The sequence below is a fragment of the Litoreibacter janthinus genome (genome assembly GCF_900111945.1).
Classification (GTDB): Bacteria; Pseudomonadota; Alphaproteobacteria; order Rhodobacterales; family Rhodobacteraceae; genus Litoreibacter; species Litoreibacter janthinus.
The window spans coordinates 1-57671 of sequence record NZ_FOYO01000003.1 but is presented as its reverse complement, the minus strand read 5'-3'; the positions used below and the strand labels follow the sequence as shown (position 1 = coordinate 57671).

At 59.5% G+C, this 57671-nt stretch carries 51 protein-coding genes (1 of these 51 running past the window's edge); 20 read left to right on the top strand and 31 right to left on the bottom strand.

Annotated elements, in window-relative coordinates:
* The 11 genes from BM352_RS18600 to choX all read right to left on the bottom strand — a co-directional run.
* A protein-coding gene (locus tag BM352_RS18600; protein ID WP_090220713.1) for a hypothetical protein crosses the window boundary here: on the bottom strand, positions 1–1635 show its 5' portion. It extends 219 nt beyond the left edge of the window; only the first 1635 of its 1854 coding nucleotides appear in the window; the start codon lies at positions 1633–1635; the stop codon falls past the left edge of the window.
* Complete coding sequence (locus tag BM352_RS18595) at positions 1632–2579, bottom strand: DUF4123 domain-containing protein (protein ID WP_090220711.1); 948 nt, start codon at positions 2577–2579, stop codon at positions 1632–1634. The genes BM352_RS18600 and BM352_RS18595 overlap by 4 nt, the downstream gene beginning before the upstream one ends.
* Before the next feature lie 144 nt (positions 2580–2723).
* On the bottom strand, positions 2724–3440 hold the full coding sequence (locus tag BM352_RS18590; protein ID WP_090220708.1) for a hypothetical protein: 717 nt from the start codon (positions 3438–3440) through the stop codon (positions 2724–2726).
* Positions 3441–3444: 4 nt separating this feature from the next.
* On the bottom strand, positions 3445–4689 hold the full coding sequence (locus BM352_RS18585; protein ID WP_175500742.1) for a zinc-dependent metalloprotease family protein: 1245 nt from the start codon (positions 4687–4689) through the stop codon (positions 3445–3447).
* Positions 4690–4746: 57 nt separating this feature from the next.
* A complete protein-coding gene (locus tag BM352_RS18575) occupies positions 4747–6351 on the bottom strand; it encodes a DUF4123 domain-containing protein (RefSeq protein WP_090220700.1) in 1605 nt (534 codons plus the stop codon).
* Between the two features lie 2 nt (positions 6352–6353).
* On the bottom strand, positions 6354–7376 hold the full coding sequence (choV, locus tag BM352_RS18570) for a choline ABC transporter ATP-binding protein (protein ID WP_090220697.1): 1023 nt from the start codon (positions 7374–7376) through the stop codon (positions 6354–6356).
* On the bottom strand, positions 7373–7798 hold the full coding sequence (locus tag BM352_RS18565; protein WP_090220694.1) for a GFA family protein: 426 nt from the start codon (positions 7796–7798) through the stop codon (positions 7373–7375). The genes choV and BM352_RS18565 overlap by 4 nt, the downstream gene beginning before the upstream one ends.
* A complete protein-coding gene (choW, locus tag BM352_RS18560) occupies positions 7795–8628 on the bottom strand; it encodes a choline ABC transporter permease subunit (RefSeq protein WP_090220733.1) in 834 nt (277 codons plus the stop codon). The genes BM352_RS18565 and choW overlap by 4 nt, the downstream gene beginning before the upstream one ends.
* A 60-nt stretch (positions 8629–8688) precedes the next feature.
* Positions 8689–9879 (bottom strand): MFS transporter, encoded by a 1191-nt coding sequence (locus BM352_RS18555; protein WP_090220692.1) that lies wholly within the window; start codon positions 9877–9879, stop codon positions 8689–8691.
* 43 nt (positions 9880–9922) lie between these two features.
* Positions 9923–10555, bottom strand: a complete 633-nt coding sequence (gene tmpT, locus BM352_RS18550; protein WP_090220690.1) for a thiopurine S-methyltransferase — start codon at positions 10553–10555, stop codon at positions 9923–9925.
* Between the two features lie 73 nt (positions 10556–10628).
* A complete protein-coding gene (gene choX / locus BM352_RS18545) occupies positions 10629–11555 on the bottom strand; it encodes a choline ABC transporter substrate-binding protein (RefSeq protein WP_090220688.1) in 927 nt (308 codons plus the stop codon).
* Positions 11556–11642: 87 nt separating this feature from the next.
* Between choX and BM352_RS18540 the strand changes: the two genes are divergently transcribed.
* Positions 11643–12545 (top strand): ribokinase, encoded by a 903-nt coding sequence (locus BM352_RS18540; protein WP_090220686.1) that lies wholly within the window; start codon positions 11643–11645, stop codon positions 12543–12545.
* Here BM352_RS18540 and BM352_RS18535 read toward each other — a convergent pair.
* The 6 genes from BM352_RS18535 to BM352_RS18510 all read right to left on the bottom strand — a co-directional run bounded on the left by BM352_RS18535 (position 12542) and on the right by BM352_RS18510 (position 15453).
* The gene (locus BM352_RS18535; protein WP_090220684.1) at positions 12542–12889 is read right to left on the bottom strand and encodes a hypothetical protein; all 348 of its coding nucleotides are present in this window, start codon (positions 12887–12889) and stop codon (positions 12542–12544) included. The genes BM352_RS18540 and BM352_RS18535 overlap by 4 nt on opposite strands.
* On the bottom strand, positions 12886–13284 hold the full coding sequence (locus BM352_RS18530; protein WP_139229877.1) for a hypothetical protein: 399 nt from the start codon (positions 13282–13284) through the stop codon (positions 12886–12888). Before BM352_RS18530 ends, BM352_RS18535 begins: the two co-directional genes overlap by 4 nt.
* A 52-nt stretch (positions 13285–13336) precedes the next feature.
* On the bottom strand, positions 13337–13732 hold the full coding sequence (locus BM352_RS18525; RefSeq protein ID WP_090220680.1) for an acyl-CoA thioesterase: 396 nt from the start codon (positions 13730–13732) through the stop codon (positions 13337–13339).
* A 40-nt stretch (positions 13733–13772) separates the two neighbouring features.
* Complete coding sequence (locus BM352_RS18520; RefSeq protein WP_090220678.1) at positions 13773–13997, bottom strand: hypothetical protein; 225 nt, start codon at positions 13995–13997, stop codon at positions 13773–13775.
* 132 nt (positions 13998–14129) lie between these two features.
* On the bottom strand, positions 14130–14756 hold the full coding sequence (locus tag BM352_RS18515; RefSeq protein WP_090220676.1) for a 3-oxoacid CoA-transferase subunit B: 627 nt from the start codon (positions 14754–14756) through the stop codon (positions 14130–14132).
* Position 14757: 1 nt separating this feature from the next.
* Positions 14758–15453 carry a CoA transferase subunit A gene (locus BM352_RS18510; protein WP_090220674.1) on the bottom strand — a complete coding sequence of 232 codons (696 nt, stop codon included), beginning with the start codon at positions 15451–15453 and terminating at the stop codon, positions 14758–14760.
* Between the two features lie 210 nt (positions 15454–15663).
* Here BM352_RS18510 and BM352_RS18505 point away from each other — a divergent pair, with 210 nt between their 5' ends.
* The gene (locus tag BM352_RS18505) at positions 15664–16824 is read left to right on the top strand and encodes an acetate/propionate family kinase (protein ID WP_090220672.1); all 1161 of its coding nucleotides are present in this window, start codon (positions 15664–15666) and stop codon (positions 16822–16824) included.
* 33 nt (positions 16825–16857) lie between these two features.
* Here the strand turns inward: BM352_RS18505 and BM352_RS18500 are convergent, their stop codons facing one another.
* On the bottom strand, positions 16858–17346 hold the full coding sequence (locus BM352_RS18500; protein ID WP_090220669.1) for a GFA family protein: 489 nt from the start codon (positions 17344–17346) through the stop codon (positions 16858–16860).
* A gap of 232 nt (positions 17347–17578) precedes the next feature.
* On the opposite strand from BM352_RS18500, the gene BM352_RS18495 reads away from it, so the two are divergent.
* The 12 genes from BM352_RS18495 (at position 17579) to tssH (ending at position 31716) form a co-directional block, all read left to right on the top strand.
* Entirely contained in the window at positions 17579–18178 is a 600-nt protein-coding gene (locus BM352_RS18495; RefSeq protein WP_090220666.1) for a DUF6931 family protein, read from the top strand.
* Between the two features lie 90 nt (positions 18179–18268).
* A complete protein-coding gene (gene tagH, locus BM352_RS18490) occupies positions 18269–19594 on the top strand; it encodes a type VI secretion system-associated FHA domain protein TagH (protein ID WP_090220664.1) in 1326 nt (441 codons plus the stop codon).
* Between the two features lie 36 nt (positions 19595–19630).
* Positions 19631–20335, top strand: a complete 705-nt coding sequence (locus BM352_RS18485) for a vWA domain-containing protein (protein WP_245781051.1) — start codon at positions 19631–19633, stop codon at positions 20333–20335.
* A gap of 97 nt (positions 20336–20432) precedes the next feature.
* Complete coding sequence (locus tag BM352_RS18480; RefSeq protein WP_090220662.1) at positions 20433–20954, top strand: OmpA family protein; 522 nt, start codon at positions 20433–20435, stop codon at positions 20952–20954.
* An 87-nt stretch (positions 20955–21041) separates the two neighbouring features.
* Complete coding sequence (locus BM352_RS18475; protein ID WP_175500741.1) at positions 21042–22394, top strand: type VI secretion system protein TssA; 1353 nt, start codon at positions 21042–21044, stop codon at positions 22392–22394.
* A 132-nt stretch (positions 22395–22526) separates the two neighbouring features.
* Entirely contained in the window at positions 22527–23048 is a 522-nt protein-coding gene (tssB, locus tag BM352_RS18470) for a type VI secretion system contractile sheath small subunit (protein WP_090220657.1), read from the top strand.
* Between the two features lie 61 nt (positions 23049–23109).
* Positions 23110–24600, top strand: a complete 1491-nt coding sequence (gene tssC / locus BM352_RS18465) for a type VI secretion system contractile sheath large subunit (RefSeq protein ID WP_090220655.1) — start codon at positions 23110–23112, stop codon at positions 24598–24600.
* 54 nt (positions 24601–24654) lie between these two features.
* Entirely contained in the window at positions 24655–25164 is a 510-nt protein-coding gene (locus tag BM352_RS18460) for an Hcp family type VI secretion system effector (RefSeq protein ID WP_090220652.1), read from the top strand.
* A 163-nt stretch (positions 25165–25327) separates the two neighbouring features.
* Entirely contained in the window at positions 25328–25903 is a 576-nt protein-coding gene (gene tssE / locus BM352_RS18455) for a type VI secretion system baseplate subunit TssE (protein ID WP_090220650.1), read from the top strand.
* A complete protein-coding gene (tssF, locus tag BM352_RS18450; protein ID WP_090220648.1) occupies positions 25900–27834 on the top strand; it encodes a type VI secretion system baseplate subunit TssF in 1935 nt (644 codons plus the stop codon). Before tssE ends, tssF begins: the two co-directional genes overlap by 4 nt.
* Positions 27831–28922 (top strand): type VI secretion system baseplate subunit TssG, encoded by a 1092-nt coding sequence (gene tssG, locus BM352_RS18445; protein WP_090220645.1) that lies wholly within the window; start codon positions 27831–27833, stop codon positions 28920–28922. Before tssF ends, tssG begins: the two co-directional genes overlap by 4 nt.
* 31 nt (positions 28923–28953) lie before the next feature.
* Positions 28954–31716 carry a type VI secretion system ATPase TssH gene (gene tssH / locus BM352_RS18440; RefSeq protein WP_090220642.1) on the top strand — a complete coding sequence of 921 codons (2763 nt, stop codon included), beginning with the start codon at positions 28954–28956 and terminating at the stop codon, positions 31714–31716.
* Between the two features lie 63 nt (positions 31717–31779).
* Here the strand turns inward: tssH and BM352_RS18435 are convergent, their stop codons facing one another.
* From BM352_RS18435 to BM352_RS18425, 3 genes are all read right to left on the bottom strand, one after another.
* The gene (locus tag BM352_RS18435) at positions 31780–34143 is read right to left on the bottom strand and encodes a peptidoglycan DD-metalloendopeptidase family protein (RefSeq protein ID WP_090220639.1); all 2364 of its coding nucleotides are present in this window, start codon (positions 34141–34143) and stop codon (positions 31780–31782) included.
* A 21-nt stretch (positions 34144–34164) separates the two neighbouring features.
* Positions 34165–36162: a caspase family protein gene (locus tag BM352_RS18430; RefSeq protein WP_090220637.1), complete on the bottom strand. Its 1998-nt coding sequence runs from the start codon at positions 36160–36162 to the stop codon at positions 34165–34167.
* Positions 36163–36279: 117 nt separating this feature from the next.
* Complete coding sequence (locus tag BM352_RS18425; RefSeq protein ID WP_175500740.1) at positions 36280–36726, bottom strand: DUF1036 domain-containing protein; 447 nt, start codon at positions 36724–36726, stop codon at positions 36280–36282.
* 140 nt (positions 36727–36866) lie between these two features.
* Here BM352_RS18425 and BM352_RS18420 point away from each other — a divergent pair, with 140 nt between their 5' ends.
* The 6 genes from BM352_RS18420 (at position 36867) to BM352_RS18395 (ending at position 41110) form a co-directional block, all read left to right on the top strand.
* Positions 36867–37541: a hypothetical protein gene (locus BM352_RS18420; RefSeq protein ID WP_090220634.1), complete on the top strand. Its 675-nt coding sequence runs from the start codon at positions 36867–36869 to the stop codon at positions 37539–37541.
* A 142-nt stretch (positions 37542–37683) separates the two neighbouring features.
* Positions 37684–38124, top strand: a complete 441-nt coding sequence (locus tag BM352_RS18415) for a hypothetical protein (RefSeq protein ID WP_245781050.1) — start codon at positions 37684–37686, stop codon at positions 38122–38124.
* Between the two features lie 62 nt (positions 38125–38186).
* Positions 38187–38831, top strand: a complete 645-nt coding sequence (locus BM352_RS18410) for a MotA/TolQ/ExbB proton channel family protein (protein WP_090220632.1) — start codon at positions 38187–38189, stop codon at positions 38829–38831.
* Between the two features lie 10 nt (positions 38832–38841).
* Positions 38842–39288, top strand: a complete 447-nt coding sequence (locus BM352_RS18405; RefSeq protein WP_090220630.1) for an ExbD/TolR family protein — start codon at positions 38842–38844, stop codon at positions 39286–39288.
* A complete protein-coding gene (locus BM352_RS18400) occupies positions 39285–39710 on the top strand; it encodes an ExbD/TolR family protein (RefSeq protein WP_090220627.1) in 426 nt (141 codons plus the stop codon). Before BM352_RS18405 ends, BM352_RS18400 begins: the two co-directional genes overlap by 4 nt.
* The gene (locus tag BM352_RS18395; protein WP_090220624.1) at positions 39707–41110 is read left to right on the top strand and encodes a superantigen-like protein SSL4; all 1404 of its coding nucleotides are present in this window, start codon (positions 39707–39709) and stop codon (positions 41108–41110) included. The genes BM352_RS18400 and BM352_RS18395 overlap by 4 nt, the downstream gene beginning before the upstream one ends.
* Here BM352_RS18395 and BM352_RS18390 read toward each other — a convergent pair.
* The 10 genes from BM352_RS18390 to BM352_RS18345 form a co-directional block, all read right to left on the bottom strand.
* Entirely contained in the window at positions 41107–43503 is a 2397-nt protein-coding gene (locus tag BM352_RS18390; protein WP_090220622.1) for a protein kinase domain-containing protein, read from the bottom strand. The two genes, BM352_RS18395 and BM352_RS18390, sit on opposite strands and share 4 nt — an antisense overlap.
* Positions 43504–43509: 6 nt before the next feature.
* The gene (locus BM352_RS18385) at positions 43510–44292 is read right to left on the bottom strand and encodes a PP2C family protein-serine/threonine phosphatase (protein WP_090220619.1); all 783 of its coding nucleotides are present in this window, start codon (positions 44290–44292) and stop codon (positions 43510–43512) included.
* A gap of 103 nt (positions 44293–44395) precedes the next feature.
* On the bottom strand, positions 44396–45394 hold the full coding sequence (tagF, locus tag BM352_RS18380; RefSeq protein ID WP_090220617.1) for a type VI secretion system-associated protein TagF: 999 nt from the start codon (positions 45392–45394) through the stop codon (positions 44396–44398).
* 8 nt (positions 45395–45402) lie between these two features.
* Positions 45403–49128, bottom strand: coding sequence for a type VI secretion system membrane subunit TssM (gene tssM / locus BM352_RS18375; protein WP_090220611.1), 3726 nt, complete (start codon positions 49126–49128; stop codon positions 45403–45405).
* Positions 49128–50762 carry a type VI secretion system protein TssL, long form gene (gene tssL, locus BM352_RS18370; protein ID WP_090220608.1) on the bottom strand — a complete coding sequence of 545 codons (1635 nt, stop codon included), beginning with the start codon at positions 50760–50762 and terminating at the stop codon, positions 49128–49130. The genes tssM and tssL overlap by 1 nt, the downstream gene beginning before the upstream one ends.
* Complete coding sequence (tssK, locus tag BM352_RS18365; RefSeq protein WP_090220606.1) at positions 50762–52096, bottom strand: type VI secretion system baseplate subunit TssK; 1335 nt, start codon at positions 52094–52096, stop codon at positions 50762–50764. The genes tssL and tssK overlap by 1 nt, the downstream gene beginning before the upstream one ends.
* A 154-nt stretch (positions 52097–52250) precedes the next feature.
* Positions 52251–53648 (bottom strand): T6SS phospholipase effector Tle1-like catalytic domain-containing protein, encoded by a 1398-nt coding sequence (locus BM352_RS18360; protein ID WP_090220604.1) that lies wholly within the window; start codon positions 53646–53648, stop codon positions 52251–52253.
* Positions 53649–54284 carry a hypothetical protein gene (locus BM352_RS18355; protein WP_090220602.1) on the bottom strand — a complete coding sequence of 212 codons (636 nt, stop codon included), beginning with the start codon at positions 54282–54284 and terminating at the stop codon, positions 53649–53651.
* Positions 54281–55378 (bottom strand): DUF4123 domain-containing protein, encoded by a 1098-nt coding sequence (locus BM352_RS18350; protein ID WP_090220599.1) that lies wholly within the window; start codon positions 55376–55378, stop codon positions 54281–54283. Before BM352_RS18350 ends, BM352_RS18355 begins: the two co-directional genes overlap by 4 nt.
* Before the next feature lie 4 nt (positions 55379–55382).
* A partial coding sequence (locus BM352_RS18345) for a beta strand repeat-containing protein (protein ID WP_139229876.1) occupies positions 55383–57671 on the bottom strand: 2289 nt, incomplete at its 5' end.

Below are 57671 nucleotides of genomic sequence, written 5' to 3'. Positions count from 1 at the left end.
GGCCCCTTCCTGATATTCCTCGCGGGAGAAGGTGAAGGTCTCGCCCAAACGATACAGGATCATGCCTTTGGTTTCCGGCGGCGCGAACGTCAACATATCGGGGCGGGCTTGGATACGGCGGGCGAAATCTTCCGCCTCTTGCGCGCCCGTGAACATCCGGCTGACCGAAGTGATTGCGGCCTGAACCAGATCGCCGAGTTCTCCGATCACATATTGCGCGGGTTTGACGATCAGATAGTAGGCCAGCGCCTTGATTGCCTCAAACGCAGAGCGAGAGATGAAGCTGAGCAGCGAGAAGTCATTGGCGACGAGCTGGTGGTAAACATAGACCACGAAGTCGAAGGCGGTGTTCAATCCCACCGCAGCGGTGACCCCGCCTTTGGCCCCGACGCCAATCACCAATTGCGCACCGCAGCGCGCGTAGAGCTTGCCGGTGGAACTGTCTAATTCAATCTTGAAATGCGCTTCGGCCCCGATCCCCGCGTTCGCAGCGATCTGCACTCCGACCTCGAATACGGTGGCCCAGCCGTGTTGCCCGCCATTGCTGGCGCGCTTTTCAGGGTTGTCCCATTCCAATCCGCCTTTGACCTCGGCGCTGGCTTCGGCCCCTGCGAAGGCACCGGCGGCGATCTCGCCCTTGCCACCTGCAGACGAGCCCTTGCCGCTGACTTTGCCATCGGTTTTGGGGACGTATTCCACGCCGACAGTGCCCATGATCGACGCGCCCACCATGGCGTCTACCCCGATCTGGGCGCGGAAACGGAAGTAGCCGAAATCAAGCTGCTGGGCGGAGCCTGCTTGCGACGGGTTGCCTTCCGCCCATTCGATCAGCGCGTGCCAACCGTCACGGTCCGGCAGGTAGCCGGTCAGGTCCGCCTTGGCCTCGGCGAGCACTGCGCGCGCGTTGCCGGAGGCCGACAGACCATAGGTGCCGGTGTTGGGGTTGTATCCGAGAACGACGTCGAAGCCCGCATAGCCGCGGAACACCTGCGCCGCGGCGCTAAGATCGTAATTCGCCCCGGCCTTCGAATAAAGCAGGCTGTCATTGACCGCGTCGACCCAAGAGGTCCAGTTGTTCTTCCACAGATCGGTGATCGAGCCGGAGACGCTGCCCTTCAGTAATTCACCCTTGCCGTCGGGGCCGCGAAAACCCTGTCGCAGATCATCGGTCAGCTTCTGTGACACCTCATCCCAAGCCGAGGCAAGCCGCCCGCGTTCCAGCTGCTTGGGGTCATTGGCAGCCCCAACGGTGCGGGCTTCAAGCAGCGACTTGTCGACATCATAGCTGCGCCAGTGATTGCGCATTTTGTCGGAGCGGATGTAGGTCCATTTCTTGCCGATAATATCGAAGGCTTGCACAAGATGCTGCGACGGACGCGCGTCTGAGGTTTGCGGTATATGCTCCTTCAGCAACGTGGCCAGCGCATCCTGTGCGGCAGCGATACTGTCGGGGTCTTCGGTGCGGCGGGCATCTTCGACCGCCTTGAAGTGGTCGGCGATCAGCGCTTCTTCCGCGTTGATATCGACGGCGTCGGGCCAACCCCAGACCAGAACCTTGCTGTCCCCTACGCCTGAATCGCTGCATGAGCTGACATAGAGGATTTTGGTCGTGCCGCAATCGATACAGATGGTCATGCCGGAATTCCTTCTAGGCCGAAATGCTGCCGCACCTTGTAGAGGATGAAGCCCAACGACAGCTCCCCGCTGGCGATTGTTTTCCAGATCGAGGGGTGGTGCGCGTGGTCGACTTTTTGGAGCACCTTGAAGGCGTCAACGAGGTTGGTGTCGTGGTCAAAGCCATAGGTCTGGAGCCGCACGGCTGTGTCGACAAAGGCCTGATGCTCGGCCTTGGGGATGCTGTGGGCCACGCAGATTTTGCGGGCGTGGCGGTTGTATTCGACCAGTTGCATCGCCCGCCATTTGCGCCGTGTCAGCGTCATCCGGGTGGGGGCCGCGTCAAGCTCGGGGTTGGCGGACATCACGCTGGCGGCCCAAACCTCCGGGCGGGGCTGCTCGATGGCGATGACCGACTTGAGGGGCGCAAAGAAGCCCGCGATCTCACCGGGTGTGGCCTGCCCCAGCAGGGCGGCAAGGAAGTCCGGTTCGAAGAAGCGCAGGAAGAACGTGTCGCCTTCTTCATCAGGCAGCTTGGTGTATTTCCGAAAATGGAGCCGAAGCTCTTCCAGTGGCAAATCGGAGCGCAAGAATATCCCGATCTGGCGCCGCCAGAAATGCCAAGGACCGTCTTCGTCCGCTGTGTCGGCGGCGGTCATCAAATCGCGTAGCATTCGATCATCGGGGCGCAGTTCGATCAGCCAGGGCGACAGATCACCCATATTGGCCATCGCGTCACCGGAGTAGAGGCATGTATGCGGCAGCTCTTGTGTCTCGAACATATCGACAAGGCCGGTCGCCTGCGCCGCATCGAGGATGGCATACAAGCGCGCTTGTCCCGACTCCGCGCCGTAATCGCCTAGCAAAGCCGGCTGCAACTGGGCCGGAACAGTGTCGGTTGGATCCAACTCGGGCGCGAGCGGGGATATATCGACGATTGTGTCAATCAGTAAAGGTCGGGACATGTATGTGTTTCGACAGAACTTCTAATAAATGAATGGCTTAGATGTTGGCGGAAAAAGCGCCTCAAGAAAAGTCAAAATAGTGCCACGCCGCAATTTCCGGGGCAAACCATCCCCGCAATCAGCAATAATGTTGCCGCCTTGGGGCTATTGTTGACCGAACACCTTGAACACAGGGCGCACGAGGTCGCCGACCGCCGGACCGGAGCCCGGACCGTTCACACCCGTTGCGCGGCGATTGTCCTCGCGCAGGGGGGACAGGACCTTCAACAAATCCGTGGCATCACGCCCTTCGCGTTTCAACGTGACGGCGAGGCTGGAGAGGGCCGAGGCAAGGTTCGCAGTGGCCTCCACATCGGGCTGAACCCTTGCGAGGGCAAGGCGGAACCCTTCGGGGCCAAGCGGCTGTTCCATCAAGGTCAGATAGACGTGATAGGAAAAGCCGAGATCGGTGTGATTGGAGAACCCCATGAGCGCGAATTTTTCATGGGCCGAGGCACCAAGCCGGATGCGGTAAAGACCCGCGGTTTTAAAATAGACCCCGTGCTGCGGGGTGAGCTCCTCGATCCGGCTGAAGGCATAGGCGACGGCTTCTTGCAGTTCTGGCCGCTGCTCTGCGGGCACGCCCATTGCTGCCCCCATATAGCTTTGCAGAACTTGTGGGGGTGTGCGGGGGGTCACGGAGTAGGATAGAAACCCGACATAGGCTTCCAGACAGCGCGTGGCGTCGGCGGTGGACAGAGTCTGGTAGATGTTGTGCACCTGCTGACCCGTCTCGAGTTGCGACATGTCGAGCATGCGCATTTCTGCTGCGATATTGGCCGCGCATAGTTGCTCAACCATCTCGATATAGTGCTCTAGCATCGGTTCAGCTCCTGTTACATTTCTTCCACTGGCGATAGCGCAGCGGCTTGCGGTTGGCTCCACGAGATGACACCGGACCTTGATACCCCATCAGGTTCCAATTGTCGTCGGCGAGGATGTTGTTGGCCTGATTTGACGCCTGCCATGGCGGGTACTCATCGCCGTCGAAGTCATGCGCGGGATGCGACAGGTTCAGCAAATGGCCAAACTCGTGAGCCATGGTGTTGTAAGATCCGGGCAGGTCGGAATCGAAGAACGAGAACCCGGGCCCCGAGCTTCCAAGCCCGCCAGACACAACCCCCAATGCGCCGGAATGACCCGCGGTGTTGACGTAGTAGTACAGCCGGTAATTGTTTGTGAGCTTGGCGCTTGCGGCTTGGGCCAGTGTGTCCATTTCGTTGAGGTGGGCAAGGCCCGCAGCGGTTGCGGTATTGAGATAGGTCGTCAAGGTTGGCGCGACAGTCACCGCGCCTGCATCGTTCAACTGGACCGTAATGCAGACCTGTCGATACACCTCGTTGATGTAGGATTGCAGGTCGGCCACGACGTAGCTGGCCGCCGCTGAATGGGGCGTCACGAGGCTGGCGACATCGACGTTGATCGTCGCGGGCTGGATGCACCAGATGTGAAAATAGCCGCGCAATTTGCCGTCACACATGACCTTGAGGCTGCCTTCGCCTGCGGTTTTGCCTTTGATCTTGAACGCCATCCCAGAGGCTGTGATGGCGGGGCTTGTGACGTCGGCAATGCCTGCAGGGGCAAATTCATAGGTGCAATTGAGCAGGCACGCGTTTTGAAACGCGCCATCGAACTTGATCTCGAGCTGGGTTTCTAGGCCGACGCCGACCGATACCCACCGCGCGCCGTCGCGGGTTTCTTTGTCTGACGGCAAGGTTTTGGTCTTGGTCGGAGGTATCCAATATTCGTCCGTCCCCGGAGTGGCCGCGAGGGTGGTTTTGTCGTCATAGGCAAAATAGCTCGTGCGCCCGCCAGAGGACTTTTCGAAGAAGGCCACATCGGGACAACAGGGCACTGTCGCACCCGTGCTGCCGGATGGCGCACCTACGGCCGGCGTGGCAGCAGGCGGGCTGACGGGGGCCAGCTTTTGCGGGGCGACTGGTGTCGCAGGAGCAGGGGCAATCGGTGCGATCGGTTGCGGCGCAACGGGCGTAACAGGTGCCGTGGGTGCCACCGGGGCCAAAGGTTGTGGCGCAACCGGCTTTACAGTCGGGATTGGAGGCTTCGTCATAATCACTCTCTTAAAAACTGCCTAGAGACTGCCCGAATAGGACGCAGTTGAGAAGGCCTATTCGAGAGTGGCCTGCCAAACAGTATCAATCGTTTGCGCTGTAGGCTGCCCCGCCCACCCGCGTAACGGGTCGACGTAGAAGCGGTGGCCATAGATCAAAGTCAGCAACAACAGGCGCCCTTGGGCGGGTAGGGGCAGATCAAGCCCAGCCAGGTCTTGTTTGGTCGCCGCCAACGCCGCGTTGACTGAATTTGCATGGGGTTGCAGGAAGCGGGCGGTGACAGCGCCGAACTCTTGCGGCGTCACCTGAGCCTCGACGGGTAGGGCTGAAAGATGCGCGCGGAGTTCCTGCCATACGGCCATCACAGCGGCTTGCGGGCTTGCCTGCCAAGCAGGCAGGAAGGCACGCGACAGGCGCGAGTGCAGATCCCCCGTCTGGTCATGCAGAATTTCGACAAGGGTCGTGGGGTAGCCCGTGATATGAAACCAGCCGCCCAGTGTGATCATCATGTGGGCGAGATAGGCAAAATCATCTTTGGAGACGCAGCCGACACGCCTGCCTTCGGCCATGATATGGGCGACCGCCCCGTCCATCTGAGCCGCATCAAACGCCGCAAAGCGGTCGGGGTAGCCGGTGCGCAGCCAATCGGCAGTTTCGGCGCGGAACGTGGTGTCGGCGACGCTTTGCATCAACGCATGATCTTGCGCGTCGAACACGATGGGTTTGGCTTCCGCTGCGGGGCCAGTTGGATCGCGTGGAACCAAGCGGAGCGCCTGCGCGCCTTCACCCGTGACCATCTCCAACGGCACATCCGCCGCGACGCGGAAGATGCGATCAACCCGCTCGGGGCGGGAGGCGATGCCCGGGAAATAGACCCGTGCGACGGCCGGATCCCAGAAGCGGAAAACGGTCCAATGCTCTGCGTCGTCGGAGGACCTGATCCGCAGGAAACGGCGCAGATGTTTGTGCAAAGTTTCGAAGTCAGCCTCAGTGCGCAAATACAGGGTTGAGCCGCCGTTCCATTGCGTTGTGAACAGGTCGCGCAACGGGGCGGGAATGCGTGCGTCGGGGGCAGCGAACGGTGTCAGGTCGAGCAGATAGGGCGCGACCTCGCGCAGCTCAAATGCAGCCGCACCACTATAGAGGCAGGCGGTATCGCAGGTCATTTCCAGCGCGTCGATGTCGAAGCCTTTTCGCAGTTCGCCGCGTTTGGCGGCATCGACAATCATGAAAGTGTTGGGTGTTCCCTCGAACAGCAGCTTTGCCAGTTCGGGCGGGCACCAGGGTCTGTCCCAGAAGGGGCGGGTGTCGGCGACCTCCAAAGGCGTGATTGCGTACGTTTCGACCAGCAGCACGGGGTCCGATTTGTGAGCGGCAGCGGCGGTATTGGTCGGGTAGAAGCCCGACACCTGAACAGGTGCCGCGTCGCTGACGGCAGCCAGAAGTGCCGCGACCAGCTCGGTTTCGCCATGGCGACGCAGATGATCTTGGGCGGGGGTTACGTTTTCAAGGGAGACCAGCCTGTGGCCAGTGATGGCGAGCGTTTCGCGGGCACGAGATGTCAAAGCATCGCTATCAATTGCCCTGCCAGCCAGAGTGGCGGCGTGGGGCGCGTCACTGCCAACGGGAAGGACGATGCACTGGGCGATGAAGGTTTCCATCCCTAGCCGCGCGGGTTGACCAGCTTGGCGAGCACCGTGTCACGGGTGACTTGGCCGATCAGCTTCCCATCGCGGGTGACGCCAAGGACGGGCGTGTCGGCCATCTGGTCCATGATTGCGGTCACGTCTGTATCGGCGTCGATGGTGGCCTTCGGGGTGCCTTCGACAGGCTCCACCATGTCGCGGGCGCACAGCACCCCAAGCGGGTTCATATGCGCCACGAACTCCGCCACATAACCGGTTGCGGGGTTGGTGAAGATGTCTTGCGGGGTGCCACATTGCACAATGCGGCCGCCTTCCATAATGGCGATGCGGTTGCCGATTTTGAACGCCTCGTCGAGGTCGTGGGACACGAAGATGATGGTGCGTTTGAGCTTTTGTTGCAGCTCTAGCAGCTCGTCCTGAAGGCGGGTGCGGATGAGCGGGTCGAGGGCGGAGAACGGCTCGTCCATCAGCAGGATCGGGGCGTCGGTGACGAAGGCGCGGGCGAGGCCCACACGCTGCTGCATCCCACCGGACAGGTCACCCACCTTGCGGTCAGCCTGACCGTCGAGGCCGACAAGGGCGAGTTGTTCTTCGACCTTTGCATTGCGTTCTGACAGTGGCATACCGCCAAGCTCCAACCCCAGCCCGACATTCTCGCGCACAGAGCGCCAAGGCAGCAGGCCAAATTGCTGGAACACCATAGCGATAGTGCCCAGCCGCATCCGGCGCAGCGTCTTGGGGTCGGCGTTGGTGATGTCGATCATGCTTCCGTGTTCGTTGACCTCTACATGGCCACGCACCACGGGGTTCAGCCCGTTTACTGCGCGCAACAGGGTCGATTTGCCGGAGCCGGACAGACCCATGAGAACGAGTATTTCGCCCTCTGCCACAGTGAGGGAGCAATCATGCACGCCCAGCACCTGATGGGTCTCCTCCTGCACCTCGGCGCGGCTTTTGCCTTCGTCCATAAGGGGTAGGGCGGTTTGAGGTTTGTCCCCAAAAACGATGGATACGTTCTTGAACTCGACAGCTGCGGTCATGGGGCGTCCTTGGATTTGGTGTAGCGCAAAATTCCGGCGATCCCGTTCGCGTCACCGCCGTCAGACGGGTGCATCTGCCCGTCATTCACGATGACTTCGGCCAGATCGAAGGGGGAATGGCCTTTGAGGCAGGCCAGATTGACACCAAGCTCGTTCGGGTTAGAGCGGCGCTGATGGTGGGTGTAAATGCCACAGGTGGAACAAAACCAGTGTTTGGCCACGCCCGTGTTGAATTGATACAGGGTTAGTTGATCTTCGCCAGAGGCGAATGTGATCCCGTCCAAGGGCGCAGTCACTGCAACCGCCCCGCGCATGGTGCAAAAGGAACAATCGCAGCGACGCGCGGTGGATAACCCGTCGCTGAGCGCCACGCGAAATTGCACCGCACCGCAATGGCAGGCCGCATCATGGCTCTGGCTCATTTGCCGTCCACCCGCAGGATTCGGTCGAGCATGATAGCCACGACAACGATGACAAAACCGGCCTCAAACCCGAGCGCGGGGTTCACCTGGTTGAGCGCGCGCACCACTGGCACGCCAAGGCCGTCTGCCCCCACGAGGGCCGCGATCACGACCATCGACAGCGACAGCATAATGGTCTGGTTCAGGCCCGCCATGATCTGGGGCAGGGCATAGGGCAATTCCACCTTCCACAGGGTCTGGGTTGGGGTTGCGCCGAAGGCTTGAGCGGCTTCCAGCAATGGTTTCGGGGTGGAGGACACACCCAGATGGGTGAGCCGGATGGGGGCGGGGAGGACAAAGATCACCGTGGCGATCAGGCCCGGCACCATGCCTATGCCGAAGAACACGATCGCGGGGATCAGGTAGACGAATGTTGGTAGCGTTTGCATGAGGTCCAACACGGGGCGCATGGCGGCAAACAGGCGCGGCCGATGCGCGGCGGCGATGCCGATGGGGACACCAATGGCCATGCAGACAACGCAGGCCGACAGGACAAGCGTCAGGCTTTCTGTGGTTTCTTCCCAATAGTCCTGATTGAGGATGAACAAGAACCCGAGGGCGACGAAAACACAGGTTTTCCACGACCGTTGCAGCAGCCATGTCAGCAGCACGAAGGCGGCGATGGTGACCAGCGGATGCGGTGTTTGAAGCACCCAGAGGATGGCGTCGATCAGCGTCTCCATGACAACGGATAGACCGTCAAAAAACGGTTCGCCCACGTCTTTCAACCATTCGAAAACGGCTTTGGCGGTTTTGCCGACGGGAATTTTCGTGTCTGTGAGCCAGTCCATAAGGTCTTTCCGGTTTGTTGCGGCGATCATGGCGTCAATTGGCGATAACCGAAAGCCAGTTTATTCCAGTTTTGCGCCTTTGGCGGTCAGAGCAAGGGCAACCACCGCGATGACGCCCGCCAATGCATACCAACCTGCGATAGTGTGGATCTGCCCAAAGGACAAATTGGCGTTGGTGCTGGCAGACCCCGAGGCCAGCAGCAGCGTTGCAGCGAAGACCAACCGCCCGGTCAGGCTTTTCAGAGAAAGATAGGTGGCGCGGGTGCCGTCATCGAGCAAGGGCTGGACGCGCGCCTGGATGAACGGCTGCGACAGCGAATTGGGGACCATGCGAAAGAACAATAGCGCGATCACAAGGGCACTGCCTGATAGCGCCAGCGCGCTGACCAACACGATCTGCATGGAAAATGCCACGAGCAGGATTGCAGCCAGCCCGATGCGTTTGCGGATGCGTAGCGCGATCAGCGAGACCAGAACAGACACCACCATCATCGTGGCCGACACCATGCCAGAGACGAGCGGGGCTTCGGACCGCAAGCCCGAGTTTGACATCGCCTCCGCAATGAAGGGCTGACCAAAGACGAAGGGGATGTGGCTGAACACATACATCAGCAGGCTAAGGGCAAAAATCCAAAGGAGCGTCGGGTGAGTGAAGTTGCCGCGCAGCGCTCGCAAATCGTCAAGCCGGTCGGCGGAGAGGCCTTTGTGTGGCGGTTCTTTCATTTGCAGCGTGACGAAAAGCAGGACCAACGCTGCCAAGGCACCCGCGGCGAAGGGCAGGGCGCCTGAATACAACGCCATCGCGCCGCCTGTGACGGCTGACAAGGCAAGTGCGGTGAAGCCAAACCGCCACGCGCGCAATTCGTGCGTTTCGACCTCATCGGCGCGGCCTTCGGCGCTCAGGCTTTCATAGAGCAAGGAGGTGTCGGTGCCGGAGGCAAATGCGGACGCGGTGCCGAGCAGAATTTGCCCACCCGCGAAGATTGCGAAACTGCTACCCGTGGTTAGCAACAATGCCCCGCCCAGTGATGCGATCGCGGCGCAGATCAGCGTCAGGCGGCGGCCCAAGCGGTCGGACATGTAGCCCGACGGCACCTCCATCACAGTGGTTGCGACGTCGTAGACGACATAGAGCAGGATCGCTTGCGCGGCGGAAAGCTCTTGCTGGAAATAGAGAAACCACGTGGCCTGCCAGAACGCGAGGTTCTGGCACAGCTTCAACCAAGGGTAGAGGGCAAGGTTCTGGATCATCCAACCACCTTAGACGGTTCCATCGCGGCGGGAAGACATTTGCTTAGGCGGTGAGATGCCAGATTGCTTCGGTCGCGGGGTGGCCTTTCATGCCGCCGCTGACCTCGCCCCTCGCGAGGCACTCTAGAGCGAAATGCGCATCATAGAGGCGGCGGAGCTCATCTTCCCAGATCGCGAAAGGCGGGCCGCTAATGAAGGATTGGTCATACTCAAAGGTCACCAGCAACTGCGTCGCGGCGTTTGTGATCGCCGCCAAATGGTTGGCGTATCCGATGCGCATGTCGGCAGGCAGGGCCACGAGGGCGGCGCGATCATAGATGGCATCGACGGGGCCAAGCGTGCTTTGGTCCAGCTCGAATATGTCGCCTACGAAAATATCAATGCTGTCGGCGCTTTGGCGAGTGAGCGGGCCAAGTTTGGTCGTATCAGGAGTCACGCCCAGTGCGTCGAACAACTGGTCAATGGCGATGGCGCTGAGTTCCGCGCCGACGACTTGATAGCCTTCGGCTAGCAGCCACGCGATGTCATGGGTCTTGCCGCATAATGGAAGGAAAATGCGCGCGCCTTTGGGCAGATTCAGGGTCTGGATATGATCCACAAGAAACGCGTTCGGCTTGGATTGGTGGAACCCGATCTGTCCGGACTCCCATCGCTTGTGCCAGAAATCCGGTTCCATTCTTGTGCGCCTGTCTTTGATAAAAAAGGCCCGAACGCCAAGCGCCGGGCCTAAATATGTCGTCTAGCAGGGCTTAGAGACCCAGTGCTGCCTTGGCCGCAGCGGCAGCGTCGCCACCGTCTTTGGTGGTCACGCCGTCGAGCCAGCCCATGACGGTGTCTGGGTTCGCCTTCATCCACGCGGTTGCGGCATCGTCCGGGTCGGTGCCGTCATTCAGGATTGCGCCCATGATTTCGTTTTCCATGGCCAGCGTGAATTTCAGATTGCCGAGCAGAGCGCCGACATTCGGGCATTCTTCGGCCAGACCCTTACGAGTATTCGTGTAGACTGTCGCGCCGCCCAGATCGGGGCCGAAAAAGTCGTCACCACCTGTTAGGTAGCCCATGTCGAAATTGGCGTTCATCGGATGGGGTTCCCAGCCGAGGAAGATCACAGGCTCGCCCTTTTTGGTGGCGCGTTCGACTTGGGCCAGCATGCCTTGTTCGGAGGATTCAACGACCTCGAACTCTTTGAGACCGAATGCATCGGCGTCGATCATCGACTGGATCAGGCGGTTGCCGTCATTGCCGGGCTCGATGCCGTAGATTTTGCCTTCCAGCGCTTCGGCCTTGCCTGCGATGTCTGCGAAACTGGCAATGCCCATTTCCTTTGCGACGGAGTTCACCGCGAGGGTGTACTTTGCGCCTTCGAGGTTTTCGCGCAGGGTCTCAACGGTGCCTGCCTCGCGATAAGGTGCGATGTCGCCTTCCATTGTGGGCATCCAGTTGCCCAAAAACACATCGATGTCGCCTTCTGCCATGGAGGTGTAGGTCACTGGAACGGACAGCAGTTTGATGTCGGTGTCATAGCCAAGCGCGCCCATCAGCACGGTCGTGGCGGCGGTTGTGGCGGTGATGTCGGTCCAGCCTACGTCGGAGAAGACGATCTCGTCACAATTGGCAAAGGCGGGTCCGGCAATGGCGGCGATGGCCAGTGCGGAGAGGGTGGTTTTGATGGACATTTGGCAGTCTCCCGGTTCATGTTTTGCTTTGCGCGCAAGGTATACCCCCTGCCGCAAGTGTAAAGCCGGAACTGGCGGGAGGTCGACATGGGCAAGGTAGCCGTCTTGGGAATTTTCGTAGCAGATGCGGCGTTTCGGGCCGATCGGATGCCCGTGATGGGCGAGACTATTTTGGGCAATTCCTTCGCGCTTGGTCCGGGTGGGAAAGGCTCTAATCAGGCGGTGGCGGCTGCAAAAATGGGGGCGGAGGTCGCATTTATCTCGGCGCTTGGCGCGGATGCGTTCGCGCAGATGGCGCGGGACATGTGGACCAAGGCCGGTGTCACGCCAGTGATCCGCGAAATTGCTGACAGCTATACGGGTGCGGCGTTTATCTATGTGGATGAGGCTTCGGGCGACAATGCAATCATTGTCTCGCCCGGCGCGGCAGGATTGGTTGGGCCCCAAGATATCGAGCGCGCGCGCGCCGACATTGAAAGCGCTGCGGTCTTCATGACCCAGCTTGAACAACCGATGGACGCCGCGATGGAAGGCCTGCGCGTCGCCCGGGCCGCGGGCGTCACGACTTTGCTCAACCCTGCGCCCGCGGCGGAGCTGTCGCGCGAGATGTTGGCCCTTTGTGACTACATCACCCCGAACGAAACGGAGACCGAAGCGATCGCAGGCGTGGCGGTAACTGATGCCGAAAGCGCAAAGACCGCCTGTGCCGCACTGAAGGACATGGGTGTTGGCGTTCCGATCATCACCATGGGGGCGCAAGGGGTCTATCTGGACGGGCACGGCATGATCCCTGCAATCAATGCAGGCAAGGTCGTGGAAACCACGGGGGCAGGGGACGCGTTCAATGGCGGCTTCGCAGCGGCATTGGCTGAGGGAAAATCTGCGCGAGAGGCCGCACAGTTCGGATGTGTGGTAGCGGGCATTTCCGTGACGCGCCCCGGTGCGGCGTCATCGATGCCGACACGAGCCGAGGTGGGCGCGCTGCTTTAGAAGTTCAGTGCCGGCCTGCCGCTTAGCGTCGGATCCGTTGCCCGAAATCGCGTGCGGTTTTTCAAGGCGTCCAGACTGTTCGAATTGTAGTCCTTTTGGGAATAGTCCGCGGGCGCAAGACCCGGCAGCATCAATGACGCGACTTCCATCCACATCTCACCCATTTCGGTGAACGTAGCCTGCATGAAGCTTTCCTCAACCCGGCTTTCCCCGATGCGGGTGGGCAGAGACGGCTTGCCAGCGTCCTCCGACCGTTCGGCCTGCACCCGCAAGGCGGCACTGGCGAACATGGCGCAGAAAAACGCTAACGGGATGATGCGCAGGATACGTGCGAGGCGTTTCACGGGCCGGAGAACCCAAGTTTCGACGTGAAGTCCATCCAGAATGACATCTCGCGCATGGAGCGCTCGTCATAGGAAATTTGAGACAGACGGGTGCGGGTGTGCAGCGCGGACAGATCTGATTTTGGCTCTTCCTCTTTGCCCAGCATCCCGTTGATCATGATCTTGGCGCTTTCGATGAAAGTCGGCGCGCCTTGAGCCGGATTGCGCACCTTTCCGTCAACGGATACGAAGCGCGCGGTTTGGCCCTGCGGGGCGGTCATGTGGGAGTAGTACTGATGCCCCAGAACGAACATTGGAACGAGACACAGAATTAGCCCCGTGATCTGAATAAGACGCAAAATTTTCATCGGGCACACCCGTAACTCGTGATCAATACCCGCATTCTGATCGGGCATTGTGGTGAAATCAGGGACGATCCTTGGCTATTTTCAGAAACAGCCGAAGAGATCAGAGGGGCGGCAGGGGGCGTTTGACGCCGGAATCCTGAATGGCGACGAAGGTGAAATCGCCTTCTGTGACCATCAACAGCTCCGATGTGCGCTGGCGGCGCACCCATGTTTCGACATGCATGGTCAGTGAGGTGCGGCCGGTTTTGACAATCTTGGTATAGACTGACACCAAATCCCCCACATAAATCGGGGCGTGGAATCGCATCGCCTCGATCGCAACGGTCGCGACGCGGCCCTTGGCGCGTTGCTGCGCCGTCGTGCCCGCCGCGATGTCCATCTGAGAGATGACCCAGCCGCCGAAAATATCGCCGCCTGAATTGGTGTCCTTGGGAAAGGCCACGGTTTGCAGGGTCAGGTCGCCTTCGGGCATAGCTTGGGGGGTGAGATCGGTCATAGGCGCAGCGTTTCACAGCTGTGTTGCGTTGCCAAGGCGGTTAGTTCGCGAAGCGGTTGCGTTGGTCGAGCCGCTGGAGGCTGGAGCGTGGCGCTGGCTCCGTGGCGGGACCGAGCAGGTCGCGCGCGGCCTGCAACGCCAGTTCGAACAGGTTGAGGTCGTCAGGCGCCTTTTGTCCCGGCTTTTCGCCAGGGGTGACAAATTTTGGACCTTGGGATGTAGCGGGGGCCTCGTAAACCAGCTGCTGGCTGATGAGACCAATCATAACCAAGGCTACGAAAATCCTGAGACCAATTGAAAAAACACGCCACATTCGCAAAAAATACTTCGGTTGCCCTGCGTTCTAAAATCTTACCTACAGATTTTGGCAATTATTTGGAACGCAGGGCAGAGTTTTCTATGAGACGATTGTTGCTTCTGTTGCTGCGCGCAATTCGTCCTCGGTCACGCCGTCGGCGCATTCGACGATTTTCAGCCCGCCCTCGACCACATCCAGCACACCTAGGTTGGTGATGATGCGATCCACGACCTTCTGACCGGTCAGCGGCAGCGTGCATTCCTTCAGCAGCTTGCTGTCGCCGTGCTTGGAGGTGTGATCCATGACCACCACCACACGGCCCACGCCAGCGACCAGATCCATCGCGCCGCCCATGCCTTTGACCAGCTTGCCGGGGATCATCCAGTTTGCAAGGTCACCGTTTTCGGCCACTTCCATGGCCCCAAGAATGGCCATAGCGATTTTGCCGCCGCGGATCATACCGAAGCTTTGAGAGCTGTCGAAATACGCGGTTTGGGGCAGTTCGGTGATGGTCTGCTTGCCTGCGTTGATCAGGTCGGCGTCTTCTTCACCGTCGATCGGGAAGGGGCCCATCCCAAGCATGCCGTTTTCCGACTGCAAGGTGACCTCGATGCCGTCGGGAATGTAGTTGGACACCAACGTCGGGATGCCGATGCCGAGGTTGACATACCAGCCGTCTTGCAGCTCTTGCGCGGCCCGTGCCGCCATTTGATTGCGATCCCACATGTTATGCGCTCCTCACAGTACGTTGCTCAATTCGCTTCTCGTGGTCGCCTTGGATGATGCGATGCACGTAGATGCCGGGCAGGTGGATGCTGTCGGGGTCGAGCGAGCCTGTCGGCACGATCTCTTCGACCTCGACGACGCAGGTTTTGCCGCACATGGCAGCAGGCGGGTTGAAGTTGCGGGCGGTCTTGCGGAACACGAGGTTGCCCGTGGCGTCTGCTTTCCACGCCTTCACGATCGCAAGATCAGCGACGATACCGCGCTCCATGATGTAGGTTTCGCCGTCGAAATCTTTGTGCTCTTTGCCGTCGGCGATCACGGTGCCGACGCCGGTTTTGGTGTAGAAGCCGGGGATGCCGCAGCCACCGGCGCGCATACGCTCGGCCAAGGTGCCTTGGGGATTAAATTCCAGCTCCAGTTCACCCGACAGATACTGGCGCATGAACTCGGCATTTTCGCCCACATAGGAGGAGATCATTTTCTTGACCTGACGGGTCTGCAGCAGGATGCCGATGCCGAAATCATCCACGCCCGCGTTGTTGGAGGCGAAGGTCAGATCTTTGGTGCCGGCCTCTTTGATTGCTTGCAGCAGCAGCTCCGGGATGCCGCACAGGCCGAAGCCGCCAGCGGCAATGAACATGCCGTCATGCAAAAGGCCGTCAAGCGCCTCTGCCGCGGTGGGGTAAATCTTTTTCATCGAAGGATCCTTTGAAACGCGCCGCCGGAACGGCTGTTGGTGCCATTTGTTGCGTGGTTTTGCTGCAGTTGCAACACGGTTCGGATGACCCTGCGACAAGAGCGCCTTGTAATTAGGATTATGTTAATAATTGCGGCGGTTGCTGCTTTCAAACTGTCCGGTTACCCCTTGGGCAAACGCTGAAATGCGCAACGCAAGGAAACTTCGACAATGACCGATGTCCAACTGGTAATGAACGCGGGGTCTTCGAGCCTGAAATTCGCAGCCTACACGGCAAAAGGCGACAAACCGGTTCTGAAAGGCAAAGTTGCAGGCATCGGTCGGGCGCCAGAATTCAGCGCGACCGGAGCGCAACCTGATGCGCTTGGCGAACTGACGCCGGACACCCCGCATGACGAGGTGGTGCAGCGTGTGTTGGGCTGGCTGACGGCGCATCCTGAATTCGGCGACATCAAAGCGGTCGGACACCGTGTTGTGCATGGCGGACGCGATTTCTCCAAGCCTGTGCTGGTCACGGATGACATTCTGGATCAACTGACAGTACTGGAACCGCTGGCCCCGTCGCACCAACCCCACAACCTTGCCGCGATCCGCGCGGTGCGGGGCTGGAAGGCGGAGCTGCCGCAAGTCGCCTGCTTTGACACGGGCTTTCACGCGAGCCAGCCCAAGCTTAACAGCATGTTTGGTCTCCCCCGCAGCCTGACGGATCAGGGCGTGATCCGTTACGGCTTCCACGGATTGTCCTACGAATATATCGCCCGCATCCTGCCACGCCATTTGGGCCAAGCTGCGGACGGGCGTGTTGTTGTGGCCCATTTGGGCAACGGGGCCAGCATGTGTGCGATGGAAGGGCGGCGTAGTGTGGCCACGACCATGGGGTTCTCGGCCCTAGACGGGTTGGTTATGGGGCGGCGCTGCGGCAGCCTTGATCCGGGTGTGCTGTTGTATTTGCAGCAGGGCTTGGGAATGACGATCGGGCAGATCGAGACCTTACTGTATAAAGAGTCGGGTCTTCTGGGCGTTTCCGGCGTGTCCAATGCGATGCAAGTGCTTCAGGACAGCACTGCGCCGGAAGCAGCGGAAGCAATCGAGCTGTTCTGTTTGCGCGCCGCGCAGGAGCTGGCGCGAATGTTGCCCTGCATTGGCGGGCTGGACGCGTTGGTATTCACCGCAGGGATTGGCGAAAACTCTGACCGGGTCCGCGCAGGGATTTGTGCTCATCTTGAGTGGCTGGGGCTGGCGCTATCCTTTGACGCCAATGCCGCGAGCGACACGATCATCCACGCCGCCGACAGCAAGGTGCAAGTCTGGGTGCTGCCCACAGACGAAGAGGCTGTCATCGTCGGGCATATGCATGATCTTGTGGCCTGACGCGGTCCGCTTGTGGCCGCGACGAGACCTTCGCTAGCGCTTGTCGATAACCTGAGGCGTTTCGAAAACCGTTGGCTCGACCGGTGTGCCGTCTGTAAGGGTCGCGTGCTCGACGAAGGTATTTACTCCTGCAGGAATGACGGACCCCCTTTGGGCGACCCCAAGGAAAATGTGCTTGGAGTTTTCAGGCGTCAGGTCAAACCAGTTGGGATCGTCGAAAGTCCCTGCATACACGCCGACAGCACCCGCAAAGCGCTCAAACGATAAGTACAGCGTGGTTCCGCAGGCGTCGCAAAAATGGACATGAACCGATTTTCCGCTTCCTTCGGAGATGTGGGTATACGTTTTCGGCGTACCTTTCAGCATTGAGAACTCATCGCCACTGAAGACCGGTTCCACCAGATACGCGCTGCCAGTGGCGCGTTGGCAGAACTTGCAGTGGCAGATGGTTACCCTGCTGGGGGCCGCTGTCACACCGTATCTAAGTGCCCCGCAGAGGCATCCACCTTCGGCTTTCGTCATGACTGTGATCCTCTCCGAATTCGCAGTATTGCGGATCAGAGTCCGCGCCGCCCTGATTAGGATAGTCAAAGCGGCTCGAATTTCCTAAGGAAAGCTGACCTTTGGCCACGCGGTGATTGACGGGCTAGGGCTTTATCGCTTTGAATGGGCATACCGCCTGATTTAATTTCATTTTGAAGCGACGTCGAATGCATTATTTGAGTTACCCAGTCTACCCGTTCGCGAGGCGGGCATGATCACCGACACCCCTCACGAAGCGAATGGCAACGGCCTACTGGACGGGGACCGGACTGTTCCGCCATCGTCCAACTTGCGCACGGTGCTTGCGGCTGACCTGTATGCGATGGTGCCGGAACTCAAAGAAGATATTCAGCTTCAACCTCGCGCGGGGGAGACCGTGTCGTTCTTGTTGGCGCGGCTGCGGTCCTCCACCACGCCGGAGGAAGCTGTGACGATGGCGGCTTATGCGTTTCAGCCACGGATTTCGGTCTGGTGGGCCCATGAATGCATCGCCACGATGCGCGAACATCTGACCCCGATTGACCATCAACTGTTGGAATTGATCAGCGCTTGGGCACACGATCCGTCCGATGCGAACCGCCGCGACATATACGATATCGCATTGCAGGCGCCGTCCAAAACGCCAGGCGTTTGGTTGGGATTGGCAACTGGTGCATCTGGCGGTGGACGTCGGGACGAGCCGATCAACCTGAGCACCCCGCGCGCGGTCAATGCCGGCGTATTGTCCTGTCTGGCGCGCGGCGGCCTTCAACAACGCTCGATCAACCTTGCGCGGTTCATTACCCTTGCGCAAACACTGGTCGGAGACTGAAAACTGCCCTATCTATTTGGTGTTGCCCCGTTAAGTGCGGCGTGCAGCATCGTATGACACCTGTTACCCTGCTCAAGGCCGTTGCCCCAGATGAAGCTAACCCTGAAAATAGAGAACTATGACTTTCTGGATGACGGAGGTCCGCTAGAGATTAGCGTCGAGGGTCGCGGTATTCTTGTCGGCCGTGACGGCGCGATGGACTGGACCTTGCCGGACCCTGCCCGCCATATCTCCAGCCAGCATTTCGAAATTACCTTTCAGAACGGCGTCTATTGGCTGAATGACACGTCGACCAACGGCACCTATCTTCAGGGGCATTCGCACCGCGTCGAAAGCCCTTACCAGCTGGCCCACATGGATCGGCTTCAGGTGGGCCACTATATAATAGTGGTGGTTCTGGAAGGCGCGGCTGCGGGATGGGGTGCCGAGGCACCTGCCGCACAAGCGCCTGCCGCATCGGGTGGCGACCCATGGTCTGTGGGCTCAGGTCCTGCCGAGCCTGTCAACGTGACTCCGGTTGAAGAAAACCCGTGGCGCGGCGATTTTGGCGACAACTTTATTGTAAACCCGACGCCACCGCCAACACCGACTCCGCCCCCCGCCGCACCAGCCCCCGCCCCCGGTGCGCCTGCAGCGGACGCGTCGCCTTTTGCAGCGGCAACGCCTCCTGCGCCGCCAGTGGCCTCCCCCGCTGCGCCTGTTGCACCGGCGCCCGAAGGGTTTGCTGCGGCTGCGCCACCCCCTGCTGCGCCCCCTGTTCCTGCGGCCGCACCACCTGCCGCGCCTGCACCGGCGGCGCCACCAGCGGCGGCCGGGCCAAGCGGTGACGCCGTGTTGCGTGCCTTTTGCCAAGGGGCGGGCTTGCCGCTGAACAATCTTCCTGCGACCGATGCGTTGGCTTTGGCACGAGAGTTGGGCCAATCCCTTCGCGTGACCACGGAAGAGCTCAAAGCCCTGTTGGGTGCCCGCGCCGCCACGAAGCAATTCGTCAAAAGTGGCTCGCGCACGATGATGGGGCAGACCGACAACAACCCGCTGAAGTTCATGCCCGACGCCATACAGGCGATGGATGTCATGTATATCAACCCGCGCCCCGGCTACCTGAACGGCACTTCGACACTGGTCGAGGCGTTCGGCGATATCAAACGTCACCAGACGGCTGTCTATTCGGCGATCCAGCCTGCCTTGGCGCGGTTACTCGAAGACCTGTCGCCCGAGGCGATCGAGAAACGTGCGGGCGGTGGTGCAAGCAAACTTGCGGTCGTTGGCGGCGGCAAGAAGAGCCGCAACTGGGAAGTGTTCGTAGAACGGTGGGACGCCAAAACCCACCCCTACGAGAACGGGATGCTGGATGTGTTCCTTGCCTACTTCGCCGAAGCTTATGACGCTTCGATCAAGGCCAGCGGCGGTCAATAGGGTTTGGGCGGGTCGAAGCAGATACCCGCCGCGGCCTTGGCCACCCTGCTCACTCTGACACCATTCGCGGCCTTTGGTGGGCTGGATTGCACTGAGGACGCGATGATCGTGTTCGACGGTTCGGGCTCCATGTCGGAGATGGGTTTCAATACATTGGACGAGCCGCGCATCTTCGAGGCGCGTCGCGCGATGCAGCGCGCGATTCCGCAGATCACGCCGTTCCGGCGCGTGGGCTTGCTGATCTACGGACCCGGTGATGGCGATAGCTGCGCCAACATCGACCTGCGTTTTGGCCCGCGCTTAAATGCAGCGAAGCCGATTGTTGATGCTGTGGACAGCCTTCAACCCGACGGCATGACCCCGCTTTCGGAATCAGTGCGGCAAGCGGCAGAGGCGTTGGAGTATCGACGCCAGCCCGGCGTAGTGGTTTTGGTGACAGATGGGAAAGAGACCTGCGGCGGCACCCCTTGCCGCTTGGGCGAGCAGCTCGCGACTGAAGGGGTCAACCTGACCGTACACGTGATCGGCTTCAAGGTGCGCGGTGACTTCTTTAGCTGGGACAGCCCTGAACAAAACGGGTTTGCCGATGGCACGGTGGCGGAATGTCTTGCCACGCAGACGGGGGGCGATTATTTCGCGGCCGAAACCGTGGACGAGTTGGTCAAAGCGCTTAACAGCGCGTTGGGGTGTGCGTTGATCGGAACCTTGCCCCGGAGCGTCACAGGTCGTTCACGAACGTGAAATCGTACATTGGAAACACTGCGTTCTTCCCAGTCTCATTGACCCTGGGGCAGCTGTTCCGTATGCTCTCCTTAGTATTTTACCGAAGGGTGTTATTATGAAACGTCTTCTTACAACCGCTGCTGTGTTGGCTGCGTTGTCCGCACCGGCTTCCGCCGATACCGAATACACCACCGAAGAGCTTGTCGATTTCTTTGTGAACTCAATTGATATGGGCGCCACTCGCGGCATCTGTATTGGCACGGCGCAGGAATGCGACACGTCTGCGACCCCCGTTGCACCGCAAGGTCTGGATATGCGAATCAACTTCGAGTTGGATTCCGCAGAACTGACGCAAGAGGCGCAAGAAAGCCTGAAAGTGTTTGCGTTGATGATGCAGGACGAACGTCTGGAAATCGCGCGCTTTGTAGTTGAGGGTCACACCGACGCTCGTGGCTCCGAAGGATACAACTTGGATCTGTCCGACGCGCGCGCTGCATCGGTTTCCAAGTTCCTGACCGATCAGGGCATTTCGGACGAACGTCTGTCGGCCATCGGTCTTGGCAAAACGCAACCCCGCGTCGCTGACGAATTTGATCCAGAGAATCGCCGCGTCGAGCTGCGCATCGATCTGCGCTAAGCCGGATTTGGGCTAGCAACGACTTGACACAAACGGCCACCCGCCCTGTTGATGGGACGGGTGGCCGTTTGCATTTCGGGACTTCGCATGAACTACGATAAAATCACCGATCCTATTTCGCCCGACGCGCCTTGCGGCTCGGACCTTCTGGCTGAAGACGATCCAGATTTTCTGGACTACTTCTTCGAAGCGCCGGAGCGGATGCCGACCAAGTATTACGATCTGGTGCGCGAAGAGCTGTTCGACCCGAAGTCGATCGATTTCAAGAACGAAGAGAAGCAGATCGAGGCGTTGCTCAAGCGCACCCGCGATTTACGCCTTCTGGGTATTCAGGCTCGGTTCCAGATTCTGGCGGGCCGGTTGCACGGGTTCTGTGATGCGTTCGTCGGGATTGCTGACTTGCTCGAAGCCCACCCTGCCGACGTTCATCCCCAAGTGAACGGCGACAACAACGAGCGCCGAAACGCCCTGGAAGAACTGAATACGCTGGCGACCGTCACCATGCCGCTGCAATACGCGACGCTTGTAGAAGACCGCCGTTCCGGCGCGGTGAACCAACGGATGTATCTGCTTGCGACGGGTCAGGTTGAACCGCGCGAAGACGAAAGCGTCGGCGATGCCGGCAGCTTGCTCGGCGCGCTGAGCAACGAGGCGAACCAGAAAGACGTCGACAAGACCCACGAAAAACTTGTCGCCGCCAAAGCCGCCGTTGGCCGGATCACTGCTGTGACCAAGGCGCAAGAAGACAGCCCCTTCACGCCTGATATCGAAAAGCTGGATGTGCGTCTGGGCGAACTTCTTGAACTGATAGAACAAGCGCGTCCCGATCTTGGCGGCTCAAGCGCTGAAGGCGATGATAGCGGTGCCGATGCAGATACCATGGGTGGCGACGAAGCCGGGTCTGATGTCGGCGCGGTGGGTTCAGCTGCACCAGCGCAGGCGTCGACCTTGTCGGGGCCGGTCGTCATTCCAACGCACACCGCCGCGCGGGCGGCGTTGGAAGTGGTCGAGCAGTATTTCGCAACCAAAGAGCCGTCTGCCGCAGCTTTGCTTTTGGTCACCCAAGCGCGCCTGCTGATCGGCAAACCATTGGTAGAAGCCCTCGACACGCTGCTGCCAGATCATTCCAGCCAAGCCAAAATCGACTTCGGTTCTGAAACCGGGTTTGTGATTTCGATGGATCGGTTACGATCGCTGTCCAATGAAGTTCGCGCGGCCGCAGGACCGGATCAAAGTGAGGCCGAAGGGCAGATACCCGCGTCCATCGGGACGCGCCCGGATGCGGCGACCGTGATCAAGGCCGTCGAAGATTTTTACCGTCGCAGCGAACCGGTCAGCCCGATTCCGATCCTGCTTCTGAAAGCACGTGGCTTTCTGGATAAGGATTTTCATGCTATTGTGAAAGAATTGATGCCTGCGCCGGAGGGTGACGGCAATTAAAGTTGACCTGTGGGTATGATCAGCAGGTGTTTTGAGAATTGATTGTGAAGATAGAGTGAAAAATCACCTAAATGCGTTGACAGCAAAAGGTGATTAAGGCTTTCTTATTGCGTAGATTTAGGGAGAGGGAATATGGCCTCAGATTCAGCGACTGGTTTTATTAAACGCAACCGCCCACCTCGGGTGAACATTTCTTACGCCGATCCCTACGAATCCGACAAGATGGTGGAACTGCCCTTTGTGATGGGCGTAATGTCCGACCTCAGCGGTAACGCATCCGAAGTTGAGAAGGCCCCAGTGGCCGAGCGTGAGTTCACTCGGGTGGATCAGGACAGCCTTGACGACTTCATGGGCGCGATCGCTCCGGGGTTGGCCATGCAGGTTGATAATACCCTCGAACCTGACTCGGAGAGCAAGTTGAGTGTGAACCTCAACTTCAAGAAAATGGAAGACATGAGCCCCGGCGAGATTGCCCGCCAGGTGCCTGCACTTGCCAAGCTGCTGGAAGCCCGTACGCAACTGGCGAACCTGCAACGCTACATGAACGGTAAGTCCGCGGCTCAGGACCAGATCAAAGCACTGCTGGAAGATCCGGAACTAATGGCTGCCTTGGCTGAACGTGCGCCAAAAGATGGCGGCGACGCCGAAGAGTAAAATACCAGTACGCTGCACGCCAAAGATGCGCGCGGACGAATAATAATTAAGGGGAACGATAATGGCGACAGAAGCCCAACAGGATGGCGCCCAAGCTGGTGGTGCTCTTAGTGAGCTCGACGAGTTTTCCGATGTACTGAAGAAGAACTTCAAGCCGCGTTCCGACGTGGCCGCCAAAGAAGTTGAAAACGCGGTGACCACATTGGTGGCGACTGCGATGCAAGATCAGGATCTTGTTTCCGACGACGTGATTGACACCATTGACCAGATGATCGCTGCGATCGACGAAAAGTTAAGCGCGCAAGTCAACGCCATTATCCACCACGAAGAATTCCAGAAGCTTGAAGCGTCTTGGCGTGGGCTGGCCTACACGGTCAACAACTCCGAGACTGACGCGTCGCTGAAGATCAACGTGATGAACGTGTCCAAGGCCGAACTAGAACGCGAACTGCGCTCCTTCCCTGGCGCGAAATGGGACCAGTCCCCGATCTTCAAGCAAATCTACGAACACGAATTCGGCCAGCTTGGGGGCCAGCCCTATGGCTGCCTGATCGGCGATTTCTACTTCGACCAATCCGCGTCCGATGTGCGTTTGCTGCGCGACATGGGCAAGATCGCCGCCGCCTCGATGGCGCCGTTCCTGTCTTCCGTTGCTCCGACGCTGATGGGCATGGACAGCTGGAACGAGCTGAACAACCCGCGCGATCTGTCCACAGTGTTTGACACGCCGGATTACGCCGCTTGGAACTCCCTGCGTGACTCTGAGAACTCCCGATATATCGGTCTGACCATGCCGCGCGTCCTGTCGCGTGAGCCCTATGGCCAGAATTCCCTTCCTGTTGACGAGTTCAACTTCGAGGAAGAGACCGATGGGCATGAAGGCACCAAATACGCTTGGATGAACGCCGCCCACGCAATGGCCGCAAACATCAACCGTGCGCATAAAGAGCATGGCTGGACTGTTCAAATCCGTGGTGTTCAATCCGGTGGTGAAGTGATCAACCTGCCATCGCACACATTCGACACCGGCGACGGGTCCACCGATCTGAAATGCCCAACCGAGATTGCAATCAGCGACCGTCGCGAAGGCGAGCTGACAAAAGCAGGTCTGATCGGGCTGGTTCACCGCAAGAACACAGACAAAGCGGCCTTCATTGGTGCGCAATCGATCTACAAACCGAAGGTCTACAAAGACGAAGAGGCAACCGCGTCCGACAACATGTCGGCCCGCCTACCCTACATCTTTGCGGTCTCGCGTTTCAGCCACTACCTGAAATGCATGGTTCGCGACCAGATCGGCATGTCCCGCTCCCGCGACCAGATCGAGCGTGAGCTGCAAAGCTGGATCATGAAATATGTTCACCTGAACCCCGACGAGGCGAGCGAGGCTGAAAAGGCCCTCAAGCCGCTGGCCGGGGCAACGGTTAAAGTCATCGAGGACGAAGAAAACCCCGGCTACTACATGGGCAAATTCTTCCTCAAACCGCACTTCCAAATGGAAGGAATGGATATCGGGATGAGCCTCGTATCCAAACTACCCGGTGGGAAATAAACAATTTCATTAGCGAAATTTCTTACCGATTTATTGTAACCAAGGAGAAGACACATGGCTGTCGATATTTTTCTGAAACTGTCGAACATCAAAGGCGAGTCCCAGGACTCCGCACACAAGCAAGAGATCGATGTCTTGAACTGGGGTCTGGGCATGTCCCAATCCGGCACCACCCACATGGGCGGCGGCGGCGGCGGCGGTAAAGTCGACGTTCAGGACATCAACATCATCAAATATGTTGACCAGTCCTCCAACGACCTGATCAAGAAATGTACCTCTGGTAAGCACATCGACGCTGGCCTGCTGACCGTTCGTAAGTCCGGTGGCGATGCGCCTGTTGAGTACTTCAAGCTGCACATGGAAATGATCATCGTATCGTCCTACACCACCGGTGGTTCCAAAGACGGTCTGGACCGTATTGAAGAGTCCCTGACCCTGAACTTCCGTCGCTTCAACATCGAATACACGATGCAGGACGACAAAGGTGCAGACGCTGGTACAACCAACGCTGGTTGGGACATTGCAGAAAACAAAGAGTGGAACGGCACCGTCAAACCGGCTTAAGCCGCGGACGCGTTTTATTCTCTCAAGACAACGGGGTGCGCCGGTTCTCGGCGCCCCCATCCCCCCTTCCGGACCGCAGCCCGAGACATGCTGCCTCGCATCCCGCCGCGTTTCCCTCCGGGCGATGGTCTGACCCGAACATCGCCAGAGTGTGACCCGCCTGATGAAGACCTCACCGCCCAAATCCAATCGCAAACTTGGTCAACAGAACCAGATTTCCTTGATGCACGTCTTCCGTGAGGCGGCGCGCAAGAAAGACGCGACGTCGGACGGGGCCAGCTACAAAGAGGGTGAGCGCGAGATAAACCAACGGACAATCCAGCGGCGGCACGGGGCCGATCAAGGCTCTTTGAAAGCCCATCTCAACGAGGATCTTGCCAACCTGATGCACACGATCCGGCTTGACGCTGCGCTGGACGTCAGCAAGCACAAGCACGTGGCGAAATCTGTGTTGAACTTCGGCATGGACGACATGGCCAACATGTCTTCGAACTCCGAAAACCGTGGCCATCTGGAGCGCCGTTTGCGCCAAGCGCTGATTGACCACGAGCCTCGCCTGATCCCTGACTCTATCGAAGTCGTCATGCGCCAGCAGGACAAGGATCTGAGCCAGAAGCTGGCATTCGATATTTCCGCCGACCTCGCCGCCAATCCGGTGGACGTTCCTTTGGAGTTCGTCGCCGAAATTGATGTGGGCGGGGGCAAGGTCAACCTCGCCAACCTGAAGGTCAACCGATGAAAAAGGCCTTTCTAGACGCCTATGAGCGCGAGTTGGCATTGCTCTACGAACGCAGCCAAGAATTCGCAGCGGACTATCCCGGCATTGCCGAGCGATTGGGCGGGCTGGTGCAAGACAACATGGACCCGGCGGTCGCAGGACTGTTGGAAGGCACCGCGTTTATGGCAGCGCGTGTTCAGTTGAAGATGCAGCAGGAATTCCGCAGCTTTACCAACGAATTGCTAGAGCAACTTTTGCCCGACATGCTAGCCCCAACGCCATCTGCGATGTTGGTGCAAGCGCAGCCCCCCTATGACAATCAGGAGCTTCTGGAGGGCATGTCCTTTCCTGCGGGCTCTTACATGGACGCGCGTTATGTAGACCGCGAAAAGCGTATTTCCGCACGGTTCCGCCTGTCGGCACCGCTGGAGCTGTGGCCGCTGAAGATCACCAACGCTGCTTATCTAGACGGCCCTGCCCCGTTGCAGGCGCTTGGGTTTGATGTGGCACCCGGCACGGCGGGCGGGCTGAAGCTCAGCTTTATGCGCCCGTCGATGGACAATCCTGACAAGCCGGAAGGCCCCATGTCTGATCTGGAGCTGGACCGTTTACCGATCCATCTAATGGGCGATCTTGGCGAAACCCTTTCCCTATACGAACAGCTCTTCTGCCACGTGAACCGGATCACGCTACGGTATCTCGACAGCAACGGTGATCCAGCCTTCATCCGGTTAGAGCCGAACATAATAGAGCAGATCGGCTTCGACGACGACGAGGCGCTGTTCCCCGAAGACATCCGCGTGTTCCGTGGCTACACGACGCTGCGCGAGGCATTCCTGTTCCCCCAAAAGTTCATCGGCTTCCGACTGGCAGGCATCAACAAAGCGCTGAAACGCATTGCTGCCAGCGAGTTCGATCTGATCATCGAGCTGAACACCGTCAAGCCATCCCTGCCGTCCCGCGTTGGCCCGCAGCATTTTGCCCTGTTCGCCGTGCCCGCGGTTAATCTGTTTGAGGAGAACTCCTCGCAAGTGAAAGTGGACCCGCTGCGCCACGAATATATCGTGACACCCGACAGCAGCCCGTCTTCGCATTACGAGGTTCATCGGATCACCGACGTTTTTGCTTATTACGCCGGTGTTCAAACCAAGGTGCCGGTTCATCCGCTTTATGGTGTTCCGGCGGAACAGATAAATCCGCGCGAAGCTCTCTACTATACCTACCGCCGCAAGGAGCGTCGTTTGACCCCGAATGAGCGGCGGTTTGGCGTCCAGCACAATTACAAAGGCACCGAGACGTTCATCTCGATCTACGAGCCGGAGGGCCTGGACGACGACAAGCGCGTGCGACGCCTCCAAGTGAAAGCTCTATGCTCCAACAGGCATTTGCCGGAATATTTGCCACTGAACCAAAAGGGCACAGACTTTAATCTGAATGACGACCTGACGGTTAATCTTAGCTGTATCGCAGGGCCGACTGCGCCGCGCGAAGCTGTCGCGGAGCTTGAAAGCGACGCGCCGCACCGGACACGGTCAGGCGACGTGTATTGGCGGCTGGTTAGCCATTTGTCGTTGAACCAGTTCGGCCTGTCTGATCGAGGCAGCCGAGATCATGCTGCAGGTCTGCGGGAAATGCTGTCATTGTTTGCCGACCTGACCAACAAGGTGACAGAAAAGCAGCTTCAAGCGATTAAGGGGATCGAAACGCGGCCTGTGGTGCGCTCTGTCAAACGCGACGGAGGCTTCCACGCCGCACGCGGCATCGAAGTGCGGGTGACCTTTGACGAGCGCGGCTACGAAGGGTCTGGCATCATGTTCCTTGGCGCTATTTTGGATCGCTTCTTTGCCGACTATTCCGCCATCAACAGCTTTACCCAGACGGTCATTGTTTCGCAGCAACGTGGCGAGGTGAAAGTCTGGCCACCGCGCTCCGGTTCCGGCCCGCTGCTATGACGAAAATCCCCAAGAAGAAAAAGCCCCAGATGATGGGGCCGCCTGCGCCGAAGGCAAAGGATCTTCAGGGATTATCCCATCGCGCGATGTTGAAAGCGACCCCTTGGCGCTTCGGGTTCTTGGCAACTCTGCGGGAGATGGAGCGGACCTACCCCGACAAGCCCCGCATCGGGCAAAACGCGACCATCAAGGAAGAAGTCGTTTCCCTCGGCCAGGACCCGTTTATGGATTTCCCTGCCTCTAACATCACCGCGTTCGAGGAAAAACCCGGTGGGCGTGCAGGACGGCTTAACACGAGATTTCTGGGCTTCTACGGCCCCCAAGGCGCGTTGCCACTCAACACCACGGCCGAAGTTCATGGCTGGCTAAACGCGCGCGACCCCAGCTTTGCCCGGTTTACCGATTTGTTTGCAAACCGCTTCTTGCAGCTGTTCTATCGGGCATGGGCAGACGCGCGGCCGATCGCGCAGTTCGACCACCCCAAGGGCGACCGGTTCCAAGCCTATGTCGGGTCGCTCGCAGGCCTTGGTACCCCCGCCTTCCAGAACCGCGACCATATTCCAGATGTCGCCAAGCTGCCGCTGATCGCGCTATTCTCGGGTCGGATCAAATCCGCCGTTCGCCTGCGCCAGATGCTGGAGCTTCTGTTGAAGGTCCATGTCGAGATTGAAGAGCATGTGCCAAGCTGGATGAGCTTCGAGCCGCAAGACCTGACTCGCGTCGGTCTTGGCGGCAGCCATTTGGGGCAGAACGTGCATTTGGGAAGCCGCGTGCCTGCGGTGAACGAGAAAATCTGCATTCACGTGCGCACCGAAAGCCTGGATCAGTATCGCAGCTATCTGCCCGGCGGCGACGGGTTCACCCGGCTCACTGACATTGTCATGTGGTATCTGGGTGTGACCATTGAGGTTGATGTGTCCTTGTCCCTGCCCGCCGACGAGGTGCCCGCAGCGGTGCTTGGCCAGCAAACAGCGCTTGGCTGGACAGGGTGGATCAACCCGGAGAAACCAAAAGAAAACGAACGTCGCCGCTATGTTCAGGCGGCTCAATTCTCAACAGACCGTGCACCGGCAAAGGCTGTGGCATGAAAAAACAATTACCTACAGCGGGGATAAAAGTATGAGTGACATTTCAATGGAAACCGTAGCCGGTAAACTCAACCGGGTTGGCTACGACGCGTTCGTTCAATCGCTGCGCCATGCCAAAGGCGAGGGCAACCGACATGTAGAACTGGCCCATTGGCTGTTCCATGTGGTGTCCAACAAGAACTCCGACATCTCCAAAACGCTGAACCACTTCAAGTTGGACCGCGGACAGGTGCTCAAGGATCTAGGCGCAATCATCGATGGGATGCGCAAGAACGCGACCGAGATGCCGTCAATCTCCGATCAGGTTACTGATCTTTTGGATCGTGGCTGGCACTACGCGACGCTGCTGTTCTCGGAGACGCAAATTCGCACCGGCCACGCGCTTGTGGCTTGCCTGAAGTCAAACGACTTGAAGCGCGCACTCTTCCAATGCTCGCCAGTGTTCCAGAAGCTCAATGTTGAATCCTTGGTGTCCGAAGCGCGCTCGGCGTGGGCCGAATCCGACGAAGAAGACATGCGCCCGATGGATGGCTCGGGCCTTGTTGCACCCCAAGGCGGCGCGGCTGGCCAAGCTGGCGGCGGCGGCACAACCGCGCTGGATCGCTTTTCCATCGACATGACCGCAGATGCCGCATCGGGCAAGATGGACCCGATCGTTGGTCGCGACGAAGAAATCCGCCAGATCATCGACGTGCTGCTGCGTCGGCGTCAGAATAACCCGATCCTGACAGGCGAAGCGGGCGTCGGCAAAACAGCTGTCGTCGAAGGCTTCGCGCAACGTCTCGCGTCGGGCGATGTTCCGCCAAAGCTGCGCGGTACCAAACTGCATTCGCTGGATATCGGCTTGATGCAGGCGGGCGCTTCCATGAAGGGTGAGTTTGAGCAACGCTTGCGGTCAGTCATCGACCAAGTGCAAGCCTCCCCGACCCCGATCATTCTGTTCATCGACGAAGCCCACACCCTGATTGGTGCAGGTGGCGCGGCTGGTACAGGTGATGCGGCGAACCTGCTGAAACCGGCTCTTGCGCGTGGCACGCTTCGGACTATTGGTGCGACCACTTTTGCTGAATACCGCACCCACTTCGAAAAAGACCCTGCCCTGACCCGCCGCTTCCAACCGGTGAATGTGGAAGAACCCGGCGTCGAGCAATGCTGCTACATGATGCGTGGCATTATGGGGCCGATGGAAGCCCACCACGGCGTTCGAATTTCGGACGAGGCGATTGTCGCTGCCGTGTCCCTGTCGCACCGATACATCCCGTCCCGCCAACTTCCGGACAAAGCTGTGTCGTTGCTCGATACCGCTTGCGCGCGTGTGGCGATTAGCCAAGCCTCTACGCCTGCGCGCATCGCGGACCTGAAAGAAGGTATTGCCGCTTTGGTGTCCGAGATTGCCGCGAAGACTGCACAGCGCGATTTGGGCGAAGAGAACGAAGATCGCATCGCAGAAGCAAAGCTGGAAAAATCGAAAGCCGAAGAAGAACTGGTGGTACTCGAAGAGAAATACGCCAAAGAAAAGGTTTTGGTGGATGAAATTCTGGAGCTTCGCCAGAATCTGAAACCCGAGGGCGAAGAGATTCTGACCCCAGAAGATGCACCCAAGATCGGTGATGAAGAGCCGCAAGAAGGCGAGGATATCCCATCTGCCGACCGCGCTGATCCGCCCGAGGAAGAGGACGAGCCGATCCCTACCGCGGCAGAGGATCCAGAGGCCGTGCGCCTTGCTTTACACGAAAAGATCAGCGAGTTGGAAGCTGGCGATCCCGATGACCGCATGGTTTACGCGCATGTTGACGAGCAGGCCGTGGCGAGTGTTATCTCCGACTGGACCGGAATTCCGGCGGGCCGCATGGTCACCGACGAATTGCAGGCGATCCTGACGCTCGCCGACCGCCTGAAAGAACGCGTTATCGGTCAGGACCACGGGCTGCAAATGATCGCCAAACGGATCGAAACCAGCCGCGCCAAACTGGCCAACCCGAACAAGCCGATCGGGGTATTCATGCTCTGTGGTCCATCCGGTGTCGGTAAAACCGAGACCGCTTTGGCGCTGGCCGAAAGCCTTTATGGCGGTGAGCAAAATATCATCACCATTAACATGTCGGAGTTCCAAGAAGCGCATTCCGTATCGCTGCTGAAAGGGGCGCCTCCGGGTTATGTGGGCTATGGCGAAGGCGGTCGCCTGACCGAGGCCGTGCGCCGCAAACCCTATTCGGTGGTGCTGCTGGACGAGGTTGAGAAGGCCCACTCTGATGTGCACGAGCTGTTCTTCCAAGTGTTCGACAAGGGCATTATGGAAGATGGCACAGGCCGATCTATCGACTTCAAAAACACCTTGATTCTGTTGACTTCGAATGTCGGCACCGACGCAATCATGGATGTGGCCGATAGCGGTCAGTCCAACCCCGATCTCGGCGCATTAGAAGAAGCGATGAAGCCTGCGTTGCAATCCGTCTTCCCGCCCGCGCTTTTGGGCCGGATCGTCAACATTCCGTATTTCCCACTGTCGGGCGAGGTGCTGACCGGCATCACCAAGCTGAAGCTCGGCTCTATCGTGAAACGGATGAAGACCAACCACAACGCGACCATGACCTATGCCGACGACGTCATCGCGCATATCGTCGATCAATGCCGCGACCCCGATTCCGGTGGCCGGATGGTCGACAATATTATCACCAACTCGATCCTGCCCGACCTGTCGCGCGAAGTTCTCTCCAAAATGGTAGCCGGTGAGGAAATCAAAGCTGTGGAAGTCACGCTGAAAGACGGCGCATTCGAGTATCAGTTCTCGTAAATCCGGCTTCGCAAACACAAATGACGGGCGGCCCAATCGCGGCGGCCCGTCACGGGCGGCGCCTCAGCCCGCCATTTCCAGAACAGCAGCTATCGTTTTTTTGTATGCCGCAACTTCCGGCGGAATGCGGGCAACTGCGGGTGCGGCATTCGTAATAGTGACGGGGCCACCCTTCCGGTTCATCTTGCGTTCGGCCCAGTTCTTGACCCATGCAATGTCGCGGCCTTGCAAGAACGGGTTCGCTTTCACGACCCCTGCTCCCATCACATCCAAAATCTGCGCGTTGTCGGGCGCACTCAGCGCGACATGCGCACCTTCAGCCCCAAGGAAGTGGGCGAGATAGAGCCGCCCCGCGCTGATCGCATGGCCGCGCGCGCGCAGGTAGGCCTCGCCCTCGCGGGCCAGATTGGTGACCATTTCGCGGCTAAGTGTCGGGTCGAACCTGAGTTTTAACAGCTCCTCCCGGCTCATCGTTGCGGCAAGGTCAGGACGGTAGGTCCGCATCATCCTGATCCATGTGCTGGAGATAAACTGGCCCAACCCCGTGGCCGAGGAGCGAGAGTTCTTGGCCGACGCGTTGCCCGCACTTTCAACCTTGATGATCTGGTTCACAAGACTTTCAACCGCGTTCGAAGCCGACGCCATCATAACAGGCGCTGACCCCGCGGGTGGGGCGTTGAACGGATCCATGCTGGCCCCCCTTTCGCGCAGCTCGAAATGCAAATGGGGTCCGGTGGACCGGCCGGTCGTGCCAACGAAACCGATCACGTCACCCGCCCGAACGACCGCCCCAACTTTTCCCAAAGGAGAGAACTTCGACATGTGGGCATAGCGCGTTTCCCGCCCCCCCGCGTGGGCGATCTTGATGACGTTGCCATAGCCGCCGCCATTGCCCGCAAAGCTGACCCGCCCGTCAAACGCCGCCAGAATTGGCGTGCCGGTCGGGGCCGCCCAATCGACGCCATGGTGAACCTTCACCTTCTTCAGGATCGGGTGGAAGCGTGGCCCGAACGGGGAAGTCAGAACGCCAGAGACCGGCGTCACCATCCCGTTTGATGCACTCCCCACGGTCCCAGCGACGCCCTTCTCGGTGAAGCACTTGAACCCCTCCCCGGGCACTTGAGCGACGTAGCAGATCTTGTCCCCCGACGGGCCTTCGATCGCGGCATACAACACCTGACCCGGCCCTGCACCATTCGGACCTGGCTCGCGAGCATAGAGCAGTGTCATCCGGTCACCAGTGGTTGCGAAAGCCTCCAGATCATTGTCCTGACTGAGCAAAACGATACTTTCACCAACAACCGATGTCGGAACACCGTTGCGGATCGCAGCAGAATAGAACGCGTCCAAAAGCCGGTATTTTCGGGCTGACACGGTATCGGTGCTGCCGTCATCCTCTGCGTAAGAGAACAACTCGTCCAACACCCAAGGATCTGCAGATTGTACAATGCTGCCATCGTCTTCCAAAGCGACGGAGCCGATATAGGTGTCGCGCGTGTAAACCGAAAGTTGAACGGGTTTAGCCCCAGTCTTGCTCGGTACTGAGCGGACGGCCAGCACATAATCCGCCGGAAGCTCTGACAGCTCTGCGATCAGAGGCGTGCCCTTTTCCTGAAAGGATTTTGCGGCATCAGCGTCAAAGCCGTTATCACCCAGAATATCCACCAGTGAACGGTTGTCCTTGAGCCGTAAGAACAGATCATTATAGGCCAGCGCGCGCTGGTCCTCTCGTTTGACGATAGTAAGGCTGGTGGTGTTTTCAATCACGGTTTGGGTGTATGTGTCTTGCCCGACATCCTCCCCATCAATGCTATCCCCCCAACTGTCGCCATCAAGGCTTCCCTGATCGGCGGTCGTCTCGTCCAGATCCGGCACTTCAAAGCTGACGGGCGTGGCTATTCCAGGGGTTTGCGACTGTGTTCGTTGAGCTTGAAAGAACGCAAATTCCTCGCGACTGGAAGGCAGCGTGGTGATCAACTTTTCCTGTCGGGTGATCATGTCGTCCTGCACCAGCACCAAGGTGTCGATTGCAAACTGGCCGACGCGCACCAAGGGCAAGTCGGGGTGGCTGGGTAAGGGGCGCGCCTTGGTCGTCAGGCTGGCATCAAATCGCAGCACCATCGGATCGCCCGCCACATCTACAAAGGCCGAGGCATATGCCAGCGCGTCGGCGGTCGAGGTGGCGGTAATGTCCTCTTCCAGCCCTTCTTCAAGCTCTTCCAGATTTTCGGTGAGTTCTTCGTCTGTGAACGCCTCTGCATCCGGCGGAGCGGAAATCGTGATGAACCCACTCATTGCGATCCACGCGACAAGAGCCAGAACCGCGACACCACCACCGCCGATCAACAACGCGGGACCGTGCTGTTGCCGGAACTTGCGTCGCGAGGATTTTTTCTTGGCTTGTTTAAACCGGGGGTCGATTTCCATGGGCGGAGCCTAGGCCTGCCTTTAGCGGAACACGCCAGTGCTCAGCTTTGTGATACGTTTCTTTGTCGTCCCCGAAGAGGCCGCAGCAGTTGGCTTGGTGATCTTCCGAATAACGCGCTTCTTGGCCGGAGCCTTCTTAGCAGTGGTCGTCGCTTTCGGGGTCGCCTTGACTGTGGTCTTCTTCACAGTTGTCGGCTTCGCACGTGCCACCTGAACTTGGCAAACCACTTTACCCTCAGACTTCAGCTGACGCAGCAGTGGGAGGCTTGGTTCAAGGCTTTCAGGCACGATCCGCTTGTTCAGGAAGTAGCTGGTCAGAGCACGACGAGAGCCATTGCCCCAGTCCCCGTCGATCCGCATCCGGTAACAACCAAGTCGCGACAACTCTGTCTGAACATCGGACGCCATTTGCTCCGGGTCGATCTCTGGCAGAACCGGTTCATCCGCGCCAGGAACGGAGGGCTTAGTCAGCTCTTCAAGCAAGGTCGGGTCGATGCTGGCCAGAATAGCGCGGCTTTCATCGCTGTCTGGCAAAACTTCACGGCCCTCAATTGCAGGCGCTTCAAAAATCGACGGTGGCAGGCTGCGCGTCGGGGAAGTCAGGGCCGCGACGCGTATGATGTCGCCCTGCGCGCGGGCTGCAATGGCAGTGCCAGCACGAACCAACGCCGCCGCTTGGCCGCCGCCGCCAGAGGCGGACAGCGCCCCACTTGCAGCCGCGATCGCGGCCGAGCCATCAGGGCCTGATGCTTCGATGTTCTGCAACTCGATCGACCCGTTGGCCGTTGCCGCAGGCGCGGAGCCGGGCAGGAATGTATCAATCGTCTGGCGGTTCAACGTGTTGCTTGGGGCTTGCCCAAGCGAGGCCAATTCAATCACGACCGGCCCGACATTCTCAGCAACACCGCTTGATGCCTTGGCCGACTGGGTCGTCTTCACCACATCCGGCACCGAGAACACGAGACCTACATCATCAACAATGGCAACATCTTCGGGACGAATGGCTTCGGTCACCTCGACCGTCGTCGGTGGCACTTCTTTGGGAAGGCTCGCCGGAATCGGGGCTGCAATAATCAAGGAATTTTCATCCGCAACGGCAAGCTCCAGGCTCGCTCCTTCGATCAAGTCCGCTGGGGCGTCTACGGCAATGCCGCTTTCGGCCAGCAGCGCCAAGAAGCGTTCGCGACCCTTGGGATCTAGCTGCGCCAGCATCTCGTAGTCAGCAGCAGTCAGCGTCGGCGCGTTTTCGTATTCGGGCTGGAAGTAGAATTGGGAGCGCAGCGAGGACTGATCCCAAGGCGTCTGCCTGCGGAAGGTGCGCTCCTCCACCTCGTTGCGGACGCGGATCATCATGTCGGAAATGGAGATCGACGGCGTCTCGATGTGGTTCAGCAGCGCCGTCGTGAACGGGCTGTTATCGCCCTGCCCGTCATACGTCACCGCACCTGGCTCGGTCGCAAACGCCACAAATGTGCCGATGCCAGTGTTCAGTCGCGCCAGACCGCCGCCATTTGCCGTCATGTTTTGCGGCAGCGGGCTATCGCGGCAGGCGTCGAGGAAAATCAGCGTCTGCCGATTGCGCGCCTGAAGACGTTTGATAATCCCATCAAGGCTCCATGTTTCGTCAAAAATGGCCTGTCTGGACTTAAGCTGTGCATTGACCGGCACTAAATAGTTGGCCCCTTCCAACTGGAAGGCGTGGCCGGAATAATAGAAGAGCGTTGTTTCGGCCGTTTCAGACCGCTTCACAAAGTCTTCTAGTTTCAGCCAGAACTGATCCGAGGTCGCATCTGTCAGCAAGGTCACGTCGAAGCCGAGGTTGGTCAACGTATCACTCACCGCATTCGCGTCGTTTTGCGGGTTCTTGAGAGCGGGAATAGTTTCGTAAGTCGAGTTGCCGATTACAAGTGCCAGTCGATCCTGCGCGGAAGCCGACCCGACAAACATAACGACGGCGAACGCCGAAATGGCGATCCCCCGTCCACAAACCTGTCTGCACATGTCGAATAAACGCGACATAAACTTACAAAAATCCCTTCTACACTCGAAGCGTGTCGACAGTTTAGCCCGAAATCGCCCCCGCGGGCGAGTCACAACTTGAAAAATCAAGGCAATTTGAACGCATTGGCCTGAAAGTTAGTTCGGAGGCGTTAAGAAAAGCGACCAACGCTGCGTCTTTTCTGTATCCACCTCGATGAACCGCGCCTGAATATGACCGCGCGACCAACAGCTGGAGATACCGCGGATCGTGAAACGCTTGGGCTCGATACACATGGTTGTGGTCCCGTTCAGCATCGGCTTGCCGAACACATCCTGCGCATAAACGTAGATATAGCGGCTTTCCAACTCCTCACGGATGACGTTCGCGCATTGGTTGGTCCCGATGGTCCACCACCCTTCTGTCTGGAAATCGCCGTCCACGTCGCGTCCAATGGCGACATTCACCACGTCAAAGCTTTGGTTGCACACCGCGAATTCAGCCCGCGCGGCACCGGGACTGAGCGCCATTCCGCCCACCAGAGCAAAGGCCAATGCTGCGGCGCGGCAGATCACGTAACTCAATGAAGTAGCAGTATGATTCATAGCTCACACGCTAAAGCGCTTTGATGCAAAGCTAAAGAGAGAGCTGCATTTTCGTGTTTCCCTTGAAACACTAGAAAAACAAGGCAAACTCTGTCATACTCTCTTCACGGTTCACGCCGGATTTTTTTGGAGAATTTATTATGTCGGTCAAGAAACTTCTGGGAACAGGCGCATGCATGGTGATCATCGGTGTTTCCGCCGGTGCGTCCTACGGGCTTTTTCAACGCTTGACCGATCAGGTCGCAACCCCTGCAGTGGCGCAATCCGTCGCCGCAAGCGAGCTTGCCCCCGCATCCAAAATCGCGAATTCCCAGTTTGTGGCCGCAAGCGTCACAACTTGGACTCCTCCCGAGCAATCGGAAGTCACGCCCCCCGTTTTGATCAAACCAGCAGCATTTACCCAGCCCGAGCCTCCGCTTCTTCAGTATACAACGATCCAAACTGACGACGCTGCTCGGATGTCTCCAGACTTACCGCTGTTTGCGCATATCGACGATGCAATCGTCGTTGATGATACGCCCTCAACCAGTGTGGCATCAGTGAAGCGCAAACCGCAGGCGCGAGAAATCGCTGTTGCAGCCGCGCCGCTTGGGATTGTGGCCCCAGGCACACTGCGCCGCTTCCGTGGTCAAGGCGAGACCGAAACGAAAGGCGCATCTAACAGCGACCAAGACGGTATTTTCGAACAACAGTTTCCACCGCGAACAGCTCTTCAGCCGTTACAACCTCGCCGCCCGACGGCCGCAGCATCTTCGCGCGCGGCTCAGCGTATTGACCGGATCCGCAAAGTTTGGTCCACCGGCGTTTATCGCTAAATCAACACCTTCGGGGCGCAATTGCCCCGCTCATCCCCCGATCTTCCGTTGACAGGCGGGCCTCTATGCGCCCTTCTAGTCACAACGGTCTCGTGCTGCGTTACGAGTCCATTGGTAGAAATTTCTTTGGGGGATCACACGCGTGCGACAGCTGACCAAAACCATTTTCAACGCAACTGCAACCGCTGCGACAGCCGCAATCTTGGCAGTGGCCAATCCCGCCTTGGCGCAAAGCGGGAATTTCGCTTTGGAACTCAACACCGCCACTGATATCGGGGATGGCTGCCAGCTGACCTATGTCGCCACCAACAACACGGGCATCGCCCTTGTGGAAACCGCGTATCAGGTTGCCTTGTTTGACGAAAACAGCCTTGTCACCGGCACGCTGGTTCTGGAGTTTGGCGCTTTGCCTGTTGGCAAAACCAAGGTCGTTCAGTTCAATCTGGCAGGTAAGAAATGTGCCTCAATCTCGCGCATCCTGATCAACGACGTGTCAGCCTGTAAGTCGAGCGACGGCGACCATGATTTCTGCATGTCCGGCTTGATCACAAATTCCCGCAGCGACATCCAGCTGGGCGTCTGACCTTTTGACCTAAAAGGCCCCCTGCCAATAGGTCCGAATGCGTCGGGGGCGGAGCGCTAAGCATGAACGCCCCCGATCTTTCTTCACTCAACCCTGTGACAATTGCAGTGTTCACGGCCTTGGCGGTCCTTTCAATGGTCGCCACCACCGTCACGCTTTACAAAATTGCGCAGTTTATGTCGCTCGGCGTCGGACGCCGGAAGCAGGCAGAAGACGCCGTGTCCAATTGGTTATCCGGCAAATCCGACAGCGCCCTGCGCGAAGCCTCCTCTCGCAAAACCACCTTGCTACGCGTGCTTCAGGCGACGTTCTCGGGACTGCAAGCCCGCCCTGGTGATCAAGCTTATGCCGAAGAGCTAGGCCGCCAGACCGCTCTGATCGAGCTGGCCGCAATGTCGCGCCGGATGCGCATACTGGAAGCGGTAGTGCAAGCCGCACCGATGCTTGGCCTTCTTGGCACCGTCATCGGCATGATCGACGCGTTCAGCAATCTGTCGCAAGCCCAAGGCGCGGTCGATCCTGCCCTTCTTGCTGGTGGCATCTGGACGGCGTTGACCACCACCGCCGTGGGATTGGTCATTGCGCTTGTTTTCTACTTCGTTGCCATCTGGCTGGAGGGCCGCATCGACGCCGAGCGTCATTCCATGGAAACCCTCATGTCTGCGGCGATCTACGGGCGCGTCACCGGCACCTCGGGCCGCAGTTGAGGCCCCTGCCATGAGCATGATCCGCAGCCTGCCCCAATCCAATCGGGCGCGCCGCTACGGCTTTTCGTTCACTCCTTTGGCGGATGCCATGTTCCAGCTTTTGGTATTCTTCATGCTCACCTCGTCGCTGGCCCCCTATTCCCTGATGGCGCTGACGCCCGGTGCTGCGGGGAACATCACAGCATCGGGCGAAGCCCCGCCAGTGGAACAAGCGGCGACCGACAAGGAAACTGTCGCCATCTGGTCCGTGGATCGTGGCACATTGCGAGCCGCCGGCGAGAAAGTCGCTCTCTCCGAAATCCACCAACTGGTCGATCCGCTGATCGAAGCAGGGCTTGATCGCGTCGTGCTGCTCACTGGTCGGTCCGCCACAGTGCAAGACATGGCCGCAGTGTTAGAAGCCCTGACGCTTGCGCGTGTTCCAACCGTTCAGGTCGTGGCGGGCAGCACACAATGACCCCGGAAAAGCGCAACACCCTGCCGAAAGCCACGCGCAAGCTGCCGCTCGACTTCTCGCTGACAACAGTGAACATCGTGCTGCTTTTGATCTTCTTTTTCCTCGTGTCCGGCTCATTGGTCGAAACCGAAGAGTTGTCGGTTGATCTTGCCGAAACGTCAGACCTTCCTTTGGACCGCCTGCCCCGCCCGCTGCTGTTGATGGATGTCGATGATAAGTTGCAACTGAACGGTGATGCCGTGTCACCTGACACATTGCTGGCGACCCTGACGCCGTTGCTCAACGAAACAACCCCGCGTCTGCACATACTCGCAGATCGCGATGTGCCAGCTGGGGCTCTGGTCTCGCTCATCCAAAGGCCCGATTTGCGGGGCATCGAGATCAAGCTCGTCACGCTGCGCCAATTCAAGCCAGACTCATGAGCATAAGCGGTGTCGAAATATGGGAACGCCAAGATGGTAATCCGCTCCTCTGGCTCGCCATGGCGGGGGTGGCTCTGGCCGCACATTTAGGTTTGCTGCACCTCGGCCTTGCCGCCTATCAGGCCCAAATCGCCATCCCCGACGATGTGCGCCCAGAGACCAAGATCATTGCCACGGCCCTCCAAGTGGCTGGAACAGAATCCCCGCCGCCGCCGCTGCTGGAGGCGACACCCGTAGCGCCCGCAGCACCCGAGCAATTGACAGTCGAAAGCCTGCAACCAAGTCCGGCAGTGTCGCAAACTCTATCGGCCGCGGTTGCGACGACATCTGCCGTGGAAACGGTTGAAACTCTTGCTGCACCCACTACCGCGCCGCCGTCAGCGGAAATCACTGCCACCTCGCAAGCCCCCGCCACCAGCTCTCCAGTCGCAACAGCAGCGCCTGTCGCTCCGGTCGCCGCGACGCAAGCGCCAGTGCTGTCTCAGCCGGGCGTCGCACCTGCCCCCGCCGCCCCGCAACAGGCCATCCAAAGTGTCCAAGTCGACGTCGTGCAAAACGACGAGGCAGTGGAGGTCGCGACGTTGGACGCGCCAACGATAACAGGCGTCGAAGAAGCCTCCCCCACGGCTGAACCGGCACCGCCGCCCGCCATTCCACAGCCCCCTGCGCCGTTGCCGGAACTCGCAACGTCACTTCCCCCGCCCCCCTCCGATCTTGAGGAAGATCAAGCAGGCGTTGCTTCGGCCAATGCGCCAGAACAGACGACCGAAGAGGCAAAGGAAACCTACGACACCGTTCTCGATTTTCTACGCAGCTTTGATGGCGGACCCTGTTTCGCAGCCTTGCCAGTTCTGGCCGAGGACGGGGCCTTCAGGTTTGAGACATTCGCCAACAGCCGCGCGGATCTCGGCCGTTTCCGGCAGGCCTTGGAAGTCGAAACGGGAACGCTGCCGGGCACCGTGATGAAGCCAGTGAGCGACGCGCAGTGTCAGGCCCTGCCTTTTGTCACCAAAGCTGCCCGTTATCCCGAGTTCCAGTTGTATTTCGATATCGCCACGCGTGACATCCCGAGCGGGGAAACACTGTCTGGAAAGCTGGGGAACACCTCCGGCGGGTTCGTGTCGCTGCTGTTGATTGATGACGAAGGCGTCGTGCAAGATCTGGGCAGCTTTCTGAAGTTCCGCCCGGGCTACGCCGGGTTTGACATCCCGATGACGCTGAAAGGCTCGCCTGTCGAAACCCAGCAATTGCTGATGGCCCTCTCCACACGGTCGCGTTTGAAGACCTTGCAAACTATATCCGGCCAGCCCGCGGCAGACTTTTTCCAGCGTTTGGCTGTCGAGATTTTGTTGCAAGGCGGCGGCGAAGATGTGGCGCTTGTCGCCTTCTCTGTGCGCTAATTGTCCAAGCGGAAATACTGAACCGACGCTGCGGCGTCGGACCCGCTGGTTTGAATTTCCGTCTCGATGATCGGCATCAACGCCGCAACATCAGCCCCGTTTCGCGCCGCATTGGCCGTCACCAGACGGGAGCGGGTGGTCACGGCTACGATCATCTGTGGCACGCTGCCGTCCTCGCCAGAGCTGTTCATGCCGAACCTGAAGGATTGCGATCCGTCCGGCTCTGGCTGCAGCAGCGACGTTAGATTGAACGCGCCGCCTTTCGCCGAGACAAGGAACAGATAGACTGGACGCCCTAACACGCCAGTCAATTTACCGCTCAGCGTGTCACCGCTTTTCAGCACATCAGTGTCCAACTCCAACACAGGGGAAGAGGCACCAGAGCGGCCAAGTCGCGTGACGAAATCAAGAACAGGGCACTGGCTGTCGCGCACAATGCGCACGCCGATGTCAGGCTCAACACCGTGGGCCGCCTCGAAGTCTTTTAGCAACACTTCAAACGGGGCGGGCGACGTCGCGAAACCTTCGATCGAAACGCTGTCCCCGTCGGTGGAGCGGATCGCCTGATATACGCAATCGTCGGTGATGTAGTCTTTCAACCAAGCCAGTTGCGTGCCGATTTCACCGAGCGCCAGATCAGGCGCGACCGGGATAGGGGTCGGATCAGGTTGCGGGTCGGGTGTCGGTACTGGATCCGGCACGGGGTCGGGTTCGGGAATTGGATCAGGCGTCACCGGCGCGAGATCGGGGTCAGGTTCAGGTACAGGATCGGGCGTAGGGTCGGGCGTAGGGTCGGGGTCGGGTGTCGGCACCGGCGTTGGATCAGGGGTCGCCACCGCAACTTGCTCTCCACCCGCAGGCAGGTCATCGCCGCCACCGAATGGACCAAGGCCCATAACTGCTGCCACACCAACACCACCCACGACCAACGCGGCGAGACCCAAGCCTATGAGTTTGCCGCTACCGCCGCTTTTCGCAACGGCTGCTTCCGGTTCCGGTGCAGACTGCGGAGTGGGCGCCGATGTCATTGGCGCGGCCCCGAACGGGCTCTCGGCCGTCGGCGCACCGGTTTGCTGACCCATCATCGACGGATCGGGCGGCAGACTCAGCCCCGCCCCCGTCGAGGCCACGCCTGTGCTATCAGCTGAATAGGGCACCGCCGAGGTCACAGGCGCCACACCGGCCGGCACGCCAGTTTGCATCTGCGGCGGGCTGGAAATCATCGGACTGATGACGGTGCGGCCCATCGCCGGATCCGCGTCGACCGCCGGAACATCGGCACCATCAAGACGGTATTGCGCAGGCACCAACGTCGGATCATCGACCATCCGCGCGACCTCGGCCATGGTGCTCGGCCGGTTTGCGGGGTTCGGCTCCAGCATGTAGGAAAGCACCGGTTGCAATTCTGGATAGACCGCGGACAGGTCCGGGATACCGGCGCGCGACTGCACTGCATCCACGATGGACGCACCCATGGGCAACGCTTTGCCCAAAGCAGCCCCTGCCGCCATCAACCCCAAGGAGTAAATGTCGGAGCGCGCGTCAACCACGCCATCGAAATGGCCCAACTGCTCGGGCGAGACGAAGTTGAACTTGCCCGCAAACTGCCCGTGCAACGTGCCTTCGGTGATCTTGGTCGATTTCGCGATGCCGAAGTCAATGAGCTTCGCATGGTTGAGCTTGCCGCCCTCGACGATCACGTTGTCCGGGCTCAGGTCACGGTGGGTGATCTCAAGCTCGTGCGCCCGGTTCAGGCCCGTCGCAAGCCGCCGGATCAGCAACTTCACGTCGTCCAGAGACAAGGCGCCGGTTTGCTCCATCATGTCGGACAGCGGGATGCCATCGACGAATTCCATGATCAGGCAGAAGCGCCCCAGATCTTCGTCCTTAACGAAGTTGAGGTAGCGGACGATGGCCTCGTCATACAGCTTGCCAAGAATGCGGGCTTCGCGGCGGAACAGAGTGATGATCTTCTCGTCATGCGCCAACGCAGGTAGCACGATCTTGATCGCGACCTGATCGCCCGTGTGGTAGTTCACACCGCGATAAACTTCGCCCATGCCCCCGGCAGAGACGAGTTCCTCGATCTCGTAGTTGTTGTTAATGCGGGTGCCCACGGGCACAGCAGTGGATGGCGTCCCGCCACCATCGCCGCTTTTGACTGGGGCTTCCTCAACCGGTTTCGGTGGCACCGCATCCTCAAAGCCTTCGGCTTCCTGCACTGGCTTCGGCTCCACCGCGGACGGCGCAATTTCGGTTCTGTCAGGGCTGGCCGGTTTCGCACGCTTCTTACCCGCCGACGCCTTTTTAGGCGCGTCGCCGCTCCCCTCCGCCTCGGGCGTGTTTGCGCCTTCGGGGGTGTCCGGTTCGTCAGGGATGTCGTCGATACTCATCCGCGCTTAAAATCCTTGGGTCCAGTCCAGCGGGTCACTCGCGACCGCAGGCTCCTGCTGGCGGGCACTACACCGGACAACGATTACCGTGACATTGTCGCGTGCGCCACGTGACAATGTGGTTTGTATCAGGGCGTCACAGGCGGCTTGCGGCTCGTGGCTGGCCAAAACGCTGGCCATCTCTTGATCCTCTACATGTTCCGTCAACCCGTCCGAGCACAGCAAGAAAGTGTCGCCCGCCTGCAGGCTGCCAAACGTCTCGTCAGTATTGGGCCGGCTCGACACTCCAATCGCGCGCGTGATGACATTCTTGCGCGGCCAGTGCTCGGCCTGTTCGGCATTGATCGCGCCAGAGTTTAGAAGCTCCTGCACCTCGGTATGATCAATCGTGACCTGACGATACTCACCGTCGCGCAAAAGATAGATACGGCTGTCGCCGGACCAGATGCAGGCAAACAAATCCTCGTGCACCAGAAGCGCCACCAGCGTTGCGCCAATCGTCGCGCCACCAAGGGCTTGCGATTGCTCGACGATCACATCATGGGCACGGGTAAGGCGCTCCATAAAACGCGCTTGCAGATCGGGGGCAGATGCAGGGCGACCAATCGATGATATCCGCTCGACAATCGCTTGCGACGCGAAGTCACCGGCCTCGTGGCCACCCATGCCGTCGGCGACCACCCAAACCCCGCTTTCGGGCTTAGACAGATAACTGTCCTCGTTATGGTCACGCACGACGCCGGTGTCGCTGCCTGCGCCTGTCTCGAAGATAAATTGGCCCGTCCCCATGACGACTCCTGCTTAAAATGCGGTGCTCGCAAAATGCGGCCCCTTGCCCTGCGCCGGTGCTGCGGCGTCCCCCAGGGCCGGGGCATGCTAGTATTTGAACAGCCTAGTCTTTTTCCGCCTCGTCTGCCAAGGCGTCCTTTGCCTCTTCCGCATGCTCAGCCTCGATTACGTCTACCCGGTTGCCCCCGTCACTGAACGGAGATTGCGGGCCGTCTTCTTCGGTCTCTTCTATCACTGGCTCATAAAGAGCTTTCGGGACAGGGCGCGCTCCCTCCCCCGACCACCACGGATCAGAGGTTGGGACGATCGACGGCTCCCCCTCAAACTCGCCCTGCGCCTCCGCAACGGCGCTGTCGAATACTTCATCAGGCTCCGGTACGTCTTCAAGCGCCGCTACCTCTTCTGGAATTGGCGCGGGAGTTGGTTCGGGTTCGGGCGCTGGCTCGTCTGCGGCGTTGCCCGCCAGAAGCCATTGGAACACCGCCGCATCGGGCCAGCCTTCGGTCGCGTGAAACGTCGCCGTGCGGGATGGGTCACCCGCACTCCACCAATAGCTGCGCCGCGCCACGGCCCGCCGATGGTCTGTGGCCGCGACATTGGCCATCATCGCTTCAACTGCACCAGCGTGGTGAACGGCCCAAAATCCAGCCTCCCCGCCTTCAAACGGATCAGGTAAGGCGGCGGTGGGAAGGTTCAGCATCTCAGCCAGTTCCGCAGCGGTTTGCGGCGTGTCATGCTCCAGCATCAGGGTCTGCAAGGCCTCGTACCACCGCTGCTCAGGAACAAGCGTAGGGGGCGGCATTTGCGCGCCTTCGACGAGCGCAATCAACGGGAAACGGCGTCCGACCTTGTCGTGACTGAACACCATGACACCCGCCACAGGCCCGCCGACCGCAGCGGGCACGACACCCTCTCCTAGCCAGAACCGCAATGGCAATGCGATGTCATAGAACGGCTGCCAGACATCCCCAAGATTGTCACGAACGCGCGGAAGGACCGCGCCCATCCACTCCTCCAAAGCGACCTGCATCGGCTTGGACATGCCCGCGCCAATGAAATCCCCGAAGGAGGGGTGCTTGCCAAAGATGCCTGTCTTGCCCATCAGTCAGATCACAGCCCTTGCGGGCATTTGAACTCGGACAACTCGCGGAGCGTGAACGGGTTATAGAGTGCATTCACCCGAACCGAGTAGCTCACATAACGTCCGCCGATGGTGTAGCGCACCTGCGTCGCATCCCCCTGCTGACGTGGGGAGCCCGCGCGAATGAACTGCATAAACGCCCACGGTCCTTGGTCAAACTGCATGGAGCTTTGACGCCCGTTCAATCCCGGCAGGAATTGCAGCGTGGTTGATGATCCGGCGGACGGCCATTTGACTGTTTGCGGCACGTTGCCGACCTGACGGGTGGTGATGACTTGCCCGTTCACTTCCAGCACTGCTTGGCGAACTTGGTCATGTGCGGACTCTTGGCTGACAGTCACTTCCAACTCAGGGTTGGATCCGCCTGCCGGGAAGAAGGCGTCTTTGATCCGTGCGGCACGCTGGAACTGCTTTAGCGTTCCTAGGCTCAACCGGTCACCGAGCTGACTTTCAGAAGACCATTTCCAATCCCCGCCCGATTGATCCGCATGAGGGCTCAGATGTTGCAGGAAGAAGCGGTCCATCACCCCGTCCGGCGCGAAGACCCGCGCGAACTGCGCCATCGGCACTTGGCGCGAGGTCGGACCGTTGAACGGATAACGCCCCGTGACGATGTCGTTGCACACACGGGTCACTTGGTTTGTCAGGTCTTGGTTGAGCTGCGCAATCGTGGTGTTGGCGGCGTCGCCTTCGAAATCTTCCACGGCCTCGTTGACCATCCGTGCCAAAGGCGTTGGCAAACGCGATGCGGTCGAACGCAGAATGCCGATCTGAACCGGAAGCTGGGCTGCGGCTTGCGTAGCGTTGAAGCCTGCCGCAATTACCAAGTTCTGTTGCACCTGCCCCAGATTGCCCAGAAGTGCATCAATCGGGCGCCCTGTTCCGGCGGAACCTGCTTCCAGCAAAGCGTGCCATTCAGCAAACTGCGCCTCAATCGCAGCGCCGGGGATCAACGCCTGCGCCTCGCCACCACCGGTGCCCGCGACACCTGCGCGACGTTGCGATTTGTTGCCACCTAAGGCTGCGGTCAGACCGATCCGTGTCAGACCATTTGTGCGGTTGATGATCCGGTTACGGATCTGGTTCGCCGCCTGTGCGCCCGCCTCGGAATTGGCCAGACCGTTCACAGCCCCCGCAACATCTGCGCCCGCGCCTGCAAAATCCAGGCCTTCGTTCGGGTCAACCGTCAGTCTGGTTTCGCGGCTGACCGCCTCCACCAGTTTCAACAACGGAGATGTTGTTGGCGATGACGCCGCGGCCAAGGACGCATAGGCGGGTTTGTCGGCGGACATCGGGGCCAGTTTCAACTGGTTCAACAGGCCTTCCCACGCCGATAGGTAGTCCTCGCGGTATTTGGCCAGAAGCGCGCGGCCCAATCCGCTAAGCTGCGCGTTCACATTGGCGGTCTCGGCGTAGTCGCCCATGACCCATTGTTCGCGGTCCAGCTTGCCTGCGACTTCGCTCAGCTGATCAAGGAAGAAGTCTTGGAACCCGTCATAGGTGTAGAGGGCTTCGATCCCCAACTCCCCCAGATCGGAGCCGTCCACTGTCTCGAACACCAGATAGGCATCCGGCCCGACGCGGTCCACAAGGTTGAAGCTTTGCACGCCAGAGAACTCCGATGTGGCCTTGATCAGCGCATAGGCCTGATCGGCCACAGACATACGGGCAAGGATGCGTTCGCCCGCATCCACCAGCTCGCTGTCCAGATCAACGCGCACATCGCGGGTGCCGTCCATTTCCAGCATCGCAAGCAGATGCGCTTCTAGGTCTTGGCGCGTCGCACGGTTCGTAGGTCCGGGGTAAAGATTGTTGAAGTCCTCACGGAACCAGCCACGGACCAGATCATCTTCGGGTGCAGGGGCCACGCCACCCAACAACTTGTAGACCTTCAGACCTTCGTAAATGGCAAGTGTCTCGTTGGTTTGGACAAACTGCGCCAGCTGCTCTTCCAGTCTTAAAACCAGACGCGGGCGGAACATCCGCTCCAAGCCGTCGGCATAGGAGGCCCGTGATGCGGTTTGCAACTGCTCGCGGCGAGACAGGCCGAAGCCCTCGAAGATGCCGTGATCGTCGTCCCCGCCTGCGGCAACTGCATCCAGTTCGCCATCACCATCCGTGTCGATTTGCTCCGGCACCTCTTGCGTCGACGCGTAGCCCGTTGGCATGTCCCGCAGCAATTGCAGATAGCCGGAGATCGTCTGGAAGTCGGTGTCGTCCACGACGACCTCCGACAATTCCTCGCGCGCCGCCAACTCGTAGTCCGACATTGCCGCCTGAGCCGACCTCACCAGCGAGGTATTCGCCCAATAGGAATAGCCCCATGCGCCCAACAACCCCAGCGTCGCCAATCCGACAATCGTAAAGCCCGCGTAACGCAGGCCCGTCGCACGGTTCACCGCTTTGCGGTCATAGGTCACCCAACCTTGCTCAGGGAAAATGACCTGTTTCAGCAAGTCATGCAGGAAGAAGCTTTTGCCTTTGCCCGACATAAAGCCGCCTGCCATCGCGGGGTCTGCCCCAAAGCTGCGACCCATGGCCCCCAGCACTTGGTCGATCGGTGTTCCCTCTTGGGTGCCCGATGAAAAGTAAAAACCGCGCAACAGCGCGTTGGTCTTGTAGCGGGTCGGCTCGAACACTTGGCCAAGGAAGGACGCAATGTTGTCGCGCATCATTGCCATCTGACCCGGAAGTCCGAAGATCGCGATGCGGTTCACACCATCCGGCTCTTCACTCAGACGGTCCATAACCTCGTCCGACAGCCGCGCGACCAAGGCGTCAAACTCTTCGCCAACTTGGGTGTGGGTTTGTTCGCTGCGGCTCTTGGTTTGGAAGGTGGTGCCCCAAACCTTTTTGCGACGCGACGCGCTGAAGCTGGAGAAGTACTCGCGGAAACCGGCCACAAGGTCAGCCTTGGTGAACAGCACATAGACAGGGAAGTCGATCTTCAGCGTCTCGTGGATTTCCGCCAACCGCGCCCGCACCACTTCCGCGTGACGCGTCAGGGAGGCAGGGTCGCCATTCATAATATCCTCGACCGAGAAGGCGAGGATGACACCGTTGATCGGCTGTTTGGTGCGCCCGCGTTTCAGCAGTTCAAGGAAGCTCTGCCACGACGATTTGTCCGCCTCCGCGTCGCTGTCCTGAGAGGTATAGCGCCCCGCGGTATCGATCATCACCGCCTCTTCGGCGAACCACCAGTCGCAATAGCGCGTGCCGCCAAAGCCTTCCATCGCAGCGCCCGATTTCTCCGCCAGCGGGAACTTGATGCCGGAGTTTAGCAGCGCTGTGGTCTTGCCCGCACCCGGTGGGCCGATGATCACATACCACGGCAAATCATACAGGTAGCTTTTGCCGCCCGACGCTTTCAACGTGGCCAAGGCCTCCGTCATACGCTCGCTTAGCACCGCGCCGTCGCCCGTAGGCTCGTCGGGGATCAGGGCGTCTTCCAACTCTTGTGCACCCTTGCGCGCACGGCGCCAGCGGACGAGCCAGATAATCCCGAAGATCAACAACACCCCTGCGATGATGCCGATGCGCACCCAGATGGAAGCAAAGGGGCGTGTTTCCCCGAAGCCCAGCAGCGGGCCGCCGAACCAGACCACCAACCCGAACAGGATGAAGGACAGGATGGTCAGCGGAATACGCATCCAAGGTTTTTTGAAGAAACGGCCAATGGCGACGAAGTAACGCATTACTGAAGCGTCTCCTCACGTTGAATCATAATTTCCACGCGCCGGTTCTGCGCGCGACCTTCGCTGGTCGCGTTGTCGGCGATGGGGTCCACCTCGCCCGCGCCTTCGATCTGCAACCGACCGGGCGCTGACAAGGCGTCGCCCAGCACGCTGCCCACAGATTTGGCCCGTGCCTCAGACAGCTCTTGGTTGGTCTTAAAGCGGCCCCTGCCCGACATCGGGATGTTGTCAGTGTAGCCCACCACACGAACTGGCCCCGGCTCGTCATCCAAAGCCTTGGCGACCTCCACAGCGATCAGCGAGAATTCCGGTTTCACATCAGCGGAGCCGGACCCGAACAGCACAAGGTTGTTGACCCGCACGAAGATGTAATCGCCCTTGGTATCCACTGCGACGCTGCCATCCCCGATCTGGGTCTTCAGTTTCTCGCGAATTTCATCCAGTTGGGAGGTCGTGATCTCGGGCGGAATGTAAGGTGTGAAGGCTTGGGCGCGTTGCAGGCCAACCAGCTCTTCGGGGTGGATGTCCAGCAAGCGAGCCACAACACTGGAGCTGTCATTCGAAATCAGCATGTTCAGCGTCAGGTAGACCCCCAGCAGCAAGGCTGCTGCGGCAGATGCGACGATCCATAACGGGTTGGCTCCGAACCGCTTGCGCTTACCCAATTCAACCGGTGTCCAGCGCACGGCGATATCCTCGTCAGGGCGGGCATGGACGCGGCGCAGACTTTCGTAGATCGATGCACGGATACGCGCCAATTCCTGCGCTCCACCCGGTGCGGTGCGATACTTGCCCTCGAACCCGAGGCTCAGGCACATCAGCATAAGCTCCAGCACATTGAAGCGTTGCGCGGGGGCCTGCATGGCTTTGTCGATCTCTTCGAAGAAACCGACGCCAGAGGTCCGCACGTTATAGAACCGCGCAACCATTGAGTACTGAATCCAGATGTCGCGGTCCGTGCCCGGAATGTTTTGGACGATGTCATCCGCTGTCCCGCACAAACAATAGCGCGCCACATCCGCTTCGTGACTGTCGACCCCTGCGGCCAGACAATTCGCGTGAAACGCTTCCATCTCTCGGGTGACGTGCTCCATCAACGGGACGGCGTCCATTTCCACCATCTGAGTCCGCAGGCGGCCAAAAAGGATCAGCAGGTTGGCAGCGGCCGCCACGATCGGGTTGCTTGGCCCGCCCTTGCCCAACCCTGTCGCGCGCAAGGCTTCGTGCAGCGCGATCTTGGGGCCGGTGTGGATCACCTGCTCGGGCTGTTGGCTTTGCATGGTCGGGAAGAAGCCGTCTTGGCTGGCGCCACCAATCCCCGATCCCGGCGCAGGCGTGCTGGACGGGCTTGGGGCACCGCCGCTCATCCAGGCGTCGGCCGCGTTCTGACTTGTGCCAAACCCACCTTGAGGCGGTTGCGGTGAATAGGGTGCTGCGGGCGGTGGCGTCTGGGGCAACGCCCCACCGATTACCGTGCGCTGGCCGCCTCCTGCGGGCGGCGTCGGGCGCGGTGCCGAAGGGGGCTGCTGCAATCCGGGAGGTGGCGAAGCCGGTCGTCCCGCTGACAAGTTCCGCAGTTCTTCGGCGGTGGGCAGTTTGCCCCCGATGACTGTCTTGTCCTTGTCATTTGCCATTAGGCTTTCTCCGCAATCGCCCAGAGTTCAAGCTTCAGGTCCGGCCAGTCGCCCGCAAAGTGCATGGCCAGTGCCGGGGCCGTCGAAAACTCGCGCCACATGGGCGTGTTCTTGTCGAGGATAAAATAGACATTGGTCGACACCGCACGGATCTGGCGTGGCGGTGTCGGCGTATGCCGCAGCTCTATACCCGGAAGGTTGTTGTTAACGATCTCGTTCATGCGGGTGTTGGGGCCCACTTTACACAGCTCGGGGAACTGCTGCTGAATCTGCGTCAACGATTTGGAGGACGTTACCTCGATCACAAAGGTCGCCTCGCGGAACAGGTTCCGGTCCATGACTTCCGCGATGTAGGAGTTCTGGCGCACCATCCGCAAATCAAGCCGCGTCGCACGGCCCACATCACGGCTCAGCAGCCGCTGAATATCGCGCACGATCGGGGTGAAGGTTTCCTTCGGATTGTCGTGGTCGTAAGCCGGATATTCCTGCGCCATCCGCTTGTCATTGTCGAAGGTCCACAACTCGCCAACAAGGCGCAGCAACTCGACATAAAGCCGCTCTGGATGGACGTAGCGGGAATTGCGCAGATGACGCAGCCCGCCGATTTCGCGGTTCAACAGCAGCAGCATGAAGTAATCGGTGGCCTGCAAACCCCCGCCTGCACTTGGGTCGGCAGCATAGCGCGCCAGCCCTTCCTGCTTGGTCTCGACCCAGCCGATCACGCGGTCCAGCCAGCCGGTCATCACCGGATGCGCACCAACCACCATGGCGGGCGGGGCAAAGGTGTCATCCATCGAAATCACGCCGTCACGCACCTCTTGGATGCGGCCGATCTGCATACATTGATAGCCGGGCTTCGGGGTTTTGCGAATGTCGATCTCAAGCCGCGGTTGCGCCAGCTCGATGTCTTGCTCCAGCCGCATGGCCGAGGCACTGTCCGCCACCATTTCGTTGCCCAGCACATAGCGGGTCGCGGCGGTGGTCTCGGTATCAGGGGCAAGCTCCCGCCCGTTCATTGCGGCATCCGGCAAGGTGAGCCAGACCGCCATCCCGTCAGCTTTCTCCGGCACGTCTTTCGGAGTCGGCAGAGCGTTGATGTTGGGCGCATCAAACGGCATCCCGTCCGGCATAATCCCAACGGCAGAACGCAGCCCGATCCGGCCTTGCTGCGCCATGTCGCGGTCCAGCTTCAGTTCCGCCAAGCCCCAAGGGTAAGGGGTAATCGTACGGGTGCGGTTATCGACCAGTTTTTCAAGGTAGCGATCCTGCTGTTGCAGGTGGTGGGGCTGAAGGAACAAGCCCTCTTTCCAGGCTACTTTGCTATACCAAGACATCTATTTCCCAACTTGCCGTCAATTCGCGCCATCAAGGGACGCGCACACAAAACCGAAGGCTCGGCTGACGCCGAGTAAATTCCCTGTATGAACAATGCGGTGTGAGGGTCAGACGGTCAAGGGCCGCAGACCGAGGATCACCTTTATTTCACGGCTACTTGGCCAGACCCGCCTGATTGCGATGGATCGTCCGGCGACGCCCTGCCCCTTCGCGCATCGGCGCGCCGATAATCGGGTAGACGTCGTTATAGTTGGCCGAATGGTGAGTGTAGTTACGTTTCTTGATAGCCGCGCTTGCACCTTCCAACCCGGCTGGGATGGCGTAATCGCCTGATGTCGGCAGCGCATTCATAGGCACGTCCGACGCCACGGCCTTCTCGTACATCTTCTTCAACGCAATCCGCGAAAGTTCGTGGCGCACCCAAGGACGTTTGAGCCGCGTTTGAACTTTCCAAGTATAATAGGTGCTGCCGGGCGAGAACATGCTTCCCGGAACATGCACAAGCTCGATCCCGTCCGGCTGTATGTCCCAAGCGGTTGGCACATCCGCAGGTGTGATCCACCCCTCCGCAACAAAGACCGCCGCATCCGCCATCGCCCGCGAACGCAGCAATGCAACGCGCTGTGTTTGCTGTGTTTGGGCTGCCGCGCGTGAGGTTGCCATGCCCGTATCCGGTAGCTTGATCACCGGCTCTTCTCGGAAATTCTGGTGATAGCCGCCGCCAACATCGGAGTGAACGCCGGGCAAACGCTCAACCTCGCCACCGCCGGGCTGGTTGTCATTCAAGCTGAAGCTATGGCGGATTTCGTCATTCGCGGTCAGGTGGAAAATCGTATCCGCCGAGCCGGAGTTCAGGTGCACATTCACGTCTTGGTTGTTTGCGTCATTGGCATTGGTGCCAATCGCCGCAACGGTGTCGAAAATGCCAACAAACCGCAGGCGTACATTGCGGCCTTCCGGAAGGCGCGCGTGAATGTCGTTGAACAGGCCCCACCGGGAGTAATCCAGCTGGCCCGCGTTGAAACCGTTGACGAAGTGCCGCGCCGCGGCCGCCCCGCGCGAGAAGCCGAACACATCCAGCACGATTTCTTCCGGCTCGATACCCGGCGACAGGCGGTTGATGATCTGCCCTACGTCAAGCGCCGCACGGATCACGCGGTTCTCGACGCCCCGCTCTCCCACGCCCATGGCCATGCCCCAAAGATCGTCCTCTTCATCGTTGGACGTCCCGATGCCTTGAACATAAAGCCGCGAGTAGCGCTTGGCGTAACCGCCGCAAGCATTGCGCTCGTCATACTGGTCGCCGCCGGGGTAGTAGAGCTCTTTGAGCAAAGACACGTTGGATCGTGCATTCGCGAAACTGCCCTCGGTTCCCCCCACCTGTGCATTGCGCTCGTTGTTACCGGTGCCGTCGAAGAAAACCCCGATCTCCAGAATAACCTTCGGGCAGGTCTGCACGACATTTCCGGCTTGCCCTTGTGTGAACAGCGCCGCCATGTCCGGTGCCGCCATCTCGTTGATCTGCTGAGGAGTCATGCCGCCATCTGCCATTTATGCCCCCTCCACCGTGCAATTGCTTTCAAGGTCCGGCACGGCCATCCATTGGTCGCGGCGGTCAATCAGCCGACCTAGTCCCGGTATCTCATTGACCCGCAATCCATAATTCTGGTCTCGGCTCGGCGTGCGCTGCCCGCAAACCCGCGTCACTTCGCGCCCGTTATGCTGGCCGCTTTTGGGGTCCGGTTCCGCATTGGTGAACAGCATGAACTCGCCGTTTCGGCCATACACGAACGTCATATATGCCGTAACGCCGACCACGTCTTCGACATGCAATTCGCCCCAAGGTACGCTGACATCCGCCTTATAGGCGCGTCCGGTCTCAATCTCTGTCCATTCTGTGTGCACGTCGACGATTTGGTCGTCTTCGCTTTCCCACGGCAAGTCGGTCAGTGTGTGGCCGCCCCCGCGCGGGTTCAACCAGCTGCTCGAGGCAAGTGTCGGGAACGCACCCATGGTCTTGCCGTTGATCGTCAGCCCGTCGATCATAATCGGTGTGCTTTGATGCGCGGCATCGTTGAAGGTCAGGTTGGTTGGCCGGCTTTCACCAAATATGCCCATCGCAAATGCGCCGCCTGTCAGCGCTATCCCAAACACCGCGGCGCGCGCTATGGCAAACAGACCCCTCATGCACCCGCTCCCTGCATATGTTGCTCCGCTGCCAGAACGGTAGGCGGGAGTGCATTCATGCGGTCACGCAGAGCCTCGACCTTGCGGGCCTCGCGGGTCTCGGACAGACAAATTTTGCGAAGCTGGTCTTCGGGGTCTTTTTGTTCAAAGCCCGGCCCGTAGAAAACTTCCCAGCACGCCAGCAGATACAAATGGTCCAGTTGCTTGATCCCGGCAGGCATCATCCGGTCAAACAGGCCCCGCACGCGGCGGAACACAAGGTCCTCGGCGCGGTCTTCGTCCAGATGCTCCCCGAAGGTTTTTTCGATCCGGCGGGCAACCTCTTCCATGTCACGCTCGAGACGCGCGCTGGCAATCGCGCCCACCTCGCCCGCCGTTAGTGTAAACGGTTTGCCATCTTGGCTGCGTGGGCGGATGTAGTTCTCCGGTTCTGCCTCAATCTCGGTCAAGCGCCACTTGGCAGGACGGTTCTCGAGCAAGAACATCCGGTCGATGCGCGCACCTTCACGGCAAAACCAATGCGCCACGCGCTCTGCATCCTCTTTTATATAGCCCAGATAGGCCGCCATCGGGGCCGGTTCCCAGAAGCGGAAATAGTAGGTTTTGCCGGTCTCGTATTTCATCCGGTAGAAGCGCCGCCAATGCCGCCATACGGCGTCAAAGTCGGGGCTGGCGCGGAACAAAATGCCCGGCTCGAACCGCGCAATATTCCACGGGGTGTCTTCGCCATCCAGATGGGTGAACAGCAACCGTGTCAGCGTGTCGACTTCGGACAGCACAACCAGCCACGGGGCCACGTCGCCGTATTCTTCTTCGGCGTCCCCCTTGAACAAGCAGCGATGCGGGATCACCGCATCCTCAAGCAAGATCTGCAAATTCTCGATCTTGCTCGCGTCCAAGATGGCGTAGAGAACCGTTTCGGTATCGTCGGGCGGGAAGATCACATCATGCAACGCGGCAGGCACAGACAAGCGCGGGTGCACCCCAAGCTGGCTGTCGAGAAGCTCGACGCAATCGTGGACTGTCAGCTTCAACCCCGGACCGGGGGCCCCCGGTCCGGCCGGGGGCACGCCAGAAGCGGACCCGTCTGCCATCGGCTTAGAACTGCAACCGCAGCTGTGCTGTCACGCCGTAGCTGTTCACGGAACCCGAGAACCGGCCGTCAGCCCGCACGGATGCGTTCAGCTGTTTGGCTGCACCGAACTTACCCTCGTCGAGGATTTTCACGTAGTTCACGCCCATGCTCAGCTCGCCATATGCCCCGAGGTTCTCGGAGGTCAGGTTCTGCGTCGCACCGCCAGCATCCGTGTAGACCGACCGGCGCTCTTTGCCGAAGTCGTTATAGTAGGTGCCGGTTGCGAACACGTTGGTCGCCGACGTGCCATCCGCTCCGAAGAACGTCTTGGCCAGTGTGCCGCCCAGGAAGCCGATCGCCGTGGTGCTGTCTTGCGTTTGCAAGGTCGCGCCGTCTGTGAAGGTCAGCGTTGCCGCTTTGGTTTGCGTGATGCCGAAGCCCGCAGTTGGCACGAAGGTCCAGCCCTCTTGCTGCAGCGGGAAGGCATAGCTTACCGCACCGGAGACGGTGAAGGCTGTCGTCTTCAGCTTGGAGGCGTTCAGACCCAAACCGGACCCCGGGATCACCGCAGTGTTGGTGAACTCGTATTCGGTCTGCTCGGTGCGCACCTGAAGGTCAGCCGACAACGCGCCTTTGGCCGCTGCGAGGTAGAGGCCCGCATAGGTCTGGCGGAAGTCGCCGTCGGTGATCGACGTAACGGTGTTGGTCACCTGAGTTGCGTTGTTCTGGTTCACAGCAAACACTGGCTGCGAGGTGGTCCCTTGGTTGACACCCATGATGCCACCGAATGCCAGATCCCAGCCACCGAAGGTGCCGTTGAAGCAACCCCAGTCACCGCCGATTTGCAGGCCATAGTATTTGGCATCAATCGTCGACGAGATGTTGGAGACCGAGTTCGCAGTCGAACCGCTCACTTCTGCGGAACCGCCCACGAAGCGACCCCATGCACCGCTGCCACAGCTGTCATCATCCTCATACGCAAGGCCGGAGACGAACGGGCTGGAAGGCCGGTTGATCACGGTGCCGATCAGGGATTGTGTCAGAACCACGTTACCCGCGATTGCGCCAATACCCGGGTTTGGCTGTGCCGCAAGGCTCAGATCGCCCGTGCCGCTCTGGATCAGACCGTAGACCACCTGCCCGCCCGAAGGTGGCAAGCCGGTTGCACCGAAGCTGTAGCTGTTGCCGCCCGCGAAGGCGTCATCCACATCAAACACCAGCACGGCTGGGTCCGCGATGGACGGAACCCCTGCTGCGGTGATGTTGAAGTTCAGCACATAGTCGCCAGTGGTCGCCCCACCGACTACCAAAACGGTGTCGCTGTTCAAGCCACCCGGTGCCGCGCTGTCAAGGTTGGCGTCCAGATTGAAGATACCCGAACCGCTCATCCCGCCATTCACAGTCACCTGATCCGCGGTGGAGCCGTTGCTCATCTCTACAGTGCCATTGTTGACCAAACCGCCAGAGCCGACAGTGAAGCCGCCTGTGGTGGTGATCGTGCCGCTGTTGGTCAGACCGCCGTTGAACGTACCCGCGTTGGACACAACATTCGCCGCGGCGTTGTTGAAGCCGCCGTTGACGATACCCTCTACATTCACCACGCCAGCGCTTGCGTCATTCGTGACGCCCGTGCCTGTGGTCAGAGTCTCGCCCGCTGCGACGTCGAACGTGCCGCCGCCGGTGTTGGTCATGCCGCCAGTTACAGCCAGTGTGCCCGCGATGTCGAAGGCGCTGCTGTTGGTGACATTACCCCCCACAGTGCCCGACACAGTTGCCGTGCCCGTGTTGGTCAGATCACCGCCAATGGCGTTGCTGCTGGTCAGCGTGCCCGCGTTGGTCACTGCACCGGTGATGGTGCCAGTATTAACCGACGTCGTGCCTGCCGCAGTCGTGACATTGCCACCGATGGTCATTTGGTTATCCAAAGTGCCGCCGTTGATGGTCACATCATTCACGACAGAGCCACCGCTGATCGTGGTGTCACCCGCACTTTGCGTCACACTGTCGACCGCGCCCGCAATGACATTCAGGTCATCCGCGTTTGTGATCGCGCCGGTTGTGCCGGCGTTGACATTGACCGTGCCTGCCTGGTTGTCGACCGTCGCCAGCACACCGGATGTATCCAGCGTGCCGCCGTTGTTCACGGTTGCACCCGTCACTGCGCCAGTGGCGCTAACAGTTGCCGTGGCGGTGTTGGTCAGCGCGGCAAGCGTGCCATCTGCTGTCAGCGTGCCGGAGTTCGTCACCGCACCCGCCATCGCGCCTGCATCTACAGCCGCTGTGCCCGTGTTGGTGATCGCGCCCGCAGTGCC

Excerpts from the sequence above, each read along its gene's own strand:
- BM352_RS18595 (WP_090220711.1), bottom strand. The coding sequence starts at position 2,579 with ATGTCCCGACCTTTACTGATTGACACAATCGTCGATATATCCCCGCTC.
- BM352_RS18590 (WP_090220708.1), bottom strand. The coding sequence starts at position 3,440 with ATGCTAGAGCACTATATCGAGATGGTTGAGCAACTATGCGCGGCCAAT.
- BM352_RS18585 (WP_175500742.1), bottom strand. The coding sequence starts at position 4,689 with ATGACGAAGCCTCCAATCCCGACTGTAAAGCCGGTTGCGCCACAACCT.
- BM352_RS18575 (WP_090220700.1), bottom strand. The coding sequence starts at position 6,351 with ATGGAAACCTTCATCGCCCAGTGCATCGTCCTTCCCGTTGGCAGTGAC.
- choV (WP_090220697.1), bottom strand. The coding sequence starts at position 7,376 with ATGACCGCAGCTGTCGAGTTCAAGAACGTATCCATCGTTTTTGGGGAC.
- BM352_RS18565 (WP_090220694.1), bottom strand. The coding sequence starts at position 7,798 with ATGAGCCAGAGCCATGATGCGGCCTGCCATTGCGGTGCGGTGCAATTT.
- choW (WP_090220733.1), bottom strand. The coding sequence starts at position 8,628 with ATGGACTGGCTCACAGACACGAAAATTCCCGTCGGCAAAACCGCCAAA.
- BM352_RS18555 (WP_090220692.1), bottom strand. The coding sequence starts at position 9,879 with ATGATCCAGAACCTTGCCCTCTACCCTTGGTTGAAGCTGTGCCAGAAC.
- tmpT (WP_090220690.1), bottom strand. The coding sequence starts at position 10,555 with ATGGAACCGGATTTCTGGCACAAGCGATGGGAGTCCGGACAGATCGGG.
- choX (WP_090220688.1), bottom strand. The coding sequence starts at position 11,555 with ATGTCCATCAAAACCACCCTCTCCGCACTGGCCATCGCCGCCATTGCC.
- BM352_RS18540 (WP_090220686.1), top strand. The coding sequence starts at position 11,643 with ATGGGCAAGGTAGCCGTCTTGGGAATTTTCGTAGCAGATGCGGCGTTT.
- BM352_RS18530 (WP_139229877.1), bottom strand. The coding sequence starts at position 13,284 with ATGCCCGATCAGAATGCGGGTATTGATCACGAGTTACGGGTGTGCCCG.
- BM352_RS18525 (WP_090220680.1), bottom strand. The coding sequence starts at position 13,732 with ATGACCGATCTCACCCCCCAAGCTATGCCCGAAGGCGACCTGACCCTG.
- BM352_RS18520 (WP_090220678.1), bottom strand. The coding sequence starts at position 13,997 with ATGATTGGTCTCATCAGCCAGCAGCTGGTTTACGAGGCCCCCGCTACA.
- BM352_RS18515 (WP_090220676.1), bottom strand. The coding sequence starts at position 14,756 with ATGTGGGATCGCAATCAAATGGCGGCACGGGCCGCGCAAGAGCTGCAA.
- BM352_RS18510 (WP_090220674.1), bottom strand. The coding sequence starts at position 15,453 with ATGAAAAAGATTTACCCCACCGCGGCAGAGGCGCTTGACGGCCTTTTG.
- BM352_RS18505 (WP_090220672.1), top strand. The coding sequence starts at position 15,664 with ATGACCGATGTCCAACTGGTAATGAACGCGGGGTCTTCGAGCCTGAAA.
- BM352_RS18500 (WP_090220669.1), bottom strand. The coding sequence starts at position 17,346 with ATGACGAAAGCCGAAGGTGGATGCCTCTGCGGGGCACTTAGATACGGT.
- BM352_RS18495 (WP_090220666.1), top strand. The coding sequence starts at position 17,579 with ATGATCACCGACACCCCTCACGAAGCGAATGGCAACGGCCTACTGGAC.
- tagH (WP_090220664.1), top strand. The coding sequence starts at position 18,269 with ATGAAGCTAACCCTGAAAATAGAGAACTATGACTTTCTGGATGACGGA.
- BM352_RS18480 (WP_090220662.1), top strand. The coding sequence starts at position 20,433 with ATGAAACGTCTTCTTACAACCGCTGCTGTGTTGGCTGCGTTGTCCGCA.
- BM352_RS18475 (WP_175500741.1), top strand. The coding sequence starts at position 21,042 with ATGAACTACGATAAAATCACCGATCCTATTTCGCCCGACGCGCCTTGC.
- tssB (WP_090220657.1), top strand. The coding sequence starts at position 22,527 with ATGGCCTCAGATTCAGCGACTGGTTTTATTAAACGCAACCGCCCACCT.
- tssC (WP_090220655.1), top strand. The coding sequence starts at position 23,110 with ATGGCGACAGAAGCCCAACAGGATGGCGCCCAAGCTGGTGGTGCTCTT.
- BM352_RS18460 (WP_090220652.1), top strand. The coding sequence starts at position 24,655 with ATGGCTGTCGATATTTTTCTGAAACTGTCGAACATCAAAGGCGAGTCC.
- tssE (WP_090220650.1), top strand. The coding sequence starts at position 25,328 with ATGAAGACCTCACCGCCCAAATCCAATCGCAAACTTGGTCAACAGAAC.
- tssF (WP_090220648.1), top strand. The coding sequence starts at position 25,900 with ATGAAAAAGGCCTTTCTAGACGCCTATGAGCGCGAGTTGGCATTGCTC.
- tssG (WP_090220645.1), top strand. The coding sequence starts at position 27,831 with ATGACGAAAATCCCCAAGAAGAAAAAGCCCCAGATGATGGGGCCGCCT.
- tssH (WP_090220642.1), top strand. The coding sequence starts at position 28,954 with ATGAGTGACATTTCAATGGAAACCGTAGCCGGTAAACTCAACCGGGTT.
- BM352_RS18435 (WP_090220639.1), bottom strand. The coding sequence starts at position 34,143 with ATGGAAATCGACCCCCGGTTTAAACAAGCCAAGAAAAAATCCTCGCGA.
- BM352_RS18430 (WP_090220637.1), bottom strand. The coding sequence starts at position 36,162 with ATGTCGCGTTTATTCGACATGTGCAGACAGGTTTGTGGACGGGGGATC.
- BM352_RS18425 (WP_175500740.1), bottom strand. The coding sequence starts at position 36,726 with ATGAATCATACTGCTACTTCATTGAGTTACGTGATCTGCCGCGCCGCA.
- BM352_RS18420 (WP_090220634.1), top strand. The coding sequence starts at position 36,867 with ATGTCGGTCAAGAAACTTCTGGGAACAGGCGCATGCATGGTGATCATC.
- BM352_RS18410 (WP_090220632.1), top strand. The coding sequence starts at position 38,187 with ATGAACGCCCCCGATCTTTCTTCACTCAACCCTGTGACAATTGCAGTG.
- BM352_RS18405 (WP_090220630.1), top strand. The coding sequence starts at position 38,842 with ATGAGCATGATCCGCAGCCTGCCCCAATCCAATCGGGCGCGCCGCTAC.
- BM352_RS18400 (WP_090220627.1), top strand. The coding sequence starts at position 39,285 with ATGACCCCGGAAAAGCGCAACACCCTGCCGAAAGCCACGCGCAAGCTG.
- BM352_RS18395 (WP_090220624.1), top strand. The coding sequence starts at position 39,707 with ATGAGCATAAGCGGTGTCGAAATATGGGAACGCCAAGATGGTAATCCG.
- BM352_RS18390 (WP_090220622.1), bottom strand. The coding sequence starts at position 43,503 with ATGAGTATCGACGACATCCCTGACGAACCGGACACCCCCGAAGGCGCA.
- BM352_RS18385 (WP_090220619.1), bottom strand. The coding sequence starts at position 44,292 with ATGGGGACGGGCCAATTTATCTTCGAGACAGGCGCAGGCAGCGACACC.
- tagF (WP_090220617.1), bottom strand. The coding sequence starts at position 45,394 with ATGGGCAAGACAGGCATCTTTGGCAAGCACCCCTCCTTCGGGGATTTC.
- tssM (WP_090220611.1), bottom strand. The coding sequence starts at position 49,128 with ATGCGTTACTTCGTCGCCATTGGCCGTTTCTTCAAAAAACCTTGGATG.
- tssL (WP_090220608.1), bottom strand. The coding sequence starts at position 50,762 with ATGGCAAATGACAAGGACAAGACAGTCATCGGGGGCAAACTGCCCACC.
- tssK (WP_090220606.1), bottom strand. The coding sequence starts at position 52,096 with ATGTCTTGGTATAGCAAAGTAGCCTGGAAAGAGGGCTTGTTCCTTCAG.
- BM352_RS18360 (WP_090220604.1), bottom strand. The coding sequence starts at position 53,648 with ATGGCAGATGGCGGCATGACTCCTCAGCAGATCAACGAGATGGCGGCA.
- BM352_RS18355 (WP_090220602.1), bottom strand. The coding sequence starts at position 54,284 with ATGAGGGGTCTGTTTGCCATAGCGCGCGCCGCGGTGTTTGGGATAGCG.
- BM352_RS18350 (WP_090220599.1), bottom strand. The coding sequence starts at position 55,378 with ATGGCAGACGGGTCCGCTTCTGGCGTGCCCCCGGCCGGACCGGGGGCC.